This window comes from Streptomyces prunicolor NBRC 13075, assembly GCF_000367365.1.
In the GTDB taxonomy this organism is placed as follows: domain Bacteria; phylum Actinomycetota; class Actinomycetes; order Streptomycetales; family Streptomycetaceae; genus Streptomyces; species Streptomyces prunicolor.
On record NZ_BARF01000031.1, the window covers coordinates 1 to 56,783 of the forward strand.

A 56,783-nucleotide genomic window follows, 5' to 3' on the forward strand; every position below is an offset into this window, starting at 1 on the left:
CGGGGGAGTCGGCCAGTCGCCTCCGCCGGCCACCGCCACCGCCTCCGTGCCGTCCGGCCCGGTCGAGGCGTAGGCACAGGCGTCGGCCGCTGCCAGGCCCGCCGGTGCGCCCGCCAGCAGCCAGGTCAGCGTCACCAGGGTCAAGACCCTTGCGGCGAGGGCGGTTCGGGTCGGTTCGGGTGCATGCACGACGGAGATCATGAGGCCTCGCGGGCGGGGGCGCGCCGGGGCGCGGAAGGATTGCCCCGAAGGAGTGGAAGACGGGGCGCGACGGTTTGACGAACCGGCGTTCGGGGGTGGCCGGATGCGTACGCGCATGCGAGAGGGGGTGCCGTGTCACAGGTGTCGTAAAGAAATTTGTGCGGCGGTTGAACACTTCCGTGGTCCCCACCCGTACCTAGGACCGTGCGGCGGCACAGACGGGCGCTGCAACATCCAGGTGATTATGGGGAGTTGACGATGAAGACCTCCTGGCGGAGCGCCTCACTCGCGGCGACGGCCGTGTCCGTCATGGCGTTGACGGCGGCGTGCGGTTCGGAAAATGTGACCACGCCTTCCTCTGCGGCACAGAACGTCGGTGCCACGGCGGCGGCCGGAGGTTACGGAAGTATCGGTGCGACGGCCAGTGCCAGCACCGGTGCGGGCAACGGCTACGGCGCCGACGGCCAGCAGGCCGCGGCCGCCGAGCCCGCGGGCCAGCTGACCGTTGCCAACAACCCCGACCTCGGCAAGGTGTTGAGCGACGGTGCCGGGCTCACCCTCTACCGATTCGACGCCGACACGGCCAATCCGCCGAAGTCGAACTGCGACGGCGACTGCGCCACCGCCTGGCCGCCGGTTCCCGCGAACGACGCCACGGCCGGCGCCGGTATCGACAAGTCCCTGCTCGGCGAGGTGACCCGCACCGACGGCACCAAGCAGCTGACCATCGGCGGCTGGCCCGCCTACCGCTACGCCAAGGACGTCAACGCCGGTGACGTCAACGGCCAGGGCGTGGGCGGCAAGTGGTACGCGCTCGCCCCCGACGGCAAGAAGGCGACCCTCGCCAGCCTGCCCGGTCTGTCCGTCAAGAAGGACGCCAAGCTCGGCGACATCGTCGTCGACAAGAACGGCCACACGGTCTACCGCTTCCTCAAGGACAAGGCGTGGCCGAAGTCGGTCTCGAACTGCGTCGGCGCCTGCGCGGAGAAGTGGCCGGCCGTCGGCATCGTCTCGGCGAACGACACCAAGGGCGTCGAGAAGAAGGGCCTCATGGGCTTCACCCGGTCCGACGGCGCCAAGCAGATGACCGTCGACTGCTGGCCGATCTACACCTTCTCCGGTGACACGGCCGCCGGACAGACCAACGGTCAGGGCGTGGGCGGCACTTGGTACGCCGTCTCCCCTGAAGGTAAAGCGGTCGGCGCGCCCGCGGCGTAGCGAGAACCTCCCCAGGGTTGATCGCCCCCCGCCCACTCGGCACTCGAAACGCGGAAGGGAGGGTCGCGGGCAAGCGACAGAAATGCCGAACAACACAGCGCGCGCGACCCCAGGTCCGCCCCCTCCGCACCGCACGGAGGGGGCGGGCCGCTTTGGCGTCCTCCGTACGTCAATTCCGGCATTCGCCGCGCTTCTCCGCGTGTCCCCGCACATCAATTCGGCACGTGCCACCGGCAATCGGCGGGAACGGATGGTCAATTTCCGTTTCCGCTCGACCCTTTGGCGGGCGATCAGTAGCCTCAGCTCGAACACCGGATCGCCTACGCCTTGGAGAGATACATGGAGCGTCCCGCCTGGGCACCACGAAGCATCGATATCTCGGTGCCGAGCGTTTCGCGTATCTACGACTACTACCTGGGCGGTTCGCACAACTTCGAGGTCGACCGGGAAGCGGCCCGCAAGGCCATGGAGTTCCTCCCGGGACTTCCCAAGATCATGCAGGCGAACCGGGCGTTCATGCGCCGCGCCGTGCGATTCGCGGCCGCGGAGGGCATCACCCAGTTCCTCGACATCGGCTCCGGAATTCCCACCTTCGGAAACGTCCACGAGGTGGCCCAGGCGGCCAGCCCCGGCGCCCATGTCATGTACGTCGACCACGACCCGGTGGCGGTCGCGCACAGCCAGGCCGTCCTGGCCGGCAACGAGACCGCGGACGTCGTCGCGGCCGACCTCCGCAAGCCCCAGGAGATTCTGGCGAGCGCCGAGGTTCAGCGCCTGATCGACGTGAATCGGCCAGTGGCCTTACTTCTCGTTGCCATACTGCACTTCGTGGAAGACACGGACGACCCGTACGGGGCGGTGGCACAGCTGCGCGAGGCACTCGCGCCCGGCAGCCTGCTCATCCTCACCCATGCCTCGTACGAGGGAATCCCGTTGCCACCGGAGCGGGCGGAGGGCGCGGTGGACGTGTACAAGGACATTCGCAATCCGCTGATCATGCGCTCGCGCGAGGAGATCGCGCGGTTCTTCGAGGGGTACGACATGGTGGAACCCGGACTGGTGCCGATGCCGGAGTGGCGGCCGGACACGGTGCTGGAGGACGAGGATCCGTACTCCTTTTCAGGTTTCGCCGGCGTAGGACGCACGGCGTGATCGCGGAGCCGGACGGGCCGGAGGGCAGACTGCGCAGGTTCGCGACCATCTGGAGCCGGGCGGTGTTCCCGGCGACCTCCACGTCGCTGACCCGGCCCGAGTTCGAGGAGCTGCTCCTGCCGCTGGCACGGCGGTTGAGCGAGGCGCTGCGCGCCAGGAACTTCGAGGCCGCGGAGGGCAAGGCGGTCGGCGCCGCCCTCGTCGCCGCGCACTGCACCGACCCCGACGCCCTCACCCACACCCTGGAGTGCGTCGACGCCTACCTGGTGCTCTACTGCGGCGGCGACGGCTCTCAGGAGGACCTGCGGATCCGCTCGGCCCGCCTCCAGCACGCCATGGCCGCCGGGTTCGCCCAGGAACTGCGCGAGCGCACGCTCGCCGAGCAGGAGGCCATCTCCGTGGCCGCCCTCCAGGCCCAGGGCGTCGTCGCCCAGGCCCTGCACGCGACCGAGGCCCGCTTCCGCGCGGTCTTCGAGGGCGCGGCCATAGGTATCGGCATGGCCGACCTCGACGGCAACATCCTCCAGGTCAACGGCGCGCTGCTGCGCATGTTCGGCATCAACGACCAGACCATGAGCGGCCGTAACGTCCGAGAGTGGACCCACCCGGACGACGCCCCCCAGACCTGGACCCTCTACGACGAACTCGTCCGCGGCGAGCGCGAGCACTACCACGTCGAGAAGGCGTTCTACCGGCCTGACGGAACGGTCCTGTGGACCAACCTCACGGTCTCCCTGCTGCGCGACGCAGACGGCAACCCGCAGTACCAGCTCGCCCTCATGGAGGACACCACCGAGCGCCGTCTGCTCAACCTGCGGCTGCGCTACGAGGCGACCCACGACGCCCTCACCGGCCTCCCGAACCGCACCCTGTTCTTCGAACGCCTGGAGAAGGCCCTCGGCGCGGGCAACAACCAGCGGTTCGGCCTGTGTTACCTCGATCTCGACGGTTTCAAGACCATCAACGACAGCCTCGGCCACGCGGCCGGCGACCGGCTGCTCGTGGAGGTCGCCGACCGGCTGCAGTCCTGCGCGACCGCACCCGGCGAGATGGTCGCCCGGCTCGGCGGCGACGAGTTCGTGGCGCTGACCACCGGCCCCGACACCGAGCGCGAGGTCGACGAACTCGCGGGCCGCATTATGAACGCGCTGATCACCCCGGTCAGCATCGACGGCCGTGACCTCACCGTGCGCGGCAGCATCGGCATCGTCGAGGGCCCGGCGGGCGAGCGAGGCCCGGCGGAGGTGCTGCGCAGCGCCGACATCACCATGTACCGCGCCAAGTCCGCGGGCGGCAACCGCTTCGAACTCGCCGACCCCGAGGCCGACGCCCGCGTGATCACCCGCCACGGCCTGACCACGGCACTTCCGGCCGCCCTGGACCGCAACGAGTTCTTCATCGAGTACCAGCCGCTGGTCCACCTCGGCGACGGCACCGTGCACGGCGCCGAGGCCCTGGTCCGCTGGCTGCACCCGCAGCACGGCGTGCTGGGCCCCGACCGCTTCATCCCGCTCGCCGAACACACGGGCCTGATCGTCCCGTTGGGCCGCTGGGTCCTGGAACAGTCCGTACGACAGGCCCGCGCCTGGCGCGAGTCCTACGGCGACGGCGTCCCCCTGCGCATCAACGTCAACCTCTCGCCCTGCCAGCTCACCCACCCCGGCCTGGTCCAGGACACCGTCGACATCCTGGAGCGCACCGGCGTCGCCCCCGACGCGCTCTGCCTGGAGGTCACGGAGTCGGCGCTGATCGGCGCCGACGACGACCTGCTGAAGCCGCTGCGGCAACTCGCCGAGATGGGCGTCGACATCGCCCTGGACGACTTCGGCACCGGCTACTCGAACCTCGCCAACCTCCGCCGGCTGCCGGTGAGCATCCTCAAGCTGGACCGCTCCTTCACCCAGAGCATGCAGCAGTTCCCGGCCGACCCCGTCGACCTCAAGATCGTCGAGGGCATCGTCTCCCTCGCCCACAGCCTGAACCTCACGGTGACGGTCGAGGGCGTCGAGACCGGAGCACAGGCCGAGCAACTCCGCATACTGGGCTGCGACACGGCCCAGGGCTGGTACTACGCCCGCCCCGGCCCGCCGGACCGCCTGCACGACCTGGCGCTGGTGGACGCGACGGGCTGAACGACCGCTGCCTCAGGGCAGCGCGATCGACCGCAGGCTGCGATGGGTGGCCGCCTGGACGACGAGATGGTCCGGGTCGCCGCCCGGCACGACGAGCCGGGGGCCTTCCCCGTACCGGCTCTGCGAGTACGGCGCGGACATGCGGGGCGCGGCGGCCCCTTTCGCCTTCGGGCCGGCGTGCAGGTCGATCGTGATCACGCGCCCTCGGACGGGGGCGTCGTTGACCGGCGTGAAGGTGACGAACCGGTCGTCGGCCAACTCCGCCTCCTCCGTGGTGGTGTTGTAGCTCCACAGCCTCTTGGGGTGGACGAGGTCGTACGCGTTCCAGGCGCCGCCGCCCGGGTCCTCCGCGCTGTCCTCGTAGAGCACGAGCACACCGTCGGACGAGATCACCCCGCGTTCGGGTTTGTCGCCGGTGTCCTCGGCGGTCTTCAGCGGCCTGAGCGTGTCCGGGTCCAGGCGCTGGAGCGGCGGGAAGGTGTCCCCGGCGGAGATCGGACTGCCGGTGCACACGAGGTACTTGCCGCCGGAGATGAGGTACGAGCACTCGACGCCCTGGGGAGTGGTCGCCACGGTGGCGCCGGTGCGGGCGTCGCGGGCGGTGACCTTCGTGCCGTCGATGGTGTAGACGCGGCCTCCGAAAGCGGCCATGTCCCCGTACGGATCCGCCGCGACACTGCGGTGCCACAGCGCCTTGCCGTCGGACATCCGGAAGGCGGCGAGGGTGATGATCTTCACGCCCGCTGTCGGGGTCTCGAGAACGAAGACGGTCCCGTCCGCCACCTTGAGAACCACCGGGACGGTGGAGCCGTAGGTCAGCCGATGCGTCCAGGCGGCCTTGCCCGTGCGCAGATTCGCCGTGCTCAGTGTCGCGCCGGAGCTGGTCACGGCGCGCTCGGTGGCCGAGTCGACGACCAGCTCGGCGTCCTTGCCGCGGCCGGCCGGCGGGACGGACCAGGTGACCTCGCCGGTGCTGCGGGACCGCCCGACGAAACCGCCGGAACCGGTGCGGCACACGACCTGATGAGCCGTCGCCTCGCAACGGCCGTCCACCGCGGGGTAGGAAGCGGTCCACGCGTGCCAGTCCGAGCCGGTGACGGGGGACCGCGAGGCGCTGGGCGCCCCGGACACCGAAACCGTCGTACGACTCGTCTCCCCGGACGGCGTGCCCCCCGCGCCCGAACAGCCCGCAAGCACCAGCCCGAGCAGTGCCGCGCCCACCCACCGTATGCGTCGCATTCTCGTCACCCCCGCGAAAGAAACCCCATGCTAGGCGGCGGTCAGCGCTCCAACAGCATCCGCTGCAACTCCCTGGCCGCCCGCGGCGGAGCCACATCGCTGCGATGCGCGAGTGCGATCGTCCGGTGCAGCCCGGGCCGCGCCAGCGGCGTCACCCGCAGCCCGCGCCCGGACTTCGTCGCCACCATGCGCGGTACGACGGCCACGCCGAGCCCCGCCCGCACGAAGCCGAGGACCGCGTCCATCTCGCCGCCCTCCACCGCGAAGTCGGGCTCGAAGCCCTCGGCGCGGCACGCGGCGACGGTCAGTTCACGCAGGTCGTAGCCGTGCCGGAACATCACCAGGCGCTCGCCCTCCAGGTCGGAGATCCGCACCGTCCGCCCGCGACCCGGCGCCGTCGCTTCCGGCGAGGACACGACCACCAGGTCCTCGCGCAGCAGCTCCACGGTCGTCAACGCCGGTGACGGCGTGGGCAGCGGAAGCACCACCAGGGCCAAGTCCAAGGCGCCGCGCGCGAGTTCGCGTACGAGATCGTGCGAACCGCCCTCCTCGATCAGCAGCCGGATGCCCGGATAGCGGTCGTGGAAGGCGCGCAGCACATCCGGCAGCAGACCCGTGCACAGGCTCGGGGTCGCACCCAACCTGATCCGGCCGCTGCGGAGTTGGACCAGTTCGAGGACCTCGTGCCGGGCCGTGTCCGCGTCCGCCAGGATGCGCCGCGCCAGCGGCAGTAGCGCCTCGCCCGCGTCCGTGAGCGTGATGTTGCCCCGCGCCCGCAGGAACAGATCCGCGCCCAGCTCCCGCTCCAGCGCCTTGATCTGCTGTGAAAGGGAGGGTTGCGCGACATGGACCACGTCGGCGGCCCGCGTGAAGTGCCGGGTCTCGGCGACCGCCACGAAGTACTGGAGCTGCTGGAACTGCACGCACCCACGATAGCCGTAGCCTATGGAATCCAGGCAGACCATGTCTTGGACCGATCGGCCTCTTGACATTTAGCGTGCTTGCCATGGCTCTGGCAACGCGGACGGACCGACGGCCGTCGATGGCGCGCACGGTGTGGGACAGCTCCGTCGGCAAGAAGACGGTGATGGCCGTCAGCGGCCTGATCATGCTGCTGTACCTGGTCGTGCACATGATCGGGAACCTCAAGATCTTCTTCGGTGCGGGCGAGTTCAACCACTACGCCCACTGGCTGCGCACCGTCGGCGAACCCTTCATGCACTACGGGTGGACGCTCTGGCTGATCCGGATCGTCCTCGTCGTCGCCGTGATCGCCCATGCCGTCTCGGCGTACCAGCTGAGCCGCCGCGACATCAAGGCGCGCCCCAGCAAGTACGTGCACAAGAAACGCCGGGCGAGCTACGCCACGCGCACCATGCGCTGGGGCGGCATCATCCTCGGCCTGTTCATCGTCTGGCACATCCTCGATCTGACGACCGGCACCGTGCACTCCGGCGGTTTCCAGGAGGGTCACCCGTACCAGAACGTCGTGGACACCTTCTCCACCTGGTACGGCGACACCATCTACATCGTCGCGATGCTCGCCCTCGGCCTGCACGTCCGGCACGGCTTCTGGAGCGCCGCGCAGACTCTCGGCGCGGGCAGCCGCAGCCGCGACCGCGCCCTGAAGACCGTCGCCAATGTCCTCGCGCTGCTGCTCACCGCCGGTTTCATCGCCGTGCCCGTGGGCGTCATGACCGGAGTGGTGAGCTGAAATGACCCTTGAATACGCGGACTTCACGACGGGGGAACCCGTCACCGACACCAAGTCGCCCACCGGCCCCATCAACGAGCGCTGGGACACCCGCCGTTTCGAGGCCAAGCTGGTCAACCCCGCCAACCGCCGCAAACACACGGTGATCGTCGTCGGCACCGGCCTCGCGGGCGGCTCGGCCGGCGCCACCCTCGCCGAACAGGGCTACCACGTCGTCCAGTTCTGCTTCCAGGACTCCCCGCGCCGCGCCCACTCGATCGCCGCGCAGGGCGGCATCAACGCGGCGAAGAACTACCGCAACGACGGTGACTCCGTCCACCGCCTCTTCTACGACACCGTCAAGGGCGGCGACTTCAGGGCCCGCGAGTCCAACGTCCACCGCCTCGCGCAGATCTCGGTCGAGATCATCGACCAGTGCGTCGCGCAGGGCGTGCCGTTCGCCCGGGAGTACGGCGGCCTGCTCGACACCCGCTCCTTCGGTGGCGTGCAGGTCTCCCGCACCTTCTATGCCCGCGGCCAGACGGGGCAGCAACTTCTCCTCGGCGCCTATCAAGCCCTCTCCCGGCAGATCGCCGCCGGGAACATCGAGATGCACCCGCGCACCGAGATGCTCGACCTGATCGTCATCGACGGCAAGGCACGCGGGATCGTCGCGCGGGACCTGATCACCGGCCGTATCGACACGTACTTCGCGGACGCCGTCGTTCTCGCCAGCGGCGGCTACGGCAACGTCTTCTACCTGTCGACGAATGCCATGAACTCCAACGCCACCGCCGTCTGGCGGGCGCACCGGCGCGGCGCGCTCTTCGCCAACCCGTGCTTCACGCAGATCCACCCCACCTGCATCCCGCGCACCGGCGACCACCAGTCCAAACTCACGCTGATGAGCGAGTCGTTGCGCAACGACGGCCGGATCTGGGTGCCGAAGGCGCAGGGTGACCAGCGCCCCGCGAACCAGATCCCCGAGGACGAGCGCGACTACTACCTGGAGCGCATCTACCCGGCCTTCGGCAACCTCGTGCCCCGTGACATCGCCTCCCGCGCCGCGAAGGACGTGTGCGACGAGGGGCGGGGCGTCGGCCCCGGCGGGCAGGGCGTCTACCTCGACTTCGCCGACGCCATCGGGCGGTTGGGGCGGAAGGCCGTCGAGGAGAAGTACGGCAACCTCTTCGACATGTACGCCCGGATCACCGCCGAGGACCCGTACACGGTCCCGATGCGGATCTACCCGGCCGTGCACTACACGATGGGCGGCCTCTGGGTCGACTACGACCTCCAGACCACGGTCCCGGGCCTGTTCGCGATCGGTGAGGCCAACTTCTCCGACCACGGCGCCAACCGGCTCGGTGCCTCCGCGCTGATGCAGGGCCTCGCCGACGGCTACTTCGTGCTCCCGGCGACGATCAACGACTACCTCGCCCGGCACCCCGGACACGAGGAGATCGGCGTCCAACACCCCGCCGTACAGGAGGTGTTGGCGGAGACCGAGGACCGCCTCAACCTCCTCCTCGCGGTGGACGGCGACCGCACCCCCGACTCCTTCCACCGCGAACTCGGCGAACTCATGTGGGAGTTCTGCGGCATGGCCCGCACCGACAGCGGACTGCGCAAGGCGCTGGAACGCATCCCGCAGATCCGCGAGGAGTTCTGGCGGCGGATCAAAGTCCCGGGCACCGGCGAGGAGTTCAACCAGTCCCTGGAGAAGGCGAACCGGATCGTCGACTACCTCGAACTCGCCGAGCTGATGTGCCTCGACGCACTGAACCGCGCCGAGTCCTGCGGCGGCCACTTCCGCGAGGAGTCGCAGACCCCGGACGGCGAAGCGGAGCGCAGGGACGAGGAGTTCAGCTACGCGGCCGCCTGGGAGTTCACCGGCACCGGCTCATCTCCCGTACTGCACAAGGAAGACCTGGTCTTCGAGTACGTCCACCCCACTCAGCGGAGCTACGCATGAAGCTCACCCTGCGCGTCTGGCGGCAGCAGAACGCCGACGCCGAAGGCGCCATGTCCACCTACCAAGTGGACGGAATCTCCACGGACATGTCGTTCCTGGAGATGCTCGACACCCTCAACGAGGAACTCATCCTCAAGGGCGAGGACCCCGTCGCCTTCGACCACGACTGCCGCGAGGGCATCTGCGGAGCCTGCTCGCTCGTCATCAACGGCGACGCGCACGGCCCGGAGCGCACCACCACCTGCCAACTCCACATGCGGTCCTTCGAGGACGGCGACACGATCGACATCGAACCGTGGCGCGCCTCCGCCTTCCCGGTCGTCAAGGACCTCGTGGTGGACCGGTCGGCCTTCGACCGGATCATCCAGGCCGGCGGTTACATCACCGCCCCGACCGGTGCCGCCCCCGAGGCGCACGCCACCGCCGTACCCAAACCGGACGCCGACTTCGCCTTCGAGCACGCCGAGTGCATCGGCTGCGGGGCGTGCGTCGCCGCGTGCCCGAACGGCGCGGCGATGCTGTTCACCTCCGCCAAGGTCAACCACCTCAACGTCCTTCCGCAGGGCGCCCCCGAGCGCGAGACCCGCGTCCTCGACATGGTCGCGCAGATGGACGACGAGGGCTTCGGCGGCTGCACGCTGGCCGGTGAGTGCGCGACCGCCTGCCCGAAGGGCATCCCGCTGTTCTCCATCACCGGGATGAACAAGGAGTGGCTGCGGGCGACGCGCAAGGTGGCCAAGCGCTAGACGTCCCAGCTCACCGAACGTTCGCCGGCAGGGTGCGGACGGGCGGAGCCGGAGTGGTGCTCAACCCCGGCTCCGCCAAGCACCCCTGGCATTCAACAACCCCACATCGTCTCTCTCTTCGCGGGTCACACCACGGACAGCCGGCGTCGGCACAACAGGTATGGCGGCACCGCTCGCCGCTGAGCCGCCCCCGGCCCGTGACCAGGAGAGAGCCATGACCGGCGTATCCACCCTCGACCGTCCCTCGCAGCCCGCCGCGCCGACCCGCTACACCGTCACGCTCGCCCGCGACGAGGACGAGGTGCGGGCCGCGCAGCGGCTGCGGCACGACGTCTTCGCCGGGGAGATGGGCGCCCACCTCTCCAGCCCGCAGCCCGGCCTGGACGTCGACGCCTTCGACGCCTACTGCGACCACCTCCTCGTCCGCGACACGGTCACCGGGCAGGTGGTCGGCACCTACCGGCTGCTGCCGCCCGAACGCGCCGCGGTCGCCGGACGGCTCTACTCGGAGAGCGAGTTCGACCTCGCCCCGCTCGACTCGATCCGCCCGGGCCTCGTCGAGGTCGGCCGCTCCTGCGTCCACCCCGACCACCGCGACGGCGCCGTCATCGGCCTCATCTGGGCCGGCATAGCCCGCTACATGGTCGACCGCGGCCACGACTGGCTCGCCGGCTGCTGCTCGATCCCGCTGGCCGACGGTGGCGCCCTCGCCGCCGGCACCTGGGACCGGGTCAGTGCCAAGCACCTCGCTCCCGAGGAGTTCCGGGTACGACCGCTGCTGCCCTGGAGCGCGGACGGCGTGACCCGCCCCGCCGAGCGCGTCGAACTCCCGCCGCTGCTGCGCGGATACGTCCGCCTCGGCGCCTGGGTGTGCGGCGAGCCCGCCCACGACCCGGACTTCGGGGTCGCCGACCTGTACGTGCTGCTGTCGATGCGCCGGGTCAACCCGCGTTATCTGCGGCACTTCCTCTCGCTCGTCCCGGCATGATGAGCGGCTGGCTGCCCAGCGCGCCCTGCACCCCCAGGGCGTGCATCGACTCGAAGGGGTCCGTCACGGCCGTACCGCGCGCCGTGCTGCGCTTGGTGACCGTCCTGGTCGTGGTGGCCGCCGGGGCCGCACTCACCCCCGTCGGCGCGCGGATCCCCGCCCGCGCGGTGCGCTGGTGGTGCCGGACCATCGTCCGGGCGGCCGGCATCCGGCTCCGTATCACCGGCACCACCACGCCCACCGGCGGACTGCTCCTGGTCGCCAACCACATCTCCTGGCTGGACATCCCGCTGCTGGCCGCCGTACGCCCCGCCCGCATGCTGGCCAAGGCCGAGATCCGGCACTGGCCTGTCGCCGGGACACTGACCGCGGGCAGTGGCGCCCTGTTCATCGACCGCGACCGGCTGCGTGCCCTCCCCGAGACCGTCGCCTCCATCGCGGGCGCCCTGCGCGCCGGCGGAGCGGTCGCAGTCTTCCCCGAGGGCAGCACCTGGTGCGGCCGGGCCCAGGGCCACTTCCGGCGGGCCGTCTTCCAGGCCGCACTGGACGCCGGAGTCCCCGTCCAGCCGGTCGGCCTGCACTACACGACCGACGGCACCGCCAGCACCGCGCCCGCCTTCGTCGGCAGCGACTCCCTGCTCACCTCGGTGTGGCGGGTGGTGTCGACGCGCGGGCTCGTCGCCGAGGTGGAGGTGGGCGAGACCATCGCCCCCGGCAGCCACCCCGACCGCCGCTCCCTCGCGTATGCGGCACAGGCCGGGGCGACGGCTCAGCCCCAGCACCAGGACCACTGCACCTCGGTGGCGCAGGCCCCGGTGAAAATCCGCAGGACGGCGCGGAGGCGTCCTGTTAGCGTGGCGTCCATGAGGATCATCAGGCACACCGGCACCGCGACCGCGCGAGCGACCAGCTCGCCGGCCGCCGACGCCTGAACCTCACTGACCTCTCCCGGCGGCCGGAAACGGACCGCCGGGTGTGTCGTTTCCAGCCCCCTCGCACGCTGCCCCGCGGTCCCTTCCGGTCTCCCCCCGACCCGCGAAGGACTCACCGCCATGAACACCGACGACATCGTCCGTACGTTCCTCGACTTCTACCGCGAACGCGGGCACGAGCTGATCACCGGCAGCTCGCTGCTGCCGCCGCCCTCGGACCCGGTCCTCTTCACGACGTCCGGCATGCACCCACTCACGCCGTATCTCCAGGGCCGCCCGCATCCACAGGGGCGGCGGCTGGTCAACGTCCAACGCTGTCTGCGCACTACGGATCTCGACGAGATCGGCGACCTCACCCACCTGACCGTGTTCGAGATGCTCGGCTCATGGTCGTTGGGCGACTACAGCCATCCGCAGAGCCTGCGTTGGGGGTACGAGCTGCTGCGGGACGGCTTCGGCATCCCGCGCGAGAAGTTGTACGTCACTGTCTTCGGCGGTGATGAGCAGGTTGGGCCCGATCTTGAATCGCTGGACACCTGGCGGGAGTTGGGTGTGCCGGTTGAGTCGACACAGGACGAGAACTGGTGGTCCAACGGGCCCGTGGGTCCCTGTGGTCCTGACTCGGAGATCTTCTTCTGGACCGGGGACGGGCCGCCGGAGGGCACCCCGACCAGTGATTCGCGCTGGGTGGAGATCTGGAATCACGTGCACATGCGGCTGGAGCGCGGCGAGGACGGTGGGCTGGTTCCGCTGCGGCAGGTCAACGTCGACACGGGGATGGGGCTGGAGCGGCTGGTGTCTGTCCTTCAGGGGCGGCGGTCGGTCTATGAGACGGATCTGTTCGAGCCGTGGATGAGGACGGTTCCGCTGTTGTGGGATCTGGACGAGCGCTCGGTGCGGGTGGTCTGTGATCATCTTCGGTCGAGTGTCGTCGTCCTGGAGGAGGGGGTACGGCCTTCCAACACCGGGCGTGGATATGTGGTGCGGCGGTTGATTCGGCGGCTGCTCATGGTTCTGTGGCGGGGTGATGACTCGCGTACGTTGTCCGACTTGCCGGGGGAGTTTGTTGGTACCGGCACTGTGCGGGGGGTGTTGCTGGATGAGGAGCGGCGGTTCTCTCAACTGCTTGTGCGGGGGCGGCGGGTGTTGTCTCGGCCGGAGTTTCGGGGGCCGTTGAGTGAGGAGGACTATCGCTACCTTCACGACACTCATGGGTTGCCCCGGGAATGGGTTGGGAGTGTTCTGAGGTAGTCGGTCGGCTGCGGGTGCGTGGGGGCTGGTCGCGCAGTTCCCCGCGCCCCTAAAAGCAAGGGGTTTACGTCAGCGCGTTTGCCAGGTAAAGGGCCGTGGTGCTCCCGCTGGCCCTCGCCACATCCGCAGGCGGGCCCGCTGCCACGATCCTCCCGCCCTTCTCTCCTCCACCCGGGCCCAAGTCGATCACCCAGTCCGCGCCCGCCACCACCGCCATGTCGTGTTCGACCACCACCACGGTGTGGCCCGCGTCGACCAGGCCGTGGAGTTGGCGGAGGAGGACCTCGACGTCGGCCGGGTGGAGGCCGGTTGTTGGTTCGTCGAGGAGGTAGAGGGTGTGACCGCGGCGGGCGCGTTGCAACTCGGTGGCCAGTTTGATGCGTTGGGCCTCGCCGCCTGACAACTCGGTGGCGGGTTGGCCCAGGTGCAGGTAGCCCAGGCCCACGTCCAGCAGTGTGGTCAGGCTGCGGGTCACGGCCGGGGTGTCCGTGTCCGCGAAGAACTCCGCCGCGCTCTCCACCGTCAGGTCGAGGAGCTGCGCGATGTTCCGTCCCCGGTACGTCACTTGGAGCGTCTCGGGGTTGTAGCGCGCCCCGCCGCAGTCCGGGCACGGTGCGTAGGTGCTCGGCAGGAAGAGCAGCTCCACGCTGACGAAGCCTTCGCCCTGGCAGGTCTCGCAGCGGCCGCCCGCCACGTTGAAGGAGAACCGGCCTGCGCCGTAACCCCGTTGGCGTGCCTCGTCCGTGGCCGCGAACACCTTGCGGACTACGTCGAAGAGGCCGGTGTAGGTGGCCAGGTTCGAGCGTGGGGTGCGGCCGATCGGCTTCTGGTCCACCGACACCAGGCGTCCCACGCCCGGGAGTTCCTCGGTGATCTCGCCGATGAGTGTGGACTTGCCCGAGCCCGAGACGCCGGTGACCGCTGTGAACACGCCCAGGGGGAACTCCGCCGTCACGTCCCGCAGGTTGTGCCGCGTCACCGGGCCCACCTTCAACTCGCCTCGCGGTGAACGGACTTCGCGGGCCGGTGCGGGGGAGTCGTCGAAGAGGAAGCGCGCCGTCGCCGATTCCGTCACCGCCGCCAGGTCGGCCACCGGTCCGCTGTGCAGTACCCGTCCGCCGTGCTCGCCTGCCAGTGGGCCCACGTCCACCAGCCAGTCGGCGGCGCGCATGACGTCGAGGTGGTGCTCCACCACGAACACCGAGTTGCCCGCCGCCTTGAGTCGCTCCAGGACCGTGAGCAGGGCCTTGGTGTCCGCCGGGTGCAGGCCGGCGGACGGTTCGTCGAGGACGTAGACGACGCCGAAGAGGCCGGACCTCAACTGGGTTGCCAGGCGCAGGCGTTGGAGTTCGCCTGCCGAGAGGGTGGGGGTCGCGCGGTCCAGGCTGAGGTAGCCGAGGCCCAGTTCGAGGATCGGGGCGATGCGGGAGGTGAGGTCCTCGGTGAGGACGCGTGCGGCCTCCGACGTGCCGTTGAGGGTGCCTGCCAACTCCGAGAGTGGTAGCGCGGCCAGGTCTGCGATTGTGCGGCCTGCGATGGTCACGGCGAGGGACTCGGCGCGCAACTTGCTTCCTCCGCAGACCGGGCAGGGGGTGCTGGTCAGGAAGCGTTCCGCCTTGGTGCGGAGGGTGGGGCTCTTCGTGTCCGAGAACGTCTTCATGACGTAGCGGTGGGCGCTCATGTACGTGCCCTGGTACGGGCGTTGGATGCGGTCCGCGTCCCGGATCGGGTGGACCGTCACCACCGGTTGCTCGTCCGTGAACAGGATCCACTCCCGCTGTTCGGCGGGGAGTTCGCGCCACGGTACGTCCACGTCGTAGCCGAGGGTGTCGAGGATGTCGCGCAGGTTCTTGCCCTGCCAGGCGCCCGGCCACGCGGCGATCGCGCCCTCGCGGATCGACAGGGAGGGGTCGGGGACGAGGGACGCCTCGGTTGTGCGGTGGACCCGGCCGAGGCCGTGGCACTCCGGGCATGCGCCCGCCGCCGTGTTGGGGGAGAAGGCGTCGGAGTCGAGGTGTTCCGCGCCGGGCGGGTAGTCGCCGGCGCGGGAGAACAGCATTCGGAGGGAGTTCGAGAGGTTGGTGACCGTGCCCACCGAGGAGCGGGAGGTCGGGGTCGAGCGGCGTTGCTGGAGGGAGACCGCGGGCGGGAGGCCGGTGATTTCGCCGACCTTCGGAGCTCCCACCTGGTGGATCAGTCTGCGGGCGTACGGCGCCACCGACTCGAAGTAGCGGCGCTGGGCCTCCGCGTAGATCGTGCCGAAGGCGAGGGACGACTTTCCGGAGCCGGAGACGCCTGTGAACACGGTCAACACGTCCCGCGGGATGTCGACGTCGACGCCCTGGAGATTGTGCTCGCGGGCGTCGCGGACACGGACGTAGGAGTCGGGGACGTGGGGGGTGCGGGGGGTGCGGGGGGTGCCGGGGCTGTGCATGACCCGGCGAGTCTATGCGAGCACGCCGTGTGGTGCCCGGTGACCTGCGGGGGTGCGGGGGCGTCCGCGCTGTGCCAGGTTGGAAGACACGGATACCAGTCGCCGCCCAGTTGCCGCATGGAAGGTCCGTGGTCATGACTACTCCCGGATTCGGTTTCGGACGCAGCCCCTTCGAGGAATTCGACGAGCTGATGTCCCGGTATTTCGGCGGTTCGGGTCCGGCGTCGCCATCACGTCGGGCCCAGCGCGTCGACATCGGCAGCCTGCTCTCCGAACGGGCCCGTGAGCTGGTCGCCCAGGCGCGGGACATCGCCGCCGTCGAGGGCAGCGAGGAACTCGACGCCCGGCATCTGCTGGCCGCCGCCACCGAGCAGGAGTCGACCCGGCGGCTGCTCGCCGAGGCGGGCGCGGACCCCGACCGGATCCGGGAACGGCTGACCGCTGGAGCTGAGAGCGGCCCGAAGACCGAACCCACCACCCTCACTCCGGCCGCCAAGCGCGCCCTCCTTGACGCGTACCAGATCTCCCGCGCCGAGGACTCCTCCTACATCGGCCCCGAACACCTGCTGCGGGCCCTGGCCGCCAACCCCGAGTCGGCCGCCGGACAGGCCCTCACCGGCAGCGGCTGGGAGAGCGACCGGGTGCCGAGTGGCTCCGAGCCCGAGCGGAAGCGGCCCAGCAGCACGCCCACCGTCGACGAGTACGGGCGCGACCTCACCGAGGACGCCCGCGCCGGGCGGCTCGACCCGGTGATCGGGCGGGACGAGGAGGTCGAGCAGACCATCGAGGTGCTGTCCCGTCGCAGCAAGAACAACCCCGTCCTCATCGGCGACCCCGGCGTCGGCAAGACCGCCGTCGTCGAGGGCATCGCCCAGCGCATCGTCGCCGGTGACGTGCCGAAGACCCTGGCGGGCAAACGGCTCGTCTCGCTGGACCTGGCCGGGATGGTCGCCGGCACCAAGTACCGGGGCGAGTTCGAGGAGCGGCTGAAGAAACTCCTCGACGAGGTCAGCGAGCACAGCGACGAACTGGTGCTGTTCCTCGACGAGTTGCACACCGTCGTCGGCGCGGGCGGAGGTGGCGACGGCGCTCTCGACGCGGGGAACATGCTCAAACCCGCCCTGGCCCGCGGGCAGTTGCACCTCATCGGCGCCACCACCGTCGACGAGTACCGCAAGTACATCGAGAAGGACTCCGCGCTGGAGCGCCGCTTCGCGCCCATCCTGGTCGGCGAACCGACCGTCGACGACACCATCGAGATCCTGCGCGGCCTGCGCGACCGTTACGAGGCCCACCACCAGGTCCGTATCACCGACGAGGCCGTCGTCGCGGCGGCCGAACTATCCGACCGGTACATCACCGCCCGCTTCCTGCCCGACAAGGCCATCGACCTGATGGACCAGGCGGCGGCACGGGTACGGCTGCGCGCCAAGACCCCGCTCTCCGACACCCGTGAGGTCGAGGACCGGCTCGCCGCCCTCAACCGGGAGAAGGACCAGGCCGTCGCCGACGAGGAGTACGAGCGGGCCAAGGAACTCCGCGACCGGATCAAGGACACCGAGGCCGAGTTGAAGGCGGGCGGCTCCGCCGAGGAGCAGGTGCCCAAGGTCACCGCCGAGGACATCGCCGAGGTCGTCTCCCGCACCACCGGCATCCCCGTCGCCCAGCTCACCGAGGAGGAACGGGCCCGGCTGATGAAGCTGGAGGAGCACCTCCACGAGCGGGTCGTCGGCCAGGACGAGGCCATCACCGCCGTCGCCCGCGCGGTACGTCGCGCCCGGGCCGGCATGAGCGACCCGAACCGGCCCATCGGCAGCTTCCTCTTCCTCGGCCCCACCGGCGTCGGCAAGACGGAACTCGCCCGCGCCCTCGCCGCCGCCCTCTTCGGCGACGAGAGCCGCATGATCCGCCTCGACATGAGCGAGTTCCAGGAACGGCACACCGTCTCCCGCCTGGTCGGTGCCCCTCCCGGATACGTCGGCCACGACGAGGCCGGTCAGCTCACCGAGGCCGTCCGCAGGCAGCCGTACGCCGTGCTGTTGCTCGACGAGGTCGAGAAGGCGCACCCCGACGTCTTCAACACGCTGCTGCAACTCCTCGACGACGGACGGCTCACCGACTCGCAGGGGCGCACGGTCGACTTCAAGAACACCGTGGTCATCATGACGTCGAACATCGGCGCCGACCGCATCCTCGCGGCCGGGGTCGACGACTACGCCAAGGTCCGTGAGTCGGTCATGCCGGTCCTGAACCAGCACTTCCGGCCCGAGTTCCTCAACCGCATCGACGAGATCATCGTCTTCCGCGGCCTGGAACGCGCCCAACTGCGCGACATCGTCGACCTGTTGCTGGAACACACCCGGCGCAGGCTGCACGCCCAGGACGTCACCCTGGAGGTCAGCGACGCGGCGGCGGACCTGCTGGCCAACCTCGGTTACCAACCCGACTTCGGCGCCCGCCCGTTGCGCCGCACCATCCAGCGCGAGGTCGACGACCGGCTCGCCGACATGCTCCTCGCCGGCGAACTGAACGCGGGCGAGCAGGCCAGGGTCGACGCGAGGGACGGAACGATCGAGATCAGCGCACGCCAGGCGGCCGCGCACTAGCCGAGCCGCATTCGCATCCCTCTGGGAGACAGGCATGAGCAGTTATCGAGTCGCGCAAGTGGGCGCGGCCGGCGGCGAGTTCACGATCGCCGAGCGGGACGTACCGGAGCCGGGACCGGGCCATGTGCGGATCGCCGTGGAAGCCTGCGGGATCTGCCACAGCGACACGTTCTTCGTGAACGCCGGAGTGCCGGGTGTGCGCTTCCCGCTCGTCACCGGGCACGAGATCGCCGGACACATCGACGCGCTCGGCGAGGGCGTCTCCGACAGCGGCTGGCGGGTCGGCGACCGGGTGTCCGTCGGCTGGTTCGGCGGCAGCTGCGGCCACTGCACCCCGTGCAGGCAGGGCGACTTCATCGTCTGCGAGAACATGAAGGTGCCCGGCTGGGCGTACGACGGAGGCTTCGCGGAGATGACCGTGGCGCCGGTCGACGCACTCGCCCGGATCCCCGACAGCCTCTCGGCGAGCGCCGCCGCGCCCATGGGATGTGCGGGGGTGACCACGTTCAACGGGCTGCGGCGCAGTTCCGCGGGGCCGGGCGACCTGGTCGCCGTGCTCGGACTGGGCGGCCTCGGTCACCTGGGCGTGCAGTACGCGGCCGCCATGGGATTCGAGACCGTGGCGATCGCGCGAGGCCCCGAAAAGGCCGACTTGGCCAAGCAGTTGGGCGCCCACCACTACGTCGACAGCACGGCGGACACCGATGTCGCGGACGCGCTGAAGGCTCTCGGCGGCGCCAAGGTCGTGCTGGCCACGGCGGGCAACGCCGACGCCGCCACCGCGACGGTGGAGGGGCTGCGACCCCGCGGCGAACTGGTCGTCATCGGGGCGGACACCGCGCCGTTGGGGATCAGCCCGCTCCAACTTCTCATGAGCGCCAAGGTCGTTCGGGGCCACCCGTCCGGCACCGCGCAGGACGTGCAGGACACCCTGGCCTTCAGCGCGCTGCACAACATCCGCCCGATGGTCGAGACCGTACCCCTGGACCAGGCGGGCGAGGCCTACGAGCGGATGCTGTCCGGGGCGGCACGCTTCCGGATGGTGCTCACGCCATGAGGGAGGCGAGCCGCCGGTAGGAGTCCAGCAGGGCCTCGCGGTCGTAGGTGCTGGTGGTGACGAGAACCTCGTCGGCCGCCGTCTCCTTCAGCACCGTCTCCAGCTCGTGGGCCACCTGTTCCTCGGTGCCCGCGAGCTGTCCGCTGAGCCCGGCCTCGTAGAAGCCGAACTCCTTGTCGGTCATGGGCAGTTGCTCCACGCGCTCGGCGGGCGGGAGGGGCGGGAAGGTGCCATGGGTGCGCGAGTACGCCATCGACCAGGCCTCCGGGACGAGCAGGCGTCGGGCCGCCTCGGGGGTGGCGGCCACGGCGATGGTGCCCGAGATGACGACGTACGGTTCCGGGGCCCAGGGGGAGGGCCGGAAGCCGTCGCGGTAGTGGTCGATTCCGCGCCGCATCTTGTCGCGGTTGCGGAGGTCTCCGATCACCATCGGCAGACCGGCCCGGGCCGCGATGTCGGCGCCCTCGCCCATCGCGAGCACGAACGGCGGGACGCTCAGGCCCTCGGACGGTCGCGCGTGCGCGCCGGTGGGTGACGTACCGCGGAACCAGTCGAGGAGTTCGTCGAGTTGTCCGGCGAAGTCGTCGGCGTCGTCCTTGCCACGGCCCAGCGCCTTGCGCACGCCGTCGGTGAAGCCCACCGAGCGGCCGAGTCCCATGTCGATCCGGCCCGGGAACAGCGACTCCAGCACCCCGAACTGCTCGGCCACGACCAGGGGTTGGTGATTCGGCAGCATCACCCCGCCCGTCCCGACCCGGATGCTCCGGGTGGCCGAGGCGACGGCGGCGGCCAGCACGGTCGGCGCGGAACCGGCCACCCCGGGCAGGCCGTGGTGCTCCGACACCCAGAACCGGTGATAGCCCAGCCCCTCGACCTCCCGCGCCAGCCGCACGGTGTCGCGCAGCGCCTCGGCGGGCGGGTGCCCCTCGCGGGTGCGGGACCGGTCGAGGACGGAGAAGGGGGTCGAGGCGATCACGGAGCTCACGTTCAGTTCAACGCCCGGGAGGCCCCGGCATTCCCGTGCCGGTCAGTCCTCGGGGCGCAGCAGCCCGCGCTCGTACGCCTTCGCCAGCCGTTGCGGGACGAGGTGGCGTACGCCGTCGACGGTGACCGGCACCAGCGTGGGCGTCGTCGCCTTCCACTGGGCGCGGCGGTGGCGGGTGTTGCTGCGGGACATCTTCCGCTTGGGGACGGCCATGGGGATTCCTCCTCGGTGGGCTGGCAGGCACCGAGGACGCTATATGAAAATGGATCCCATTAGCAATCGAGGGTCGCGAGCACCGTTCTCACCGCCGGGACCGGACGCGGGCGTCCCGGGGCGGGTCGATGAACTGAAGCTCCAGCGTGACGGGCGGCGCGGCGATTCCCGGCCCGCCCGCGGCCGCCCACTCCAGCACTTCCTCCGTGCAGTCGTCGTCCATCGCGAACCCGACCCAGGTCGGCCGCCCACCGGCCCGGCGCCCTGCGGCCGACGGCTGGACGACGATCACGTTGGCCTGGTCGCAGGGGCCTAGACAGTCCGTCGTACGGACGGCGAAACCGTGCTCGACGGCACCCGCGCGCAGCCGTTCCAACTGCCAGGCGTGATCCGTGCCGGGGTGTTTGCGCGGGTCGCCGCAGCAGCAGCCCCGGCAGACGACCAGGGTGCAGGGCCGCTCGCGGGCGGCGCCTATCAGGAACGCACGAGGGGCGGGGGAAGCGGCAGACATACGAGAAGCATGAGGCCAGGGCTCCGGGCGGTCGTTGCCGGGGTGTGGGCTCTGTCTAGGGTGGACCTGTGACCGCCGACAACAAGCGCCCGCCGCTCGCCGTGTTCGACCTCGACAACACCCTCGCCGACACGGCGCACCGGCAGCGGTTCCTGGAGAACAAGCCCCGCGACTGGGACGGCTTCTTCGGTGCCGCCGCGCAGGACCCGCCGCTCGCGGAGGGCGTCGCGCTCGCGCTGGAGAGCGCCGAGGAGTGCGAGGTCGTCTATCTGACCGGGCGGCCCGAGCGCTGCCGGCGCGACACGCTCGCCTGGCTCGCCGCGCAGGGGCTGCCCGAGGGGCGCGTCTTCATGCGGCGCAACGACGACCGCAGGCCCGCCCGGCGCACCAAGCTGGAGATCCTCAAGCGGCTTGCCCGCGACCACGACATCCGGGTTCTTGTGGATGACGACGAGCTCGTGTGCGACGACGCCGAACGGGCCGGGTTCAGAGTCGTCCGGGCCCGCTGGACCGCCCCCTCCGCCGCGCTGGAGGCGGCACAGGAGGGGGAGGGCCGGACCTGAGGGCTGTAGCCGCTACGGCGGTCAGTCCTCGTCCTCGATGCGGAAGCCGACCTTCAGGCCGACCTGGAAGTGCTCGATCTGCCCGTTCTCGATCTGGCCCCTGACCTGCGTCACCTCGAACCAGTCGAGGCTGCGCAGGGTCTGCGCGGCGCGGGCGACGCCGTTGCGGATGGCCTGGTCGATGCCCTCGTGAGAGGTGCCGACGATCTCGGTGACCCGGTACGTGTGCTCGGACATGCGGGTACTCCTCTCGGCCGTGACGGGCGCGTCACGCGTCACTCCACACACCACCGTGCACCAAGGTGCGGCAGTGCGCGAGACGGCCCGTCACCCGACGTCAGCGCACCACGCTCAGTGACAGCGCGAAGCGTCCCTCCCGGTCGGTCCACCAGTGGGCCAACTCCAGCCCGGTGGCGGCAAGTTCGGACCGCACGCCCTCCTTGCGGAACTTCGCGGAGATCTCGGTGCGGAGTTCCTCGCCGGCCGTGAAGTCGACGGCGAGATCGAGCGCCGGGATCTTCACGGTCTGGTCCGTGCGGGAGCGCAGCCGCATCTCGATCCACTCGTTGGCGCTGTCCCAGAGGGCTACGTGGTCGAAGGCGTCGGCGTCGAAATCGGCGCCGAGTTCGCGGTCGACGACGGTCAGGACGTTCTTGTTGAACGCGGCCGTCACTCCGGCCGCGTCGTCGTACGCCCTGACCAGGACCTGCTCGTCCTTCACCAGGTCCGTGCCGAGCAGCAGCGCGTCGCCGGGGGAGAGGAGTGCGCGGATACGCGCGAAGAATGTCGCGCGTTCCGCCGGGAGCAGGTTGCCGATCGTGCCGCCGAGGAACGCCAGGAGGCGCGGGCCCGGGGTCTCCGGCAGGGTGAGGTCGCCGGTGAAGTCGGCGATCAGGGCGTGCACGTCGAGACCCGGGCGCTCCTCGATGAGGGCGTGCCCGGCCTGCGTGAGCGCGCTCTCGCTGACGTCGACGGGGACGTACACGGCCAGGCCGGTGAGCGCGTCCAGCAGGTGGCGTGTCTTGTCCGAGGACCCGGAGCCCAGCTCGACGAGGGTGCGGGCGCCGGTCGCGGCGGCGATCTCGCCGGCCCGGTCGACGAGGATCTCCCGCTCGGCGCGCGTGGGATAGTACTCGGGCAACTCGGTGATCTGCTCGAAGAGTTCGCTGCCGTGGGCGTCGTAGAACCACTTCGGCGGGAGGGTCTTCGGGGTGCTGGTGAGGCCCTCCAGGACGTCGGCGCGCAGGGCCGCGTCGGTGGCGTCCTCGGGGAGGGTGCGGGTGAGAAGGAACGGGCTCACGTGCGGGGCTCCTTCGACGGTGCGGGTGCGAGGTCTTTCAGGGGGGTGAGGAGGACCTCGGTGCGGGTCGCGGTGAGAAGAGTGCGGTCGGGGGCCTCCTGCCAGTGCGGGTCGTCGTCGTAGGGCTCGGAGGCCACGACCGTGCGGCGGCCGGGGTCCGAGAGGTACCAGAGGGTGTCGCCCCAGGCCGTCGCGGCGATCGTCTCGCCGTCGGTGAGAAGGAGGTTGAGGCGGGAACCGGGGGCCGCGTGAGCGACCTCCGTCACCGTGTCGGCCAGCGCCTGGCCCTCCTCGTCGCCCGCCCGGAGCCGGTTCAGGACCAGCGCCCACACGAACGCCGAGTCGCAGCGGGCATCGAGCGACAACAGGTCCACCGGCGGCAGGCGTTGGGCCAGGGCCGCCAGGGTCTGCGGCCAGCCGGTGACGGCGCCGTTGTGGCTGAACAGCCAGGGGCCCGCGGCGAACGGGGCCGCCGCGGCCTCCCCGTCCGCACCTGCGAACGTCGCGTCCCGTACGGCGGCCAGCAGCGCGCCCGAGCGGACCACGCGGGCCAGGTCGGCGAATGACTGGTCGCCCCAGATGGGTACGGCCCGCCGGTAGCGGCCCGGCACCGGGTCGCCCTCGGCGTACCAACCCACCCCGAAACCATCGGCGTTGACCGTCCCGTGCTGCTGCCGACGCGGTTCCCAGGACTGGCGGTACAGGCTGTGCTCCGGGTCCACGAGGAGTCGGCCGAGCGGCTCCTCGGGTCCCAGGTACGCCAGGTGACGGCACATCAGACGGCCCCCGAGCGGGCGGTACGGAAGCCGGAGAAGATCTGCCGCCGGATCGGATAGTCCCAGTTGCGGAACGTGCCCCGGCAGGCCACCTCGTCCACGGCGAACGAACCGCCCCGCAGCACCTTGTACTCCGGGCCGAAGAACACCTCCGAGTACTCCTTGTACGGGAACGCCTTGAACCCCGGGTAGGGAAGGAAGTCGCTCGACGTCCACTCCCACACGTCACCTATCAACTGGCGTACGCCCAGCGGTGACTCGCCTGTCGGATAGCTGCCGGCCGGGGCCGGGCGCAGGTGGCGTTGGCCGAGGTTGGCGTGCCCGGGGGCCGGGTCCGCGTCGCCCCACGGGTAGCGCATCGAGCGGTCGGCCGTCGGGTCGTGGCGGGCCGCCTTCTCCCACTCGGCCTCGGTGGGCAGCCGGCGTCCGGCCCAGCGGGCGTAGGCGTCTGCCTCGTACCAACAGACGTGCACCACCGGCTCGTTCAGCGGTACGGTCTCCGTGACGCCGAACCGGCGCCGCAGCCACTGGCCCGCCTCCCGACGCCAGAACTCCGGCGCGGTAAGGGAGTTGCGGCGGACGTGCGCCCAGCCCTCCTTCGTCCACCAGCGCGGGTCGTCGTAGCCGCCGTCCTCGATGAACGCCAGATACGCGCCGTTCGTCACCGGTGTCGTGTCGATGTGGAACGGGGCCACCTCCCGCCGGTGCGCGGGCCGTTCGTTGTCCAGCGCCCATGGCTCGGTCGAGGTGCCCATCGTGAACGGGCCGCCGGGGACGAGGACTTCGGACGGACCCGTGAACAGCGGGATCGGGTCCGGGTCCGGCGCCGTCAACGCCTGCGGGCCCGTGCGGAGTTGATGGGTGATCAACATCGTTTCGTCGTGCTGCTGTTCGTGCTGGGCGACCATCCCGAAGGCGAAGCCCATGTCGGTGAGCCGTGTGCCGCGGAAGGCGTGGCTCTCCAGTATGTCCGTCACCCGGCCGCGCACCTCGGCCGCGTACTGCCGGGCCTCGGCGGGCGGCAGCAGCGGCAGCGAGGGGCGTTCGGAGCGCGGGTGCTCGAACGCGTCGTAGAGGCCGTCGATGTCGGGCCGCATCGCGTCCCGGCCGCCGACGGCGCGCAGCAGCCACAGTTCTTCCTGGTTGCCGATGTGTGCGAGGTCCCAGACCAGCGGGGACATCAACGGCGATACCTGGGCGGTGAGTTCGGGCTCGTCCACACAGCTCGTGAGGAGCGTGGTGCGGTCCCGGGCCGTGGTGAGGGTGGTCAACGCCCGTTGCCTGAGCGCCTCGATATCGATGTCAGCGGAGGTGTCGGCGTCGGTGTTGGCGGCGATGGAGGCGTCGGTCATGTGCGGATTTCCTTCCCGTGCGGGCGGCTGTCCGTGCCGCGCACGCGGTCGAGCAGATCGTCGGCGGGGCAGCGGCCCCGGACTACATAGCGGTCGAAGTACGCGCGGACGGCGTCCGTGACCTCGGTGGTCGCGCCCAGGCGGGGCAGGGCCTCCAGGGCCGCCGCGAAGCAGACGAGGGCGACCTCGTGCAGCTCCGGGTCGGACAGCCCGTAGCGGGCCGCGTCGATCCACAGCGGGTTGTGCGGCGCGGGCAGCCCCTGGGTCCGTTCGGCCAGCGGCTTCACGGCCCGGTAGGCGGTCTCGGCGGCCTCGGGGTCGTCGAACAGCGCCGTCGTCACGGCCAGCGGCACGATCCAGCCGTCGTCGCCGGGCTGCGCGTCGATCATGCGCAGTTCCAGGTGGCCACGCGGTCTGACCGGTGGGAAGAGCGTCGAGACGTGGTAGTCGAGGTCCTCACGGGTCGGCGGCCTGGGCGCCCCCGACCTGATCCACTCCCGGAACGTCAGCTCCTCCGGGACCTCCCACGGGCCGCTGTCCTGCCGTATGCACATCACCGGTGAGTCCAGGACGTGGTCCGTCCAGGCGTCGCGCGGCTGCGCGTCCAGGGTCGGGCCGCCCGCGCGGCCGGGGCCGATCTCCATCCAGATCAGCTGCCGGGTGGAGCGCCAGCCGGTGGGGCTGCGGCCGACCAGCGGGGAGTTGGCGAACGCGGCCACCAGGACCGCGCCCAGCTGGTGCGCGAGCCACCAGCGTCGGCCGAGGCCGAGCGGACCCGGCTCCTCGTAACCGGCGTCCAGACACACCTGCACGGACGCCGAGGTGCACATCATGCGGCGGCCGGCGGGGCCGGTGCGGTCGAGGCAGCGCTCCATCGCGTCGTAGCGCGGCTCTTGCAGGAACCGGCGCGGCGGGTGCCAGGGATCATGGCCGACGCCGACCAGTCCCAGGCCGTCCCGGCGCAGCACCGCGCGGACGGTGTCGAGATCTTCGGAGACGGAACCGATGCACTCCATCAGGGAGGCGGCGGGCGACGAGCTGAGTTCCAGCTGGCCGCCGGGCTCGACGGTGAGCGCCGATCTCAGAGGCACGGTCTTCAAGGCGGCGTAGGCCGCTTCGAGTCGTTCGGGTGTCACGGGGAGCTGCGGCAGGCGCAGCTCGTGGACGAGCCATTCCACTTCGACCCCGAGCGTTCGGGGCGGGCCGGTCTTGAAGCAGATGCCCCTGACCAGGGCCTCCACCTCGGGTTCGGTGACCGCGGTACGGGGCTCCGTACAGTCGCTACAGTCACTTGCCGTATCGGACATGTCGGGATCCTCCTGAGATTCCACCATGCCACCGGCCCGGTTTCGGTTGGGCCCGGGTCGGCACACTCGTACCACCCAAGACCCTCGTGCCGCGTCGCACAAGGGTGCGTATCGCCACGTTCGGGATCGGTAATCTCCGGTTCTCCGGCCGTTCGCCGGACCCGGAAACTCTGTTGCATCGCACGACCAGCATCGCTCACGATGCCTGTATGAGCACGACGGGGGAGATCACGGGGGAGCTCGCGGGGCGCGCGCTCATGGCGTACACGGGGGTTATGCCATGAGCGCGCGCCTGCGCGGCATCGCGCAGCAGACCGAGCAGATCGTCGCGGCCGGGAGCTACCGCGCGGCGGCGGACGGGCGCGAGGTGTCGATCGCCGCGGAGGTCGAGGCGGCCCGCGCGGGCACGCGCCTGTACGGACCGGAACCAGTGCGGATATCACCGTTCTCGCCCGTGGAGACGGTCTTCGAGGTCACCGGCGAGAGCAGCCTGGAGGCCGCCCGCCGACTGACCGGCCCGGTCGCCGTCCTGAACTTCGCCTCCGCCCGCAACCCCGGCGGCGGCTACCTCAACGGCGCACAGGCCCAGGAAGAGGCCCTGTGCCGCGCCTCCGCGCTGTACACGTGCCTGCTTCAGGCCCGCGGTTTCTACGACCATCACCGCGCCCACCGCGACCCGTTCTACACGGACCGCGTCATCCACTCACCGGCCGTCCCCGTCTTCCGCGACGACAAGGGCCGGCTCCTGGACGAACCGTTCACCGCCGGGTTCCTGACCGCCGCAGCCCCGAATGCCGGGGTCGTCCTGCGCACGGCACCGGAGCGCGCGGCCGAGCTGCCGCACGCCGTCGCCGTACGGGCGGAGCGGGTGCTGGAGACGGCCGTCGCGCACGGCTACCGGCGGCTGGTCCTGGGGGCGTGGGGCTGCGGGGTGTTCCAGAACGACCCGGCGCAGGTCGCGGGCGCGTTCCACACGTTGCTCGGGCCGGGCGGACGGTTCGCCGCGGCCTTCGAGCACGTGGTGTTCGGCGTCCTGGACCGCACACCGGGTGCGACGGTCCGGGACGCGTTCGTACGGGCCTTTCCGGAGCGTCAGCTCCAGAGCTAGCCCCTCAGGTCGAGCAGTGCCGGCCGCTCAGGTCCAGCCGTAGCGCTCGTGCAGCCGGTGCCGGACGAGGTTGAAGCGCATCTGGTCGATCGCGCACGCCTCGCGGCGCATGCCGTCCTCGTGCAGACGCAGGACGCGGTCCACGTCGACCCACGAGTCGCGCCCGGACTTGTCCCACGGGCCGCTGCCGATCGCCACCCACTCGCGGTCGCCGTCGTGGCGCTTGCTGGACAGCTGGACGGCGAGCAGGGTCCCACCGGGCTCACGGGCCACGACGAGCACCGGGCGGTCCTTGCCCCGGCCGTCGTTCTCCTCGAACGGCACCCAGGTCCAGACGATCTCACCGGGGTCGGGGTCGCCGTCGTGCGCGGGGGAGTACTCGGTACGGACCTTGCCGACCTCACGGGGGTCGGCCTCGGTGGTGGCGGAGGGGCCGAAGCGGCCCGGAACGTTCTCATCGGTAAAGGCGGTCACGGAGGCACCTTAGAACGTGCCTCCGTGACCGCGGACGCCGGGCGCCCGTCAGACGATCACTTCTCGTCCTTCTCCACCGGCACCTTCTGCGACGGTGGTGCCGTGCTCCCGTTCAGGGCCGAAGTCCCGTTCGGGGTCTGCCCGTTCTGGTTCATCGAGGAGAGCAGCTGGCGGGCCAGGCCGAGGCCCGTGCCGCCCATGGTGAGCGCCTTGGCGAGCATCTCCGCCATGCCGTCGGCCCCGTTGAGGACCACCATGTTGTCGATGCTGCCGAACGCGGACGCGCCGGCCTTCACGATCTCAGGCCAGTTCTCGGCGAGTTGCTGCGCGACCACGGCCTCCTGGTTCTCGGCGAGGGCCGCGGCCCGCGCCTTGATGGCCTCCGCCTCGGCGAGACCCTGGGCCCGGGTCGCCTCGGCGGCGGCGAGACCCTTCGCCTGGGCGGCGGCGGCCTCGGCCTCACCGGTCGCCCTGGTCGCCGTCGCTGCGGCGGCACCGCGTGCCTGGGTCGCCTCGGCCTCGGCGATCGCGGCCGTCTTGATCCGGCTCGCCTCGGCCGTGGCCGCCAACTCGGTCTCCTTGGCCTTGGCTTGGGCCGCGGAGATCCGCGCGTCGCGTTCGGCCTCGGCGCGGGCCCGGGTCTCGTACGCCTGGGCGTCCGCGGGCTTGCGGACGTCCGCCTGGAGCTGCTGTTCCCGGCGCAGGGCGTCGAGTTCGGCGATCCGGGTCTCCTGGACGACGACGTCCTGCCGGGCCGCGGCGTCCGCGAGGGGTCCGGCCTGTCGGGCCTTCGCCGCCGCCTTGTCGCGCTCGGCCTGGTAGCCGGCCTGGAGGATCTCGCTGTCCCGGGTGGCCTCCGACATCCGTGCCGCGGCCTTCTGTTCGGCCTCGGTGGCCAGCCGGTTGGCCTCGGCCTGCGCGATGCGCGCGTCCCGCTGTACGGCGGCGGCGTGCGGCATCGCGAGGTTCTTGATGTACCCGGTCGGGTCCTCGATCTCGTGGATCTGCAGCGAGTCCACGATCAGACCCAGTTTCTCCATCTCCGTACCGCACGCGGCACGGGTCTGGCCGGTCAGCTTCTCCCGGTCGCGGATCATGTCCTCGACCGTCAACCCGCCCACGATGGACCGGAGATGACCGGCGAACACGTTGTGCACCCGCTCCGACATCATCTTCTGCTGGTCGAGGAAACGCCGTCCCGCGTTGGCGATCGACACGAAGTCGTCGCCGACCTTGAAGATGACCACGCCCCGCACCTTGAGCGGAATGCCCTGGGTGGTCACACAATCCACGTGCAGCTCGGTCTCGTTGAGATCGAGCGAGATCTTGCGCACCGCCTGCACACCCGGCAGCACCAGCGTGCCGCGCCCCGTGACGATGCGGAACCCCATGCCTTCCTCAAGGCCTTCGGTACGGTGCTTGGAGCCCGAGATGATGAGTGCCTCGTTGGGCTCCGCGACCCGCCACATCGACTTGAACAGGCCTATCAGTACGAGAACGGCGAGAACCGCCACCCCCGCTACGACGCCGATGACCATCGGCATACGCCCCCTTTTGATGGTGCCCTTTCGGCACCGAACGAAGGGAGTGTGCGCCTGTGCGACACCGGGGTACAGACGCTGACGGATCCTTGTTGCAATCTTGACGCATACGGCCCCGAAACGCTCTCACCTGCGAAGGAGGGGGCTCAACTGTCGTATGCCTGCGTGACGTAGACCGTCCTCGGCGGCAGGTGCTCCACCACCATCACCACGGTCCCCGTCTCGATCCGGTCCGTGCCCGTGGCGGCGTACGCGAGGAAGTGCTCGGCGCCGCCGCGCACCCGGACGATCACCTCGCCGACGAGCCCGGGCCCGATCGTCCCGGTGACCCGCCCCATCAGCCCGACCATCGACGCATCCTGCATGGTCACAGGGTACGGGCCCAACCCGCTTATGCCGCCGGGGTTTCGGCGGCGATCGGCTCCGGCCACCTCTCGTGCCAGCGCAGGTCCGCCTCCAACTGCGCGGCGAGGGACAGCAGAAGAGGCTCGCTGTTCGAGGGGCCCAACAGCTGGGCGCCGACCGGGAGTCCGCCCGCCACGAAGCCCGCGGGGACGTTGACGCCGGGCCAGCCGAGGATGTTCCACGGCCAGGCGTAGGGACAGGCGGCGACCATCGCGCGGTCGGTGGCCAGCCCGCCCAGGTCGAGCATCGCGCCAACCAGGGGCGGGGGAGCGGCAGTTGTCGGCGCGAGGACCAGGTCGTACCTCCCGAAGAACGCCCCGAACCGGTCGTGCAGGGTCGCCTCCGCGCGCCGCGCCGCCCGCAGCGCGGCTCCGCCGAGGCGGCGGCCGAGGCGGGCGGCCTCCAGGGTGCGGGGGTCGAGGAGTTCGGGGTGCGGTGCCTCGCGGACCCGCTCGGCGAGGCCGACGGTGGCGCGGGGGAGGAAGGTCAACCCGATCTGCCCGTACGGCGGATCGTCCTCCACGACCGTGTGGCCCAACTGCGCCAGTTTCTCGGCGAGTTCGAGGATCCGAGCCCGTACGTCCGGTCGCAGTCGGGCGGGCAGCGCGGTGAACGGCGGCTTCAGGGAGAGGGCGATGCGCAGCCGGCCGGGGTCGCGGCCCACCGCCTCCGACAGGGTGAGCGGGGGTGGCTGGTGCGGGTCCCGCGCGTGGTTGCCGCTGGCCGCGTCCAGGAGCAGGGCGGCGTCGGCGACCGTACGGGCGAGGGTGCCGTTGACCGTGATGCCCTGGAAGGACTCGCCGCGCGGCCAGGTCGAGATGCGGCCGCGCTGCGGCTTGACGCCGATGAGGTGGGTCCAGGCGGCGGGGATGCGTACCGAGCCCGCGCCGTCCGAGCCGAGCGCGGCCGGGACCAGCCCCGCGGCGACCGCCGCCGCCGATCCACCGGACGAACCCCCGGGCGTATGGCGGGAGTTCCACGGATTGCGGGTCGCGCCGAACGCGGGCCCCTCGGTGAACGGCCACTGCCCGAGCTCGCAGGTGTTGGTCTTCCCGACGATCACGGCACCGGCCGCGCGCAGCCGTCGTACCGCCTCGCCGTCCTCCGCCACCGGCGGGAACTCGCCCCGGCAGCCGAACGCGGTCGGTTCGCCCGCCATGTCCATGTCGTCCTTGACGGCGACCGGCACGCCGAGCAGCGGTTTGCGGACTCCGGCGGCCAGTTCCTTGTCCGCGGCTTCGGCCTCGGCGAGCGCCGCCTCCCGCCGTACGATCCGAAAGGCGTTCAGGGAGGCCTGAGTCGAGTCGATCCGGGTCAGGGCCTCCTCGGTCAGTGCACGCGCGGTCACCTCCCCGGCGGCCAGCGCACGGGCGGACTCGGCCAGGCCTGCGGAACGGTCGGGCGTCATGCGGCACCTCCGGAAGCGCGTGGTCTACCGAACGGTAACGTCCGGGCGGGCGGTGTGCTGCGGATGCGGCAACTTCCCGCGTGGCGTGGACGATTGGCCGCACACCGGCCGTACGCCACAGGCGTCCCACAGAGATCGTTCAGCATTGCGTAAACCATTGACGTGCTCCTGACCCACCCCTACCTTCTGACCGAATTCACGAACTGAGTTCGATATAGCGAACATTCGAGTCTCCGGGAGAGCCGCCCGTGACCACACATCCCCCCACACCGCCCCCCACGCCGTCCCGCCGTACCCTGCTGCGCGCGCTCGCCGTCCTGCCCGCCTCGGCACTCGTCCTGGGCGAGGCCCCCGGGCTGCTCGGCACGGCCCTGGCCGCCGCCCCGCCGAGCGGCTACGCCACGCGCTACACGATCGTCCCGTTCCTCAACAGCGACGACGGCACGGTCAACGTCTACCAGTCCGACGACGCCACCGACTTCCGCCTCGTCCAGGCCTCCGCCTACACCCCGCCGAGCAACCGCATCCGCGACGCGAGCGTGTTCAAGCACACCGACGGCTTCTACTACCTGACGTACACCACCCACACCTGGCAGGACGTCAGCACCACCATCGGCTTCGCGCGCAGCTCGGACCGGGTCAACTGGACGTTCCTGTACGACTACACGGTCCCGATCACCAATCTGTCGCGTGCCTGGGCACCCGAGTGGTTCGTGGACGGCGACGGCAGCGTCAACGTCATCGTGTCGTGCTCGACCACCGACGACGAGTGGATCTTCACGCCGTACCGGCTGAAGGCTTCCAACTCCGCGCTTACGGACTGGAGTTCACCGGTCGCGCTGTCCGGCATCGGCTCCAACCACATCGACACGTACATCGTGCGGATCGGTTCGACCTACCACGCCTTCACCAAGAACGAGACGGCGAAGTACATCGAGTACGGCACCGCCACCAGCCTCACCGGCCCCTACACGCTCTCGAGGACCGGCGACTGGGCCGGCTGGGGCAGCTACCGCGAGGGCCCCTCGGTGGTGCAGCTCGACAACGGCGGCTGGCGGATCTTCTTCGACGGCTACGGCGACGGCACCTACTACTACAGCGACAGCTACGACACCTTCGCCACCTGGTCCGCGCCGACCGCGCTGACCACCCTCTCCGGTACGGCACGGCACTTCACGGTCATCAAGGAGACGGTGTCGGGCGGCCCGAGCCTCGCGACCGGCGTCACCCGCTCCTTCCGGTCCGCCAACTACACGACCCGCTACTGGCAGGAGGTGTCCTCGCTGCTCAACCTGCCGGTGGTGACCAGCTCCAGCACCACCGCCCTGAAGCAGGCGTCCACGTTCACCGTCGTCGCGGGCCTCGCCGACTCGACGGGCTTCTCCTTCCGGGACTCGGCCGGCGACTACCTGCGCCACTACGACTTCCGGGGCCGCTTCGACGCCAACGACGGCACGTCGACCTTCGCCGGGGACGCCACGTTCTACGCCCGGACCGGCGCCGCCACCGGCGCGCTGCGCTTCGAGTCGTACAACTACCCCGGCTACTACCTCCGCCACTACAACTACCAACTGCGGGTGGACCCGACGGACGGCACGGACCTCTTCCGGACCGACAGTTCGTTCGTGCCCGTGACGGCCTGGGCCTGAGGCGTGACTGCGGCGTGCTGAAGCGGGGCAAGATGCTGGTGAGAACGATCGGCCATGGCCTGGAGGCGCTGGGCGCATGAGTGGTACGGCAGGAACCCGGATCCGCGAACTGATCGTCACCCCGATCGCCTTCCGCGACCCGCCTCTCCTCAACTCGAACGGCGTCCACGAGCCCCTTGCTCTGCGGTCCGTCCTCCAACTCGTGCTGGAGGACGGCACCGTGGGGCTCGGCGAGTCCACGGGCGGGACGGTCCGGCTGGAGCGACTTGAGGCGGCGGCGAAGGTCGTCGTAGGCATGGACGTCTTCGACACGACGGCCCTCGTCGCCGCGATCGACGCCGCCCTGCGGCCGACCGTCCCCAGCTCCCACGAACGCGGCTGGACCAGCTCGGCGGTGGAGGTGGCCTGCCTCGACGCCCAGGGCAAGCTGCTCGGACGGCCGGTCAGCGACCTGCTCGGCGGCAAGGTCCGCGACGCCGTGCCCTTCGCCGCGTACCTCTTCTACAAGTGGGCCGAGCATCCCGCCCTCGACGGCAGGCTCGCGGTCGGCGACGACTGGGGCGAGGCGCTGGACCCGGCCGGGATCGTCGAGCAGGCCCGGCTGATGCAACAGCGGTACGGCTTCCGGTCGTTCAAGCTCAAGGGCGGTGTCTTCCCGCCCGACGAGGAGATCGCCGCGATCCGGGCACTGGCCGAGGCCTTCCCCGGGCAGCCGTTGCGGCTGGACCCCAACACGGCCTGGACGCCGGAGACGTCGGCGTACGTGGCCCGTCAACTGGACGGCGTCCTGGAGTACTTGGAGGATCCGACCGCCACCATCCCCGGCATGGCCCGGGTCGCGAAGGAGTCACCGCTCCCGCTCGCCACCAACATGTGCGTGGTCGCCTGGGAGCATCTGCGGCCCGCGATCGAGCAGCGCGCGATCCAGGTGCTCCTCACCGACCACCACTACTGGGGCGGGCTGCGCCGGACCCGTGAACTTGCCGTCGTCTGCGAGGTGTTCGGGCTCGGCCTGTCCATGCACTCGAACTCGCATCTGGGCATCAGCCTCGCCGCCATGACCCATGTCGCGGCGGCCATCCCCAACCTCGACCACTCCTGCGACACGCACTACCCGTGGAACTCGGCCGACGACATCGTCCTCCCCGGAGTGCTGGAACTGCGAGACGGCGCGGTCGAGGTCCCCACCGGTCCCGGCCTCGGCGTGGAACTCGACCACGACGCCCTCGACCGGCTGCACCGGCTCTACCTCGACTCGGGTGTGCGCGGCCGGGACGACACCGCGTACATGCGGCGGGTCCGGCCCGGGTACGAACTGAGGCTCCCCAGGTGGTGAACTCGCCGTCGCAGGGATGGCGGGCCGGGTCCACCTCGTCCCACCGCCAGGTCAACGCGGTCTCGTCGACGGCTCGTCGGGCAACACGGTATGGGGTGGCCGGTCGGCGGACGCGCGTAGCGTCGGCTCGTTGCGCAGCCGTACGAAGGTGATGGCCAGGGCGACCGCCTGGACGAGGGCGCAGCCCAGGACGACCGTGTCGAGGTGGGTCGGCGGGGTGACGGCGACGAGGATGCCGGCCACCGGGAAGGGCAGCAGCAGAAGCAGCATGGTCAGGGAGAGCGTGGTGCCGAAGGCCGTGGCCGGGATGACCAGCGAGCGCAGGGTGCGCAGGACGACCGTGAGGCCGCCGTCGCCCGCCATGAACAGTGCGATGAGGACCATGTAGGCGGCGTAGGACGGGGCTTGGGGGAGGGCCAGGCAGGCCGCGGAGGCGAAGGTCGCGCAGACGACTCCCACGCCCCAGAGGTCGACGCGGCTCAGGGCGAGCCGACACAGGGTGATCGCGAGCAGGGTCGCCGCCGCCGCGGCGGACCACAGGGTGCCGACGTCGGCGGAGGAGCGGCCGAAGTTCTCGACGACGATGATCGGGCTGGCGGACTGGAGCAGGCCGAGGGCGAGGTTGGAACAGGCCAGGCCCGCCACCAGCCAGCGCAGGGCGGGCAGTTTGCGGAGCATGCGCAGCCCGGTGCTCATGCCGCCCGGTGTGCGTTCGCCGTCCGGGCGGGCGGAACGCAGCGGGGTGGGCGGGGTCTGGAGTCCGAGTACGGCCGCGAGCAGGGACAGCCCGGTCAGACAGCCGAGCATCCAGCCCGGGCCGACCAGCAGCAGGAAGCCGGCGAGCAGGGGGCCGACGAGCATCGCGGTCTGGTCGATGCCGATGAGGACCGACTGCACTCCGTGCGGCCGGTTCTCCGCCCGCCGGGTGACGATCGCGCCCACGGCCTCGTTCGCGACGAAGCTGAACTGGGTGAGGGTGCCGGTCACCGCGGCCAGCACCAGCACGGTCACCGTCTCCTCGGTGCCGCGCGGCAGCATGGCCAGCGCCACGGCCGCCCCCGCCAGCACGATGGCCCGCAGCAGCGAGGCGAGGAAGCACACGATCGCCGCACCGCGCCGGTCCACCACCTTGCCGGCCAGCACGAACGCGGCGATCCGCGGTGTCCACTCCAGGGCGAACGCCAGGCCCGTCAGCGACGAGGACCGGGTGATCGCCAGGACCAGCAGCGGCATGGCGTACGTCGACATGGAGAACGCCAGGGCGTCGCTGGTGCGCGGTGCGTAGATCCGTCGGAACAGGCTGCCGGACGGAACGGCTGCATGGCGACCGGCGGGCGGCCGGTCCTCGTGCAGGGTGATGGCCACGGAATGGAAAGCTTTCGGTGAGGCGTATCACGGAGGGGGAAACGGTTGGTACCGACCAGGGGCGAAAAGAATTCGCAGGAGGTGGGAAGAGAGAGGGAACACGCCTATGGGCAAGCGGAGTTGAGGCGTGAAATATAGCGCAGTCAAATGAGATTTGGCATATCCGGTGCGGACATCTCCTCAGGGCGTACGCCGCACCTCCCCGTACCCGGAAGGCAGAAGGCTGAAAGAAAGCCACTTTGTCGCACATAGGGCACGGGGAGGCGAGGCATTCACGGCATTTCCCGTCACATCTTCGGGTCCTGCCTTCGGGTCCCGCCGTCGGGTCACATCTTCGTGGCGCCCGCCGCGAGGTCCCGCAGGAAGTGCCGGGCGCCGATGAGGAACACCACGATCAGCGGGATCACGCTCATCAGGGCGCCGGCCATCACCACGGCGTAGTCCGTGTTGTAGGCGACGTTGAGGTTGGCCAGGGCGACCTGGAGGGTCAGTCGGTCGGGGTTGACCAGGACGACCAGCGGCCAGATGTAGTCGTTCCAGAGCTGGATGAACGTGAAGATGCCGAGGAAGGCCAGCGCCGGCCGGAACAGCGGCAGCGCCACCTGCCGGTACAGGCGGAAGAAGCCGGCCCCGTCGATCCGGCCGGCGTCCAGGAGTTCGTCGGGCAGTGAGTTCTGGGCGTACTGACGCATCCAGAAGATGCCGAACGCGTTGGCCGCGCCGGGTATCACGAGGGCCTTGAGGGAACCGGCCCAGCCGAAGTCGGCCATCGTGACGAACTGCGGCACGAGCGACAGTTGGGCCGGAATCATATATGTCGCCAAGAGGATGCCGAACAACAACTTCCGGGCCGGGAACTCGTACTTGGCGAAGGCGAACGCGGCCAGCGAGTCGAAGAACAGCACCAGTGCCGTGCCCGTCACCGAGACGACGACGGTGTTGAACAGCGAACCGAAGAAATCGATCCGGTGGATCACCTGCCGCATGTTCTCCAGGAGATGGGTGCCCGGCACCAGCCGGGGCGGGAACCGCAGGATCTCCTGGGTGGTGATCGAGGCCATCACCACGAGCCAGTAGAAGGGGAACAGTGACACCAGCACACCGAGCAGCAGCAACACCCGCACCCCGACACGGGAACGCCTGCTGCCGGAGCCGATGGCGAGTCCCGCGCCGACGGCGGTCGTCCGGTCAGCGGCCATTGCGGGCTCCCTTGCGCCAGGAGATACGGGGACGGTTCTCGCGCTCGGAGCCGGACACCAGCCGCCAGTTGATGATCGCGAACAGCGCGATGATCGCGAACAGGGACCAGCCGATCGCCGCGCCGTAGCCGAACTGGTGGTCGTTGAAGGCCTTCTGCCAGAGGTAGAGCACGATGGTCAGCCCTTCCTGTCCCGGTCCGCCGGTGGTGCCGGGGTCGTCCGAGTAGAAGAGCACCTGCGACTCGGTGAAGATCTGCAGGCCGTTGATGGTGGAGGTGATGACCGCGAAGAGGATCACCGGCCTCAACTGCGGTACCAGGACCCGGAAGAGGGTCTGCCGACTACTCGCCCCGTCGACCCGCGCAGCCTCGAACAGCTCGGTGGGGATGGCCTGGAGGCCCGCGAGGAAGATCAGCGCGTTGTAGCCGACCCAGCGCCAGATGATCATGATGGAGATCGCCGACTTTATGCCGAGGGAGGACGTCAGCCAGTCGACGCCGTCCACCCCGATCGCCTTCAACAGCGAGTTGGCCAGGCCCGCTTGGGCGAAGACCGAGCCGAAGACGATGGTCATGGCGACCATCGAGGTCACGTTCGGGATGAAGTACGCGACCCGGTAGGCGGTGGCGTGCCGCACCTGCGCGTTCAGCAGGAACGCGATGACCAGCGCCAGGAGCAGCATCGGCACCGTCGACATGAACCAGATCTCGAAGGTGTTCAGGATCGAGTGCCAGAACACCGAGTCGTGCAGCAGCCAGCGGTACTGCTGGAGCCCCACGAACCGCATGTCCCCGATGCCGTCCCAGTCCTGGAAGGACAGATACAGCGAGAACCCCACCGGGAACGCGCCGAAGACGGTGAAGAGCACGTAGTACGGCGAGATGGCGAGATACGGCGGCACATGGCGTCGCCAACGCCCGCGCGGGGCAGCGGTGTTGGCGCCGCGCACGGCCTCGGCGCCGCTTCCGGCCGTAGGCGCCCGCTCGGCTCCCGCGACGGTCGCCATCTCAGCTCACCCCCTGCTGGGACAGCGTCCGCTCACAGGCGTTCATGGCGTCCCGCCAGGCCTTCTCGGGGTTCTTGCCGAGGGTTTCCACGTTGGTCAGCTCCTGGAAGACGGGGGTGTTGCAGATGTCCTCGTAGGGGCTGAAGAAGATGACCGGGGCCTTCTCCGCGGCCGGCCCGAAGACGTCCACGGGTATCTGACCGCCGAAGAAGGGGTCCGGCTTGCGCATCGCCGGCTTGCTGTACGCGGCCGGGGTGGTGGGGAACAGCGCCATCTCCTGATAGCTCTTCAGCTGGTTCTCCGGCCCGAGCAGCCACTTCAGGTAGGCGAAGGCGCCTTCGGGGTCACGGCAGTAGCGGGTGATGGTCAGGTACGAGCCGCCGTAGTTCGTCGGACCGCCGGGCAGCGCCGTCAGCCGCCAGGCGCCGGAGGTCTTCGGTGCCACGTCCTTGAGTCCGCCGATGGCCCACACCGCCGTGATCATCGAGGCGACCTTGCCGCGACCCATGGCCGCGTTGTAGTCGGGCGTGCTGTCCAACACCCGGGCGCTGAGCCCCTGTCGGTACGTCTCCACCGCCAAGTCCCAGGCACGCTTGACGTGTTGCTGGTCGCCGATGAAGTGGTTGTCGGCGTCCACGAACTGCTTCGGGCTCTGGTACAGGGCCATCCGGAAGACGTAGCTGATCTGGGAGACCAGGAACGGCTTGCCGGGCGCCCTGGACTTGAGCGTCCGGCCGAGCGCGAGGTACTTGTCCCAAGTGGCGGTCGCCGCCGCGACGTCCGCCGGTTCGGTGGGCAGGCCCGCCTTCTCGAAGAGGTCCCGGCGGTAGTAGAGCGCGGTCGGTCCGGCATCGAGCGGGAAGCCGATCATCCGCCCGCTCGGACTGATCCCGCTCTTCCACTTCCAGTCCAGGTACTGGTCCTCCAGGGCGTCGGCGCCGAGCTTCCTCAGATCGAGGAACTCCCCCTCGTCGGGGAAGAACAGCGACACGTCGGAGTTCGCGCAGGCCAGATCCGGCACGTACGCCCGGGCCGCCATGCTGGTGCGCAGCTTCGACTTGTAGTCGCCGGCGATCGGCGAGCCCTTCACCTTCAGCCCCGGTACGCCGGGCACACCGCGGGCGGAGACGGCGAGGAGCTTGTCGCTCAGGGCGCCGTTCCAGTACCAGATGCTCAGGTGGTCGGTACCGGCGGAGACGGAGCCGTGGTCGCTCCCGCATCCCGACAGGCCCAGCAGGGCGGCACCCGCGCCGCCGAGGGAGGCCCCCAGCAGTCGTCTGCGGGACATCGTTCGGAATTCCATGGGCGCGCACTCACTTTCCGGACATGCCACGGCCGGGGAGGAGGGGGGAGAGGCGAGGACGTCGACGACGGTCGATGAGAGGGGGGTGGTCCGACATCGGGCGGCGCGAAACCGGGCGGTTACGTGGAGGTCGTGAACGTTCACGTGAACGTTGCCGTCGAGTATCGAGGCGGCCGAAAACCAGTGTCAAGGGACGTGCACGGTAGTTGTGTTGGCGCTTTCTACGGATCGCGGGAGGGGGCGGCCGGAGCGGGTGGGAGTGCGGCGTGCCGGGGCTACGCCGAGGCCCGCACCACCAGTTGGGGAATCACCCATCCGTCGGCGCCGGTCAACGGGTCCTGCCCCGTGCTGAGTCGGGCGACCTGCTCGACGGCCAGTCGGCCAAGCCGCCGTTTGTCGATGTGCAGGGTGGTGAGCGCCGGCTCCACCAACTCGCCCAGGGCCAGCCCGTCGAAGCCCAGTACGGCCAGGTCGTCGGGCACCCGCAGACCGCGGCGCCGCGCCGTGCGCATTGCACCGACGGCGATCAGGTCGTTGAACCCGAAGGCGGCGGTCAACTCAGGCCGCGCGTCGAGCAGTTGCGCCATGGCCGCCTCGCCGCCCGCCACGCTGTGCTCGGGACTGGGCACGACCCAGCTCCCGTCGACAGGCAGTCCGTGCTGCCGTACGGCGGCCAGAAAGGCCTCTCTGCGAGGCCCGGGCGCGTCGATCCGGTCGCCGTCGAGCATGCCGATCCTGCGGTGCCCCGCCCGCACCAGATGGGCGATGCCCTGTGCGACACCGGCGGCGGCGTCGATGCCGACGGCTCCGAACCGGGTCTGGTGCGGCCCGCGTTCGAGGACCACGGTCGGTACGCCGCCGAGGTGTTGGGCGAGCACGTCGTCCGGGTTCTTGAAGTAGCCGACGACCGCGTCCGCCTGGTGGGAGAACTTGTCGAGGGCCTGGAGCTCACGGTTCTCGTCGGTGCGCGAGTCCCACACCACGACCTGCCAGCCGCGCTCCTCGGCGGCCTCCAGCACACCGGCGGCGACCTCGGGAAAGAACGGGTTCATCAGATCCGGCAGCACCAGCCCGGCCGTCACCGCGCCCTTACGGACGAGCCCCCGCGCGAACCGGCTAGGCCGGTAGTCCAGCAGGCGCGCGACCTCCAGGACGCGTTCCTTGGTGGCGGGATCGATCTCACCCTTGTCGTTCACCGCCCGGGACACCGTCTGCCGGGACACCCCGGCCAGTTGGGCGACGTCGTGGATCGTGGCCCGCCGCCGGATCCCGTCACCTCGCGGGGCCTGGCCGGCACGCGGCTCGCGCTCCTGGTCATCCGCGTTGTCCGCCCACACGCTGTGCACTGTAGCCGGGGTGGGCGCCTGCCTGGCAAGGAAGTTGCCGCTCCGCCGACCGGTCGTCCGGTTCCTGCGTTGCCGCACGGTCCGGCGGGCGGCGGCAGCTACCTCGTCGCGGCCGCCCCTGGAACCCCGCCGCCACGCCAAGGTGCTGCTCGCCAGGGTCAGTTGACACGCAGACTGGAGTGCTGGAGCGGCGGCCACCGACACGACGTCGGTGGCCGCCGCTCCACGTCGTACTAGTGGCCGTGCCCGGCCTTCTTCACCTTGCGGGACACCGTGAACCGGTCGACCTCGGCACCGGTCGCGGCCAGCGCCCGCACGGTGAGGGTCGTCGTACGGCCCGGTGCGGCAGGCGCCACGTCGACGCGGATGAACGAGTAGCCGGTGTAGCGGACCCGGGACCAGTCCACGTTCTCGGTGACCTGGCCGTCCTTGCCCGTCCAGTACGTCGGCACCGAGTCGATCGCGTCCTCGTGCCCCTCGTAGCTGTCGGCCACCGGGAAGCTGTACACGCTCTCGCCGCCCGCGCCCGCCGTCACGTACACGACACCGCCACGGGTCGGCTCGTGGGTGCCGCCGATGGGCAGGGTGCGTACGGCCTTGTCCTGGACGACCGGGTCGGTGCGCTCGTAGACGTGGTTGTGGCCGTTGACCACCAGGTCCACCTGGTGCTTCTCGTACAGCGGCACCCACTGCTCGCGCACCCCGCCCTCGGAGGCGTGCGAGCTGGTCGTCGAGAAGGCGCAGTGGTGGTGGAAGACGACGATGAAGTCGATGTCGGTACGGGCCCGGAGTTCGGTGAGCCGCTTGTCGAGCCAGGCGGTCTGTTTGCCGCCGGTGTAGCCCTTGTTGGCGGGGATCTCGTACGACACGTCGTTGGCGTCGACCGAGACCACACCCACGTTGCCGTGGACGAAGGAGTACACGCCCGGAGCTGACGTGGCGTCAAAACCGTTGGTGGGCAGGGTGAAACGGGCCTCGTTGCCGCCGTAGCCGTTGGGCGAGTACCAGGACTCCATGTCGTGGTTGCCGAATGCCACCATCCACGGCACCCGGCTGGAGAGCGGTTCGATCTGCGCGAGGAACGAATCCCATTGGCGGGCGTCGTAGTTGCTCGCGTCCCCGGGCAGCCCGTGCCCGGTCTCCTCCGCGTAGCAGATGTCTCCCGCGTGCAGGTGGAACGCCGGATTCTGCGCCTGGACAAGGGCGTTGAGGCCGATCGAGGTGTAACTCGGGTTCTGGTCACCGAAGGCGGTGAACGTGAACGGCCGGGTGCTGTGCGTGCGGGGAGCGGTCCTGAAGGAGTAAATGGTGTGCGCGGCGCCCGCGTCGGCGGGGTCGAAGCCGTCGTGGCCGACACCGTAGTAGTACGTGGTGTCGGGGCTCAGGTTGTCCAGCGCGGCGTGCACGTAGTACTGGTCGATGTCCGCGCTCTTGCCGATCCCGGTCGGCGTGAACAGGTCGCGTACCTCCGCCGGTATGCGGTGGCTCAGGTCGAGGGGGCTGTGGCCGATCCGGAGGAAGGGTTTCTTCACCGGCAGCGGCACCTGCCACGACACCCGCATCTGCGTCCGCGGATCGGCGCCGTAGGCGAGGTGCCGGCCGAACGGCGCGACCAGCGAACCGTGCACGGCGGCCGTGGCCGAGCCCGTCACCAGCGTGGGCGTCGCCGCCGCCGCGGCACCGGCGGTGCCGCCCGCGAGGGCGACCCCGGTCGCGGCGACCGCGCCACCGCGCAGCAGACCGCGGCGGGAGAAGGCGCGGCGGAGGTATTCGTGCTGCTCGGGCATGCTCAGGGTGTCCGCGAGCCGGTCGGGAAGGCCCATGCGAGGAGTGTTCATGGCCGCGACGCTGGCAGCGCCGGTTGAACGACCGATTGCGGCCTGCCCATGGGATGGCCATATCCCGCCCATTGCCTGGCTCGTTTCCTATGTCTCGGATGTCCCGGGCGGCTGCGTGAAGTGGCGGGCACCGGCCAGCACGAGCACCGCCAGCGCGGCCGGCAGCGCGTACGCGAGCCGGAACTCGCCGGTGGAGCCCAGGAGCCCGCTCACCGCGCCGCCGGTGACGACGCCCGCGTAGTTGAAGAGGTTGAGCCGGGCCAGCACCGTCTCCGCGGCGCCGGGCCGCAGCCGCGCGGCGGAGGCCAGGCAGAGCGGGGCCAGCACCGACGCCCCCAGCCCCACAACTCCCGCCGCCAACACGGCGATCGGCCAGCTCGGAGCCGTGGCCACCCCCGCCAGGCCGCCCGCCACCACCAGGGCGGCCGTGCGCACGACGGCGACGGTACCGACCCGTTGCACCAGCCGGTCCACGGTCGCCCGCCCGACGACCGTGCCGGCCTGGTACGCCGCGTACGCCAGCGGCGCCACCGTGAGCGACGCGTCGAGGATCTGCCGCAGATACACCGACGACCACGCGGACACGGTCGAGTCCACGACGTAGACGATGAGAAGGACCAGCCCGAAGGGGAGGATCCGCAGCCACAGACCGCGCTCCAACGGCGGCTGCGCGGACGGCACTTGGGCGGCGGGAAGGGTGTGCGTGCGCAGACAGACGGCGACGACCAGCAGCACGCCCGCCTGCACGGCCAGGCCCTCGCCCACCGGCCGGTCCAGCCGGGCCGCCCCTGCCGTGAGCAGTGCCGCGAGCACGCCACCCACGCTCCACGCCGTGTAGAACGACCCGAAGACGCTACGGCCGTAGGCGCGTTCGATCGCGGCGCCCCGGGTGTTGATCCCGACGTCGAGGGCGCCGGCCGCGAGGCCGAAGAGGACGTACGCGCAGATGACGGCTGCCGTGCCGGGTGCCCAGCCGACCAGTGTCAGCGCGACGGCGATGGTGACCAGCGCCCCGCGCATCGTGGCGACGGGACCGGCGACGCGGACCGCGGCCAGTCCCAGGAAGCTGCCGGCCCCCGCCGTCAGGGCCACCCCGACCAGCGTGGCGGTGGTGAGGAGCGGAGACAGCCGCAGGTGTTCGGTGACGGCGGGGACGGTCGTGTACACGGCGGCGACGGACATGCCCTGCGCGGCGAACGCGAGGGTCGTCGCCCTTCGGGCACCCGCGCGGTCGGCGGGGCGCCCGATACGGGCCCGGCCCGGAGTCCTGACTGACATGCACAGACCGTAATCAGCCGTGGCGGGGCGAACGCAGGACACCAGGGGACGTCCTGACGGCCTATCAACTCACCGCCTCCACCGGCCACTTCATCAACGACGTCACGCTCCTCGGCGACCGCGCCTGGTTCACCGACTCGCTCGACGCGGTGCTCTACGGCGTACCGCGCGGCCGTACGGGCGAGGTCACCGCCCTCCCGCTCACCGGCGACTGGGTGCAGACGCCCGGCGTGAACAACGCGAACGGGATCGTCGGCACCCCGGACGGGCACGGCCTGATCGTCGTCAGCAGCACACCCGGCAAGCTCTACCAGGTATCCCTGAAGACCGGCCATGCCACGGAGATCGCGCTGAGCGGTGCGTCGGACGTGGTCAACGGGGACGGGCTGTTCCGGATCGGCCGGACCCTGTACGTCGTCCAGAACCGGCTGAACCGGATCAGCGTGTTCGACCTCGACGCCAAGGCCACCACCGCGACCCTGCGCCGTACGATCACCGACCCGCGCTTCGACGTCCCGACGACCGCCGCCCGCTTCGGCAACCGGCTCTATCTCGTCAACGCCCGCTTCACCAGCCCGCAGACGCCGGACACGACGTTCACCGCTGTCGCCGTATCGATCTGAGGTGACAGCGGGCGGGGCCCCGAAGACGCGCAACGGGGTCCCGCCCATGGGTGGTTCGTGCCTCAGCGGTTCGGTGCCGGATCAACTGCCGCTACGACACGTGCCGTTGGCGACCCAGTGGCGGCGGCAGCGGTGTTCGCACCGGTTACCGGAGCCGCCGTATCCCCGGACTCCTGGCGCGGGCGGCGCAGCAACAGCACGCACACCAGCGCGGCGAGGAGAGTCAGCGCCCCGGCCACCACCAGGCACAGCCGCATGCCGTCGAGGAAGGAGTCGCCCAGTGCGCCCAGGGCGCGGCCGGTGTCCGCGCCGAGATTCATCCGGGCGACGGCGCCCAGGCCGCCCGCGTCGGCGGTCGAGACGATGCTCCGCTGGGTCGCGCCCGTCACCCCGGCGTCGGTGAGGTGGCCGGGCAGCGTGTCGAGCGCCTTGGTGGTGAGCAGGGCGCCGAGAACGGCCGGGCCGAGCGCACCGCCGACCTGCCGGAACGCGTTGTTGCCGGCCGCCGCCATCCCGGCCTGCTGATACGGCACGGAGGCCACGGCGGTCGCGGTCATCGGCGTGAGGACGGTCCCGATGCCCAGGCCCAGCAACGCCAGCCGCCAGGCGATGGACGCGAACGAGGTGCCGGCGTCGACGCCGGTCAGCGAGAACAGGGCGGCGGAGATGACCAGCAGACCGCCGGTGATCAGGACGCGCGGGGTGACCCGGTGCATCAGCCGCCCGACCGGCTGGCCGACCACGATCGCCGCCGCGGTGACCATGAGCAGCCGCCAGGCCGCCTGGAGCGTGTCGAGCTGCTGCACCAGACCGAAGTAGAGGCTGAGCAGGAAGAAGAAGCCGATCAGCGCCAGGAAGGTGATCATCGCGACCAGGGTGGTGGCGGTGAACGCCGGGCTGCGGAACAGCGTCAGATCCAGCATCGGGCTCTCGCTGCGCAGCTCGGCGAGCACGAACGCGACCCCGCCGACCACCGCGGTGAACAGCGCCACCATGACCTTGACGTCCGTGAAGGAACCGGCGCCGCCCTCGATCACGCCGTAGACGAGCGCGGTGATGGCGAGGGTGGCCGTCAACTGGCCGGGCCAGTCCAGCTTCCGTCCGTGCGGGGCCCGGGAGTCGGGCAGCAGGCGGGCGGCGACGCCCAGCGCGAGCAGCGGGACGGGGACGGAGATCAGGTAGATCCAGCGCCAGGAGGCGTGGTCGAGGATGACTCCGGCTATCAGCGGGCCGACGGCCAGCGCGGCCATGAGGGCGGTCGCCCACAGGCCGATGAACTTGCCGCGCTCGCGATGGTCGGGCACCGCGTGGCTGATCAGCGCCAGGGTCGTCGGCAGCAGGGTCGCCGCGCCGAGACCGGCCAACGCCTGGCCGATCCACAGGAGTTGGGCCGACTGCGCGGACAGGGCCACGGCGGCACCGGCCGCGGAGAACAACAGGCCCGCCTGGAACACCTTCTTGCGTCCGTGCACATCGCCGAAGACACCGGCGGTGAGGATGAACGCGGCCATGGGCAGCACGAACGCGTCCTGGACCCAGGACAGTTGGGCGGTTGACGCGTGCAGCGCCGACTGGATGGCGGGCAGGCTCACGGCGACCGTGGTCACCGGCAAGTAGGCGACGAAGACGCCGAGACAGGCCATGACGAGGGTGCCCGCCCGCTGCTCGGGCCGCCCGCTCGCCGGGATCGTGACGTTCACGGGGAACTCTCCTTCTCGAATGCGGTGCCCTCGAACTCGAACGGGCACGCGTCTCAGGATCGGCTCCGCCATGGACAATCACCAACGTGAGACCGAGAAGCGACGAGAAACCTCTACCCGGCACCGTTTCGATGTCACACTTCCTTCATGATGGACGAAGTCGACGGGAAAATCCTCCGCGCGCTGCAGTGTGCGGCGCGCGCCTCGTTCCGGCTGATCGGCGAGGTGGCCGGGGTCTCGGAGCAGACCGCCGCCCGCCGCTTCCACGCCCTGCGCCGCTCCGGGGTGATGCGGGTGGTCGGCCTGGTCGACCCCGCCGTCCACGGCGACGCCCGCTGGCTGGCCCGGGTCCGCTGCCGCCCCGACCGGGTCGGCCCGCTCGCCGACGCGCTCGCCCGACGGCCCGACATCGCCTACGCGGGCCTCGCGTCCGGCGGTTCGGAGATCATCTGCGTCATCACCGCGCCGGTGCACGTGGCGAGCGACGACGTCCTGCTGCGCCAACTGCCCAAGTCCGCATCGGTTCTGGACGTGAGCATCGACCTGCTCATCCACCCGTTCGGCACATCCGGAGTGAGCGACTGGACGGGCTACGGCGGCCGGCTCACGCCCGAGCAGGTACAACACCTGGTCGGCGACCGGCAGTTGGCGCCCACCGGACCACCCGTGCCGCTCACCGCCGAGGACACCCCGCTGCTCGACGCTCTCGCGGAGGACGGCCGTGCCACCCACACCCAACTCGCCGACGCCACCGGCTGGTCCACGGCCCGCGTGGCCCGCCGACTGGACACCCTGGAGAACTCGGGGGCGCTCGCCTACGACGTCGAACTGCTCCCCGCGCGCCTGGGGTTCGCCCTCAACGCCACCCTGTGGCTGCGCGTCGCCCCGGCCCACCTGGAGCGCGTCGGCGAGGAACTCGCGGCCCACGACGAGGTCGCCTTCGCCGCCGCGATCAGCGGCGACTCCAATGTGATGGCCGTCGTCATCTGCCGCGACACGGAGCACCTGTACCGGTACCTGACCACCAAGGTCGCCACCGTCCCGGGCATCGACGGCTACGGCCTGAGCATCCACGTCCACCGCCTGAAGCAGGCGACCTCGCTCATCTCACGCGGGCGACTGGTGCCCCCGGCGTTCGCGTGACGCGGCCGGAACGCAGGGAGCCGGACCGCCCGCTGTGGCGGATGATCCGGCTCTCAACTGCCGTACCAGGCTGGGTACTTCGTCGCTACGGCGACGGGGCAGTGCTTCGGGTCGGTGCTTCGGGTCAGCGCTTCGTGTAGATGAAGCCGACCTTGTCCAGCTCGTCGCCGGAGCGCCCGTGGAAGCCGGCGATCTGCCAGCCGGACGGAGCGGTGCGGGTCACGCAGTCCGAGGTGGTGGTGCCACCGGCCAGGGTGTTGCCCAGGTTGGTGGTGAACTTGGCGTAGAAGATCCGCGTGGTGTCGCTGTACTTGCCCTCGCACAGGTACGCCGTCGTCACGTACTCGCCGCTGCCCAGTGTCAGCGAGGACGCGGTGCCGCCGGTCCCGCCGTGGGTGAGGGTGGTGCCGTTGGCGAGGGTGACGCCGACCTGGTCGACGCGGGAGCCGGCGCGCAGCGAGATCGTGGTGGCGCGGGCGGCCGCCGGGACACTGTTGATGTCCTGGTAGTAGTCGCCGTGCGGTCCGCCGAACTGGTCGCTGAGCTGGTAGTCCGCGTTCTGCGACCAGGTGAAACCGACCGTGATCGGGTCGTGGTCGGAGAGCATCAGGCCGTCCGAGGTGAGGAACTTGGCGTGCTCGTTGTTGTACGAGGTCGCGTTCAGCGTGACCAGCTTGCTGCTGCGGTAGAGGACCTTGTCCACGACCTCGCAGGTGTTGGGCACGGTGGCCCCGGTCTGGTCGCACAGGAGGGTGTCGCTGCCCTTGGCCGGTGCCACGCCGCCGCGGATCACCTTGACCCAGGCGTCGGTGAGCCCGTTGGCGGCGCCGAACTCGGCGATGGTGTCGGCGGTGCGGGTGTAGCGGGTGTTCGTGTCACCCATCACCACGACGGCGTTGCCGGCCGAGTGCGTGCCGATGAACGAGGTCAGCTGGTTGAGGTTGTCCGCGCGGGACGCCTCGTCGCCGTCGTTCGTGCCCGCGTTGGTGTGCAGGTTGTAGAAGTCGACGTACACGCCCTCGGACAGCCGCTCCCGCATGAAGGTGAAGCCCTTCGGCGTCAGGCAGTCGCCCGAGTCGACCTGGCAGGAGTTCCAGCCGACCCGCTCGAAGTCGTCGCCGTCCCAGGCGTAGTTGGAGACGGTGTTGAGCCCGCTGCCGATGCCCGCGCCGCCGCTGGTCGCGGTGCGGTAGGGGTGGGTGTCGGTGGAGTACAGGTAGGCGTGGTAGTTGAAGTCCTCCTGCACGTTCACGATGTCGTACGGGGCGATGCGCGTGCCAATCGCGGTGGTGCTCGTGTCGCGCGGCGTCGAGGCGCTGGACAACCACTCCGGCAGCCCGGCGACGTTGTACGTGAGCACGTTGAAGCTGCCCGAACTGGCGGCGGCGGCCGGTGTCGCGGCGGCCACCGTGAGCCCGCCCAGGGCCGCGGCTGCGACCGCCAGACAGGCGAGAAGTCTGCGCATGGGGAAGTGCCTCCTGCGGAGTGACAGAGGGGGAGGTTGTTGCGGCGCTCATGTCAAAATGTAGCGACAAGCGCTTGCTATGACTCCCCTTCGGCCACACCGAATCTGGAATTCCGGGTGGCGCGGAGATGGCCAAGTCCCGTCGCCTGACCGTTTGTTGTCGGTGCGGGGGGATACGGTCCACAGGTATGGCATAAGACATTCACATCACCCGGCACGAGAACGGCGGGGAGGACTGTCGGGGCGAGCACGGACCGCCGATGACGGCCGAAGAATGCCAGGAACCCGAGTGATCTCCTCATCGCCAAGATGCGCGAGGTGGCGCGAGAGCTCGGGGTGCGCGTCCAGGGAGACGACGGGGGCGCCGAGGTCGGGGAGGGCGGGAACCCGGTCCCTTCCGGCCGCCGCCCCTGACCGCTACGGCCGCGCCAAGTGCCGCATCGTCAGCGCCAGTTGTAGCCGCAGTCGCCCCTGCGGAGTGCGTACCGGCCAGCCCAGCAGGGCCTCCGCGTGGGTCAACCGGTCCTGGAGCGTGGAGTGGTGGACGTTGATCTCCATGGCCGCCGCGCGCAGGCTCGTGGTGCCGGCGACGGCGCTCAAAGTGGCCAGCAGCCAGGGCGCGTTGGCCGCCGCCGCTTCCACGTCATGGACGTCGGGCGGCGGTTCGGCACCCGGTACGACCAGTTCGGCGAGGAGGGCGATACCGCCGAGCTCGTCGGCGTGCACGACGCGTGGGCCGGGGTCCTGTGCGGTGCCGTCGGCGGTGAAGCGGAGGGCGGTGCGGGCGGCGGCCCAGGAGCGGGGCAGGTCCAGTACCGGGACGGCCGGGCCGACACCCAGTCGGCCTACGGGCAACTCGGTGTCCGTGTGCGGTGGTTGAGGACCGGAGCCGTCATGGGCCGGCTGCGGATCACCGTCCGACGCGGCTCGCGCGCCGGACGTACCGGTGTCCCGGGGCGCGGCGAGGACGCGGGGCCGTCCGTCGAGCGGGGCGAGAACGCGGGCGCGGGTCGCGGGGTCGGCCGCGTCGAGGCCGAGACGGCGGGCCGCGTGCAGCCGGGCCGCCTCGGGAGCCGTGGCATCGAGCAGGGTCTCGACCAACTCCGGGTCCTCGGCGGGAACCCGGCCCCGGGTGCGATCGAGCACGAGCCGCACGGCACCGGCCGCCCGCTCCAGGATCACCGCGTCGACGACACTGGGCGGAGCCTGCGCCGTACGCTCCAGCCACAGCGCGGAAGCCCCGCCCGGCGTCAGCGCGGCGGAGGGCCAGGCGGGATCCGGCGATTCCTCGCTGTCCCTGCGCGTACCGTCCGCCTCGACCCGCACCCGAACCCGCCGCTCGACGTCGACCAGCCGCGCGGCACACCCGGCCAGCACCGCCGCCCCACGCACCAGCGCCTCGAGCCCGGCCCGCGACTCGGCGAGCCGATCGAAATACCCGATGACCCGCACGGCGGCACCGGCGTCCGGATCCAGCGCGGTCAGGCGCCCGGCCAGCTCTTTCATAACCCCATGGTGCGGCATGCCACCGGCGGAGAGGAGGGACGGGACGTGGGTATCGCGCTCGGGCCGTCCCTGGCCAGACTGAGGGGCTTCCTCGGTGTGCCGCTCGTGCACGCCGCGCCGGTGTCGCCGTGGTCGTAGGTCCGCGCCGTCGGCGGCCTCCGTGTCCGGTGTGCCATGCCGGCGGCGGGGGAGACGCCGGGGCGCGGGCGGTGTGCTCGGGGCGTCTTCGGAGTGGCCGGGGGGCTTGCCTGGTGTGCCGCGCGCGGAGGGCATGCCGGTGTCGCCGCGGTCGTAGGTGCGCGCCGCCGGCGGCCTCCGCATTCGGTGTGCCATGCCGGCGGTGGGGGAGACGCCGGGATGCGGGCAGTGCGCTCGGGCCGTCTCCGGAGCGGCCGAGGGGCTTCCTTGGTGTGCCGCGCGCGGAGGGCATGCCGGTGTCACCGTGGCCGCGCTCTCACCGCACTCATGGCGAAGCCGGCTCACATGCGCCGCCCGGCCACGTCGGAGACGTCGCGGCGCACCGGTGCAGTCGCAGCCCTGCCCTCACCCCCTCAACCTGCCCCCAACAACCGCCGCAGCCAACTCACATGCGCGGCCCGCGCCGCCTGTGAGACCGCCGCCTGGGGAGCGAAGCCGTCGAAGCCGTGGAAGCCGCCGGGCCAGACGTGGAGTTCGGCGATGCCGCCCGACTGCCAGAGGCGGGACGCGTAGGCGACGACCTCGTCGCGGAAGGTCTCCGCCGAGCCGACGTCGAGGAAGGCCGGGGGCAAGCCGGTGAGGTCCTCCGCGCGGGCCGGTGCGGCGTACGGCGAGACGTCGGGGCCGCCGCGGCGGTCGCCGAGCAGGGCGGTCCAGCCGGTCTCGTTGGACGTGCGGTCCCAGACGCCGACGCCGGTCATCTGGTGCGCGGACGGGGTGTCGTTGCGGTCGTCGAGCATCGGGCAGAGCAGGAGCTGGCCGATGGGGCGCGGGCCGCCGCGGTCCCGGGTGAGCAGGGCCAGCGCCGCGGACAGCCCGCCGCCGGCGCTCGCGCCCATGATGACGATCCGCTCGGGATCGCCGCCGATCTCCTTCGCGTGCTCCGCCGTCCACAGCAGACCGGCGTACACGTCCTCGATCGGCGCGGGGTGCGGATGTTCGGGCGCCAGCCGGTACTCCACCGAGACCACCACCGCGTCCAGTTCCCGCGCGTACTCCAGCGCCCCGGTCACCCCGACCCGCCGGTCGCCGAGCACCATCCCGCCGCCGTGCACGTGATAGATGACGGGCAGCGCGCCCGCCGTCGCCGGTGCGGTCGGACGGCAGACCAGCAGCGTGATGTCGGGCTCGCCGACCGGGCCCGCCACCTCGCGGTCCTCGATGGCGAAGGCTCCGTCGAGCGTGAGATCCATCTGCATCGACTGCGTGATCGCGGGGCCTTGGCGGATCTCGTCGATGTCCTCCATCGTCATCCCGGGCGAGATGAACTCCTTGATCAACTCCAGCGCGGCGGCGAGTTCGGGGTCGAACGGGGGCGGGGGCGGGACGGAAGTCATGCGCTTCTCCTGACGCTGGGCGCGGCGGCTCGTGCGGCCATGATCCGCGCGTGTACCCCCGATCGGCCCACCGCCGTCCGGCGGAACCTCTCCGCCGTCCGGCGGGTGCCTTGTCAGGACGTGACCTGTTGTTCACCTTCGGGACGCGGAAGGGATCATCCGTGCCGACAACGATGTCGAGATCCCATATGCACCAGGAGCACCACCTGTGAACATCTCCCTGACCGTCTGGCTGCTGACGATCGCCGCCCTCTGTGCCCTCGTCGGCGCCGACTTCCTCATCGGCCGCAAACCCCACGACGTCTCCCTCAAGGAAGCAGGCGTCTGGACCGTGGTCTGGGTCGTCCTGGCCTGCCTGTTCGGGCTCGGACTGTTCTTCTACGGCGGGAGCGGGCCGACCGGGGAGTTCTTCGCCGGGTACATCACCGAGAAGTCGCTCAGCGTCGACAACCTCTTCGTCTTCGTGCTGATCATGGGCAAGTTCGCGGTGCCGTCCCAGTACCAGCAACGGGTGCTCATGGTCGGAGTCCTCGTCGCCCTGGTGTTGCGCGCCGGCTTCATCGCGGCCGGTGCCGCGATCATCTCCACGTTCTCCTGGGTCTTCTACCTCTTCGGCGCGTTCCTGATCTGGACCGCCTGGAAGCTCGTCCAGGACGCCCGCAAGGGCCACGGGAACGACGAGAACGACGAGTACGAGGAGAACAAGCTCCTCAAGATCGCCGAACGCCGCTTCGGCGTGGCCGACCGCTATCACGGCACCAAGCTGTTCATCACGGAGAACGGCAAGCGCATCATGACCCCGATGCTCGTCGTGATGCTCGCGATCGGCTCCACCGACGTGCTCTTCGCCCTCGACTCCATCCCCGCGATCTACGGCCTCACCCAGGACCCGTACATCGTCTTCACTGCCAACGCCTTCGCCCTGATGGGCCTGCGCCAGCTGTACTTCCTCATCGGCGGCCTGCTGAAGAAACTCGTCCACCTCAGCTACGGCCTGTCGGTCATCCTCGGCTTCATCGGCGTCAAGCTGGTGCTGCATGCCCTGCACGAATCCGGTGTGCACGTCCCGGAGATCTCCATCCCCTTCTCCCTCGGCTTCATCGTGCTGGTCCTGGCGGTGACGACGTTCACGAGCCTGTGGGCCACACGGGCGGCCGACGAGGAACCCGCCGCCAAGTCCTGGACGGGGAGCTTGACTTCGAGAGCGCTCGAAGACCTACCGTCACGAAGGACGGTGAAGGTCTGAAGGTCCGGGTGGACCGCGAGAGGGAGTCGGGCATGCGCGTCGGCGTACACATCAACCGGTTCAACCATTCCGGAGGGCCGGCGGCGGTCGGGCCCGAGCTGGCCGCCGCGGGCGCCGCGGCCGAGGCGGCGGGCGTCAGCTGGCTCTCGGTGATGGACCACTACTTCCAGATGGAGTTCAACGGCGGCGCCGAGGACGCCATGCTGGAGGCCTACACCACGCTGGGCTTCCTGGCCGGCAACACCTCCACGGTCCAACTGGGCGCGCTGGTAACGGGAGTGACGTACCGTCAGCCCGGACTCCTCGCGAAGATCGCCACCACGCTCGACGTCCTGTCCGGCGGCCGGGCCACCCTCGGCATCGGGGCGGCCTGGTACGACCGCGAGCACCACGGCCTCGGCGTGCCGTACCCGCCGGTCGCGGAGCGTTTCGAACGGCTGGAGGAGACCCTGCGGATCTGTCTGCAGATGTGGGACCCGGAGACGAACGGCCCCTTCGAGGGCAAGCACTACCGACTCGCCGAGACCCTGTGCGTGCCCGCGCCGGTCAGCAGCCCGCACCCCGAGATCATGATCGGCGGCGGTGGCGAGAAGAAGACCCTCCGGCTGGTCGCCCAGTACGCGGACGCCTGCAACCTGATCGTGGCGACACCGGACGAGCTGCGCCACAAGCTCGACGTGCTGCGCGGTCACTGCGACAGGCTGGGGCGCGACTACGACCGTATCCGCAAGACGATCGTCTACGGCGGCGAGTCGGTCACCGCGGGCGACCTCGACGCGTTCCTGCGGGAGATCGGCGGCTTCACGAAGCTCGGTGTCGACACGGTGATCCTGGGCCCGCGCACGGGCGAACCGGCCGAGTGGATCGAGCGGTTCGTGGCGCCGGCGGTGCCACGCCTGGCCGAGCTGGACTGACATGAACTGACATGAAAGGGGCCGGAGTTCCTATGGACTCCGGCCCCTTTCGATGGTCGAGCGGTGTGCCTCGATCAGGCGGCGACGGCCTCGCCCGCGTGACCCTTCAACTGGGAGAGGACCTCGGTCAGCTGGGCGACGACCTCGGCGTCCTCCGACGGGTGGGTCTCGGCGAAGCGGACCACGGAGCTGGGGATCGAGAGCTTGATCTCCTCGATCACCTTGCCGCCGGCGATGCCCACGGCCTTGCGGGCCTCGTCCTGCGCCCACACGCCGCCGAACTGGCCGTAGGCGGTGCCGACCACGACGACCGGCTTTCCGCCGAAGCCGCTGGCGCCGTAGGGGCGGGACAGCCAGTCGATGGCGTTCTTCAGGACGGCCGGGATGGTGCCGTTGTACTCGGGGGAGAAGAAGAGGAACGCGTCGGCGCTGCCGGCGGCCTCGCGGAGCTTGGCGGCGGCGGCCGGGACGTTGCCCTCGACGTCGATGTCCTCGTTGTAGAACGGGATCTCGGCGAGACCCTCGAAGATCTCGATGTCGGAGCCCTCGGGCGCGAACTTCACGGCGGCCTCGGCGAGCTGGCGGTTGTGCGAGCCGGCACGCAGGCTGCCGACGAGCGCGAGGATACGAACAGACATGGGGCACTCCAAGAGGGGGGCTGAAACACTGCCGTTACGATCCGGACCGAGGTCCGTTTAAAAGTTGTACCAGGCTAAGCGGACCGCGGTCCAGTTTTGTTCCCGGTGCTTTACGCTGTCTTCATGTCCAGCACGCTGCCGCCCTTTCCGAAGCCCGAGGAGTCAATGAGCGAACCCCAGTTGCTGGAGGTCCGCTCCTTCGCCGACGAGCCCTGCCTGCGCGCCGACGCGGCCCGCAACCGCGCCAAGCTGCTGGAGGCCGCCGCCCGGCTGATCGCCGAGCACGGAGTGGCCGGCGTCACTATGGAGGCGGTGGCCGCCGCCGCCCAGGTCGGCAAGGGGACCGTCTTCCGCCGCTTCGGCGACCGCACCGGCCTGCTGATGGCGCTGCTCGACCACTCCGCGCAGACGCTCCAGGCCGACTTCCTCGGCGGCCCGCCCCCGCTGGGCCCCGGAGCCCCGCCGGTCGAGCGGCTGCGGGCGTTCGGTGTCGCGGTGCTGTACCGCCACGCCGAGCAGCTGGACCTGCAACTCGCCGCGCAGCCCGAGCCCACCCGCCGGTTCGCCCACTCCGCGCTCCAGGCGCTGCGCACCCATGTCATGGTGCTGCTGCGGCAGATCCTCCCGGACGCCGACTGCGAGTTGCTGTCCCAGACGCTCATGGCGTATCTCGATCCGGCCTTGATCCACCATCTGACCCGGCAGTGCGGGATGCCCATGGAGCGGCTTGAGGCGGGCTGGATCGACCTCGTCGACCGTGTGACCGGGACTCAACTGCCCCGCTGAGCCGGTCCGTTGGGCTGCGCCCGGCTCAGCCGCGGTGCTCGGCTCGGCCGCCGCGGGAGGTGAGGAAGCCGAGCACGCCTTCCGGCTCGGCCGCCGCGGGAGATGGAGAGGCCGATCATGCTCTCCGACCCGGCCGCCGGACGTCTGCGCGGCTGTGCCCGGCTCAGCCGCCCATGCCGGCGAAGAAGTCGAGCATCCCCTGCGGCGCGTCCTCGCCGAACATCAGGACCCCGTTCGCCGCGGACTCCGCCGCCGACTCCTCGCCGCGCGGGAACAGCTTCGCCTCGTACGCGGCCAGCGCGGCCTCCGTGTCGCCCGGGTGCGCGGCCAGCGCCTCACCCAGTTCGGCGCCGTCGAGCATGGCCAGGTTGGCGCCCACGCCCGCGAACGGGGACATCAGATGCGCCGCGTCGCCCAGCAGCGTGACCCCGGGGACCCGCTCCCAGCGGTGCCCGATCGGCAGGGCGTGGATGTGCCGCGGGGTCAACGGCCCGTCCGCGTCGGCGACCAGCGCCCGCAGGCTCTTGTCCCAGTCCGCGAAGTGCCCCAGGGTGTACGCCTTCGCCGCCTCGGTGTCCGTGAAGTCGACCCCGTCGAACGCGTCCTCGGGCACGGCGAGCGCCACGTAGATGTGCAGGCTGCCGTCGGTCTCGCGGTGGGCCAGAAAGCCCTTGCCCGCACCGAGCGCCATCATCATGCCGCCGCCGACGACCTCGGCGCTCACGGGATGCCGTAGGTCGGCGTCCGGCAGGTCCACCTCGACGAACGAGATGCCGGTGTACGCGGGCTTCGCGTCCGAGAGCAGGGGCCGCACCCTGGACCAGGCGCCGTCCGCGCCGATCAGCAGATCGGTGGTGAAGGAGGTGCCGTCCGTGAGCGTCACCTCGTGCCGGCCGCCGTCCAGCGGGCGGGCGCCGGTGACCTTCGCGCCCCAGCGGACGGTGCCCTCGGGCAGTGAACCGAGCAGCAGGTCGCGCAGCTGGCCGCGGTCCACCTCGGGGCGTCCGCCGGTGCCGTCGTCGGGGTCGTCAAGGAGGACCGTGCCGGCCTTGTCGAGGACGCGGGTGCTCTCGCCGCCCGGGTTGACCAGCGCGCGGAACTCCTCGTACAGGCCCGCCGCGCGCAGCGCCGGCTGGCCCGAGTCCTCGTGGATGTCGAGCATGCCGCCCTGCGTGCGGGCGGCGGGGGAGGCGTCCAGGTCGAAGACGGCGGCCTCGACGCCGTTCACGTGCAGGACCCGCGCGAGCGTGAGCCCGCCGAGTCCGCCGCCGATGATCGCGAGGGGGTGATGGGGGGTGGTCATGATGGCCTCCTTGAAGCTTGAAGTGGGCGATAAGCAG

At 70.6% G+C, this 56,783-nt stretch carries 47 protein-coding genes and 2 pseudogenes; 20 read left to right on the plus strand and 29 right to left on the minus strand.

What is annotated here, in order from left to right; genetic code table 11:
- A pseudogene (locus tag SPR02S_RS55710) lies at window positions 1–189 on the minus strand (hypothetical protein); the annotation flags it as partial.
- Between the two features lie 270 nt (window positions 190–459).
- On the opposite strand from SPR02S_RS55710, the gene SPR02S_RS14000 reads away from it, so the two are divergent.
- From SPR02S_RS14000 to SPR02S_RS14010, 3 genes are all read left to right on the plus strand, one after another.
- Entirely contained in the window at window positions 460–1,419 is a 960-nt protein-coding gene (locus tag SPR02S_RS14000) for an SCO0930 family lipoprotein (protein ID WP_019057596.1), read from the plus strand.
- A gap of 339 nt (window positions 1,420–1,758) precedes the next feature.
- A complete protein-coding gene (locus tag SPR02S_RS14005; protein WP_019057597.1) occupies window positions 1,759–2,571 on the plus strand; it encodes an SAM-dependent methyltransferase in 813 nt (270 codons plus the stop codon).
- Window positions 2,568–4,703: a putative bifunctional diguanylate cyclase/phosphodiesterase gene (locus SPR02S_RS14010; protein ID WP_019057598.1), complete on the plus strand. Its 2,136-nt coding sequence runs from the start codon at window positions 2,568–2,570 to the stop codon at window positions 4,701–4,703. Before SPR02S_RS14005 ends, SPR02S_RS14010 begins: the two co-directional genes overlap by 4 nt.
- Window positions 4,704–4,715: 12 nt before the next feature.
- On the opposite strand, the gene SPR02S_RS14015 is transcribed toward SPR02S_RS14010, so the two are convergent.
- Together SPR02S_RS14015 and SPR02S_RS14020 are read right to left on the minus strand one after the other, a co-directional pair.
- Window positions 4,716–5,942, minus strand: a complete 1,227-nt coding sequence (locus SPR02S_RS14015) for an outer membrane protein assembly factor BamB family protein (protein WP_052346978.1) — start codon at window positions 5,940–5,942, stop codon at window positions 4,716–4,718.
- 41 nt (window positions 5,943–5,983) lie between these two features.
- Window positions 5,984–6,865 (minus strand): LysR family transcriptional regulator, encoded by an 882-nt coding sequence (locus SPR02S_RS14020; RefSeq protein ID WP_019057600.1) that lies wholly within the window; start codon window positions 6,863–6,865, stop codon window positions 5,984–5,986.
- 119 nt (window positions 6,866–6,984) lie between these two features.
- Here SPR02S_RS14020 and SPR02S_RS14025 point away from each other — a divergent pair, with 119 nt between their 5' ends.
- From SPR02S_RS14025 to SPR02S_RS14050, 6 genes are all read left to right on the plus strand, one after another.
- A complete protein-coding gene (locus tag SPR02S_RS14025; protein WP_019057601.1) occupies window positions 6,985–7,656 on the plus strand; it encodes a succinate dehydrogenase in 672 nt (223 codons plus the stop codon).
- 1 nt (window position 7,657) lies between these two features.
- Window positions 7,658–9,610, plus strand: a complete 1,953-nt coding sequence (locus tag SPR02S_RS14030) for a fumarate reductase/succinate dehydrogenase flavoprotein subunit (protein ID WP_019057602.1) — start codon at window positions 7,658–7,660, stop codon at window positions 9,608–9,610.
- Window positions 9,607–10,356, plus strand: coding sequence for a succinate dehydrogenase/fumarate reductase iron-sulfur subunit (locus SPR02S_RS14035; protein ID WP_019057603.1), 750 nt, complete (start codon window positions 9,607–9,609; stop codon window positions 10,354–10,356). Before SPR02S_RS14030 ends, SPR02S_RS14035 begins: the two co-directional genes overlap by 4 nt.
- 214 nt (window positions 10,357–10,570) lie before the next feature.
- On the plus strand, window positions 10,571–11,344 hold the full coding sequence (locus SPR02S_RS14040) for a GNAT family N-acetyltransferase (protein WP_019057604.1): 774 nt from the start codon (window positions 10,571–10,573) through the stop codon (window positions 11,342–11,344).
- Window positions 11,344–12,276 (plus strand): lysophospholipid acyltransferase family protein, encoded by a 933-nt coding sequence (locus SPR02S_RS55715; protein WP_019057605.1) that lies wholly within the window; start codon window positions 11,344–11,346, stop codon window positions 12,274–12,276. Before SPR02S_RS14040 ends, SPR02S_RS55715 begins: the two co-directional genes overlap by 1 nt.
- A gap of 120 nt (window positions 12,277–12,396) precedes the next feature.
- Window positions 12,397–13,527 (plus strand): alanine--tRNA ligase-related protein, encoded by a 1,131-nt coding sequence (locus tag SPR02S_RS14050; protein WP_019057606.1) that lies wholly within the window; start codon window positions 12,397–12,399, stop codon window positions 13,525–13,527.
- Window positions 13,528–13,591: 64 nt separating this feature from the next.
- On the opposite strand, the gene SPR02S_RS14055 is transcribed toward SPR02S_RS14050, so the two are convergent.
- A complete protein-coding gene (locus SPR02S_RS14055; protein ID WP_019057607.1) occupies window positions 13,592–15,961 on the minus strand; it encodes an ATP-binding cassette domain-containing protein in 2,370 nt (789 codons plus the stop codon).
- Window positions 15,962–16,095: 134 nt separating this feature from the next.
- Here SPR02S_RS14055 and SPR02S_RS14060 point away from each other — a divergent pair, with 134 nt between their 5' ends.
- Together SPR02S_RS14060 and SPR02S_RS14065 are read left to right on the plus strand one after the other, a co-directional pair.
- On the plus strand, window positions 16,096–18,567 hold the full coding sequence (locus SPR02S_RS14060; RefSeq protein WP_019057608.1) for an ATP-dependent Clp protease ATP-binding subunit: 2,472 nt from the start codon (window positions 16,096–16,098) through the stop codon (window positions 18,565–18,567).
- Between the two features lie 34 nt (window positions 18,568–18,601).
- Window positions 18,602–19,624: an alcohol dehydrogenase gene (locus SPR02S_RS14065; RefSeq protein WP_026150519.1), complete on the plus strand. Its 1,023-nt coding sequence runs from the start codon at window positions 18,602–18,604 to the stop codon at window positions 19,622–19,624.
- On the opposite strand, the gene SPR02S_RS14070 is transcribed toward SPR02S_RS14065, so the two are convergent.
- From SPR02S_RS14070 to SPR02S_RS14080, 3 genes are all read right to left on the minus strand, one after another.
- Window positions 19,614–20,609, minus strand: a complete 996-nt coding sequence (locus SPR02S_RS14070) for an LLM class flavin-dependent oxidoreductase (RefSeq protein ID WP_019057610.1) — start codon at window positions 20,607–20,609, stop codon at window positions 19,614–19,616. The two genes, SPR02S_RS14065 and SPR02S_RS14070, sit on opposite strands and share 11 nt — an antisense overlap.
- Before the next feature lie 42 nt (window positions 20,610–20,651).
- Window positions 20,652–20,822 carry a 50S ribosomal protein L32 gene (gene rpmF / locus SPR02S_RS14075; protein WP_019057611.1) on the minus strand — a complete coding sequence of 57 codons (171 nt, stop codon included), beginning with the start codon at window positions 20,820–20,822 and terminating at the stop codon, window positions 20,652–20,654.
- An 88-nt stretch (window positions 20,823–20,910) separates the two neighbouring features.
- Window positions 20,911–21,333, minus strand: a complete 423-nt coding sequence (locus tag SPR02S_RS14080) for a hypothetical protein (RefSeq protein WP_026150520.1) — start codon at window positions 21,331–21,333, stop codon at window positions 20,911–20,913.
- 68 nt (window positions 21,334–21,401) lie between these two features.
- Between SPR02S_RS14080 and SPR02S_RS14085 the strand changes: the two genes are divergently transcribed.
- Window positions 21,402–21,896, plus strand: a complete 495-nt coding sequence (locus SPR02S_RS14085) for a phosphatase domain-containing protein (RefSeq protein WP_019057613.1) — start codon at window positions 21,402–21,404, stop codon at window positions 21,894–21,896.
- Between the two features lie 21 nt (window positions 21,897–21,917).
- Here the strand turns inward: SPR02S_RS14085 and SPR02S_RS14090 are convergent, their stop codons facing one another.
- The 5 genes from SPR02S_RS14090 to egtA all read right to left on the minus strand — a co-directional run bounded on the left by SPR02S_RS14090 (window position 21,918) and on the right by egtA (window position 26,631).
- A complete protein-coding gene (locus SPR02S_RS14090; protein ID WP_019057614.1) occupies window positions 21,918–22,133 on the minus strand; it encodes a dodecin in 216 nt (71 codons plus the stop codon).
- Window positions 22,134–22,233: 100 nt separating this feature from the next.
- On the minus strand, window positions 22,234–23,196 hold the full coding sequence (gene egtD, locus SPR02S_RS14095) for an L-histidine N(alpha)-methyltransferase (protein WP_019057615.1): 963 nt from the start codon (window positions 23,194–23,196) through the stop codon (window positions 22,234–22,236).
- Window positions 23,193–23,972: an ergothioneine biosynthesis protein EgtC gene (egtC, locus tag SPR02S_RS14100; RefSeq protein WP_019057616.1), complete on the minus strand. Its 780-nt coding sequence runs from the start codon at window positions 23,970–23,972 to the stop codon at window positions 23,193–23,195. Before egtC ends, egtD begins: the two co-directional genes overlap by 4 nt.
- Complete coding sequence (gene egtB, locus SPR02S_RS14105; RefSeq protein ID WP_019057617.1) at window positions 23,972–25,324, minus strand: ergothioneine biosynthesis protein EgtB; 1,353 nt, start codon at window positions 25,322–25,324, stop codon at window positions 23,972–23,974. Before egtB ends, egtC begins: the two co-directional genes overlap by 1 nt.
- The gene (egtA, locus tag SPR02S_RS14110) at window positions 25,321–26,631 is read right to left on the minus strand and encodes an ergothioneine biosynthesis glutamate--cysteine ligase EgtA (RefSeq protein WP_019057618.1); all 1,311 of its coding nucleotides are present in this window, start codon (window positions 26,629–26,631) and stop codon (window positions 25,321–25,323) included. Before egtA ends, egtB begins: the two co-directional genes overlap by 4 nt.
- 280 nt (window positions 26,632–26,911) lie before the next feature.
- Between egtA and SPR02S_RS14120 the strand changes: the two genes are divergently transcribed.
- Complete coding sequence (locus SPR02S_RS14120) at window positions 26,912–27,739, plus strand: TIGR02452 family protein (protein WP_019057620.1); 828 nt, start codon at window positions 26,912–26,914, stop codon at window positions 27,737–27,739.
- Window positions 27,740–27,766: 27 nt separating this feature from the next.
- Here SPR02S_RS14120 and SPR02S_RS14125 read toward each other — a convergent pair whose 3' ends face one another.
- The 4 genes from SPR02S_RS14125 to SPR02S_RS14140 all read right to left on the minus strand — a co-directional run bounded on the left by SPR02S_RS14125 (window position 27,767) and on the right by SPR02S_RS14140 (window position 31,567).
- On the minus strand, window positions 27,767–28,213 hold the full coding sequence (locus SPR02S_RS14125) for a type II toxin-antitoxin system PemK/MazF family toxin (protein ID WP_019057621.1): 447 nt from the start codon (window positions 28,211–28,213) through the stop codon (window positions 27,767–27,769).
- Between the two features lie 56 nt (window positions 28,214–28,269).
- On the minus strand, window positions 28,270–29,757 hold the full coding sequence (locus SPR02S_RS14130) for a flotillin family protein (protein ID WP_019057622.1): 1,488 nt from the start codon (window positions 29,755–29,757) through the stop codon (window positions 28,270–28,272).
- Window positions 29,758–29,900: 143 nt separating this feature from the next.
- On the minus strand, window positions 29,901–30,119 hold the full coding sequence (locus tag SPR02S_RS14135) for an NfeD C-terminal domain-containing protein (RefSeq protein WP_026150521.1): 219 nt from the start codon (window positions 30,117–30,119) through the stop codon (window positions 29,901–29,903).
- A gap of 26 nt (window positions 30,120–30,145) precedes the next feature.
- The gene (locus SPR02S_RS14140) at window positions 30,146–31,567 is read right to left on the minus strand and encodes an amidase (protein ID WP_019057624.1); all 1,422 of its coding nucleotides are present in this window, start codon (window positions 31,565–31,567) and stop codon (window positions 30,146–30,148) included.
- Between the two features lie 248 nt (window positions 31,568–31,815).
- Between SPR02S_RS14140 and SPR02S_RS14145 the strand changes: the two genes are divergently transcribed.
- Both SPR02S_RS14145 and SPR02S_RS14150 read left to right on the plus strand, forming a co-directional pair.
- Window positions 31,816–33,216, plus strand: coding sequence for a glycoside hydrolase family 43 protein (locus SPR02S_RS14145; RefSeq protein ID WP_019057625.1), 1,401 nt, complete (start codon window positions 31,816–31,818; stop codon window positions 33,214–33,216).
- Between the two features lie 76 nt (window positions 33,217–33,292).
- The gene (locus SPR02S_RS14150) at window positions 33,293–34,552 is read left to right on the plus strand and encodes a glucarate dehydratase family protein (RefSeq protein ID WP_019057626.1); all 1,260 of its coding nucleotides are present in this window, start codon (window positions 33,293–33,295) and stop codon (window positions 34,550–34,552) included.
- Window positions 34,553–34,603: 51 nt separating this feature from the next.
- Here SPR02S_RS14150 and SPR02S_RS14155 read toward each other — a convergent pair whose 3' ends face one another.
- The 7 genes from SPR02S_RS14155 to SPR02S_RS14185 all read right to left on the minus strand — a co-directional run bounded on the left by SPR02S_RS14155 (window position 34,604) and on the right by SPR02S_RS14185 (window position 43,887).
- Window positions 34,604–35,917 carry an MFS transporter gene (locus tag SPR02S_RS14155; RefSeq protein WP_019057627.1) on the minus strand — a complete coding sequence of 438 codons (1,314 nt, stop codon included), beginning with the start codon at window positions 35,915–35,917 and terminating at the stop codon, window positions 34,604–34,606.
- Window positions 35,918–36,243: 326 nt separating this feature from the next.
- Window positions 36,244–37,116, minus strand: coding sequence for a carbohydrate ABC transporter permease (locus SPR02S_RS14160; RefSeq protein WP_019057628.1), 873 nt, complete (start codon window positions 37,114–37,116; stop codon window positions 36,244–36,246).
- Window positions 37,106–38,122, minus strand: coding sequence for a carbohydrate ABC transporter permease (locus SPR02S_RS14165; protein WP_019057629.1), 1,017 nt, complete (start codon window positions 38,120–38,122; stop codon window positions 37,106–37,108). The genes SPR02S_RS14160 and SPR02S_RS14165 overlap by 11 nt, the downstream gene beginning before the upstream one ends.
- Before the next feature lies 1 nt (window position 38,123).
- A complete protein-coding gene (locus SPR02S_RS14170) occupies window positions 38,124–39,410 on the minus strand; it encodes an ABC transporter substrate-binding protein (protein ID WP_019057630.1) in 1,287 nt (428 codons plus the stop codon).
- 290 nt (window positions 39,411–39,700) lie between these two features.
- Complete coding sequence (locus tag SPR02S_RS14175; protein WP_019057631.1) at window positions 39,701–40,762, minus strand: LacI family DNA-binding transcriptional regulator; 1,062 nt, start codon at window positions 40,760–40,762, stop codon at window positions 39,701–39,703.
- Between the two features lie 242 nt (window positions 40,763–41,004).
- Entirely contained in the window at window positions 41,005–42,609 is a 1,605-nt protein-coding gene (locus SPR02S_RS14180) for a purple acid phosphatase family protein (protein ID WP_043258275.1), read from the minus strand.
- 87 nt (window positions 42,610–42,696) lie between these two features.
- Complete coding sequence (locus tag SPR02S_RS14185; RefSeq protein ID WP_106436956.1) at window positions 42,697–43,887, minus strand: MFS transporter; 1,191 nt, start codon at window positions 43,885–43,887, stop codon at window positions 42,697–42,699.
- A 59-nt stretch (window positions 43,888–43,946) separates the two neighbouring features.
- On the opposite strand from SPR02S_RS14185, the pseudogene SPR02S_RS55720 reads away from it, so the two are divergent.
- Window positions 43,947–44,510 (plus strand): annotated as a pseudogene (locus SPR02S_RS55720) (SMP-30/gluconolactonase/LRE family protein); the annotation flags it as partial.
- A 62-nt stretch (window positions 44,511–44,572) separates the two neighbouring features.
- Here the strand turns inward: SPR02S_RS55720 and SPR02S_RS14195 are convergent.
- Window positions 44,573–46,210 (minus strand): MFS transporter, encoded by a 1,638-nt coding sequence (locus SPR02S_RS14195; RefSeq protein ID WP_019057635.1) that lies wholly within the window; start codon window positions 46,208–46,210, stop codon window positions 44,573–44,575.
- A 147-nt stretch (window positions 46,211–46,357) separates the two neighbouring features.
- On the opposite strand from SPR02S_RS14195, the gene SPR02S_RS14200 reads away from it, so the two are divergent.
- Entirely contained in the window at window positions 46,358–47,353 is a 996-nt protein-coding gene (locus tag SPR02S_RS14200) for an Lrp/AsnC family transcriptional regulator (RefSeq protein WP_019057636.1), read from the plus strand.
- Between the two features lie 124 nt (window positions 47,354–47,477).
- Here SPR02S_RS14200 and SPR02S_RS14205 read toward each other — a convergent pair whose 3' ends face one another.
- From SPR02S_RS14205 to SPR02S_RS14215, 3 genes are all read right to left on the minus strand, one after another.
- Window positions 47,478–48,818: a jacalin-like lectin gene (locus SPR02S_RS14205; protein WP_019057637.1), complete on the minus strand. Its 1,341-nt coding sequence runs from the start codon at window positions 48,816–48,818 to the stop codon at window positions 47,478–47,480.
- Window positions 48,819–49,235: 417 nt separating this feature from the next.
- The gene (locus SPR02S_RS14210; protein ID WP_019057638.1) at window positions 49,236–50,324 is read right to left on the minus strand and encodes a helix-turn-helix domain-containing protein; all 1,089 of its coding nucleotides are present in this window, start codon (window positions 50,322–50,324) and stop codon (window positions 49,236–49,238) included.
- 551 nt (window positions 50,325–50,875) lie between these two features.
- A complete protein-coding gene (locus SPR02S_RS14215; RefSeq protein WP_019057639.1) occupies window positions 50,876–51,859 on the minus strand; it encodes an alpha/beta hydrolase in 984 nt (327 codons plus the stop codon).
- 208 nt (window positions 51,860–52,067) lie between these two features.
- On the opposite strand from SPR02S_RS14215, the gene SPR02S_RS55725 reads away from it, so the two are divergent.
- Window positions 52,068–53,105 (plus strand): TerC family protein, encoded by a 1,038-nt coding sequence (locus SPR02S_RS55725; RefSeq protein ID WP_019057640.1) that lies wholly within the window; start codon window positions 52,068–52,070, stop codon window positions 53,103–53,105.
- 32 nt (window positions 53,106–53,137) lie between these two features.
- Window positions 53,138–54,019 (plus strand): LLM class F420-dependent oxidoreductase, encoded by an 882-nt coding sequence (locus SPR02S_RS14225; RefSeq protein WP_019057641.1) that lies wholly within the window; start codon window positions 53,138–53,140, stop codon window positions 54,017–54,019.
- Window positions 54,020–54,093: 74 nt separating this feature from the next.
- Here SPR02S_RS14225 and SPR02S_RS14230 read toward each other — a convergent pair whose 3' ends face one another.
- The gene (locus SPR02S_RS14230) at window positions 54,094–54,657 is read right to left on the minus strand and encodes an NAD(P)H-dependent oxidoreductase (RefSeq protein ID WP_019057642.1); all 564 of its coding nucleotides are present in this window, start codon (window positions 54,655–54,657) and stop codon (window positions 54,094–54,096) included.
- A gap of 105 nt (window positions 54,658–54,762) precedes the next feature.
- Between SPR02S_RS14230 and SPR02S_RS14235 the strand changes: the two genes are divergently transcribed.
- On the plus strand, window positions 54,763–55,443 hold the full coding sequence (locus SPR02S_RS14235; protein ID WP_026150523.1) for a TetR/AcrR family transcriptional regulator: 681 nt from the start codon (window positions 54,763–54,765) through the stop codon (window positions 55,441–55,443).
- 163 nt (window positions 55,444–55,606) lie between these two features.
- Here SPR02S_RS14235 and SPR02S_RS14240 read toward each other — a convergent pair whose 3' ends face one another.
- Window positions 55,607–56,746: an FAD-dependent oxidoreductase gene (locus tag SPR02S_RS14240; protein ID WP_019057644.1), complete on the minus strand. Its 1,140-nt coding sequence runs from the start codon at window positions 56,744–56,746 to the stop codon at window positions 55,607–55,609.
- Window positions 56,747–56,783 lie beyond the last annotated feature (37 nt).

Excerpts from the sequence above, each read along its gene's own strand:
- SPR02S_RS14025 (WP_019057601.1), top strand. The coding sequence starts at position 6,985 with ATGGCGCGCACGGTGTGGGACAGCTCCGTCGGCAAGAAGACGGTGATG.
- SPR02S_RS55715 (WP_019057605.1), top strand. The coding sequence starts at position 11,344 with ATGAGCGGCTGGCTGCCCAGCGCGCCCTGCACCCCCAGGGCGTGCATC.
- SPR02S_RS14120 (WP_019057620.1), top strand. The coding sequence starts at position 26,912 with ATGAGCGCGCGCCTGCGCGGCATCGCGCAGCAGACCGAGCAGATCGTC.
- SPR02S_RS14170 (WP_019057630.1), bottom strand. The coding sequence starts at position 39,410 with ATGTCCCGCAGACGACTGCTGGGGGCCTCCCTCGGCGGCGCGGGTGCC.
- rpmF (WP_019057611.1), bottom strand. The coding sequence starts at position 20,822 with ATGGCCGTCCCCAAGCGGAAGATGTCCCGCAGCAACACCCGCCACCGC.
- SPR02S_RS14080 (WP_026150520.1), bottom strand. The coding sequence starts at position 21,333 with ATGTCTGCCGCTTCCCCCGCCCCTCGTGCGTTCCTGATAGGCGCCGCC.
- SPR02S_RS14035 (WP_019057603.1), top strand. The coding sequence starts at position 9,607 with ATGAAGCTCACCCTGCGCGTCTGGCGGCAGCAGAACGCCGACGCCGAA.
- SPR02S_RS14225 (WP_019057641.1), top strand. The coding sequence starts at position 53,138 with ATGCGCGTCGGCGTACACATCAACCGGTTCAACCATTCCGGAGGGCCG.
- egtA (WP_019057618.1), bottom strand. The coding sequence starts at position 26,631 with ATGTCCGATACGGCAAGTGACTGTAGCGACTGTACGGAGCCCCGTACC.
- SPR02S_RS14230 (WP_019057642.1), bottom strand. The coding sequence starts at position 54,657 with ATGTCTGTTCGTATCCTCGCGCTCGTCGGCAGCCTGCGTGCCGGCTCG.
- SPR02S_RS14050 (WP_019057606.1), top strand. The coding sequence starts at position 12,397 with ATGAACACCGACGACATCGTCCGTACGTTCCTCGACTTCTACCGCGAA.
- SPR02S_RS14090 (WP_019057614.1), bottom strand. The coding sequence starts at position 22,133 with ATGTCCGAGCACACGTACCGGGTCACCGAGATCGTCGGCACCTCTCAC.
- SPR02S_RS14130 (WP_019057622.1), bottom strand. The coding sequence starts at position 29,757 with ATGCCGATGGTCATCGGCGTCGTAGCGGGGGTGGCGGTTCTCGCCGTT.
- SPR02S_RS14040 (WP_019057604.1), top strand. The coding sequence starts at position 10,571 with ATGACCGGCGTATCCACCCTCGACCGTCCCTCGCAGCCCGCCGCGCCG.
- SPR02S_RS14185 (WP_106436956.1), bottom strand. The coding sequence starts at position 43,887 with ATGTCAGTCAGGACTCCGGGCCGGGCCCGTATCGGGCGCCCCGCCGAC.
- egtB (WP_019057617.1), bottom strand. The coding sequence starts at position 25,324 with ATGACCGACGCCTCCATCGCCGCCAACACCGACGCCGACACCTCCGCT.
- SPR02S_RS14135 (WP_026150521.1), bottom strand. The coding sequence starts at position 30,119 with ATGCAGGATGCGTCGATGGTCGGGCTGATGGGGCGGGTCACCGGGACG.
- SPR02S_RS14005 (WP_019057597.1), top strand. The coding sequence starts at position 1,759 with ATGGAGCGTCCCGCCTGGGCACCACGAAGCATCGATATCTCGGTGCCG.
- SPR02S_RS14240 (WP_019057644.1), bottom strand. The coding sequence starts at position 56,746 with ATGACCACCCCCCATCACCCCCTCGCGATCATCGGCGGCGGACTCGGC.
- SPR02S_RS14060 (WP_019057608.1), top strand. The coding sequence starts at position 16,096 with ATGACTACTCCCGGATTCGGTTTCGGACGCAGCCCCTTCGAGGAATTC.
- SPR02S_RS14015 (WP_052346978.1), bottom strand. The coding sequence starts at position 5,942 with ATGCGACGCATACGGTGGGTGGGCGCGGCACTGCTCGGGCTGGTGCTT.
- egtC (WP_019057616.1), bottom strand. The coding sequence starts at position 23,972 with ATGTGCCGTCACCTGGCGTACCTGGGACCCGAGGAGCCGCTCGGCCGA.
- SPR02S_RS14215 (WP_019057639.1), bottom strand. The coding sequence starts at position 51,859 with ATGACTTCCGTCCCGCCCCCGCCCCCGTTCGACCCCGAACTCGCCGCC.
- SPR02S_RS14140 (WP_019057624.1), bottom strand. The coding sequence starts at position 31,567 with ATGACGCCCGACCGTTCCGCAGGCCTGGCCGAGTCCGCCCGTGCGCTG.
- SPR02S_RS14055 (WP_019057607.1), bottom strand. The coding sequence starts at position 15,961 with ATGCACAGCCCCGGCACCCCCCGCACCCCCCGCACCCCCCACGTCCCC.
- SPR02S_RS14200 (WP_019057636.1), top strand. The coding sequence starts at position 46,358 with ATGATGGACGAAGTCGACGGGAAAATCCTCCGCGCGCTGCAGTGTGCG.
- SPR02S_RS14165 (WP_019057629.1), bottom strand. The coding sequence starts at position 38,122 with ATGGCGACCGTCGCGGGAGCCGAGCGGGCGCCTACGGCCGGAAGCGGC.
- SPR02S_RS14150 (WP_019057626.1), top strand. The coding sequence starts at position 33,293 with ATGAGTGGTACGGCAGGAACCCGGATCCGCGAACTGATCGTCACCCCG.
- SPR02S_RS14180 (WP_043258275.1), bottom strand. The coding sequence starts at position 42,609 with ATGAACACTCCTCGCATGGGCCTTCCCGACCGGCTCGCGGACACCCTG.
- SPR02S_RS14210 (WP_019057638.1), bottom strand. The coding sequence starts at position 50,324 with ATGAAAGAGCTGGCCGGGCGCCTGACCGCGCTGGATCCGGACGCCGGT.
- SPR02S_RS14065 (WP_026150519.1), top strand. The coding sequence starts at position 18,602 with ATGAGCAGTTATCGAGTCGCGCAAGTGGGCGCGGCCGGCGGCGAGTTC.
- SPR02S_RS14030 (WP_019057602.1), top strand. The coding sequence starts at position 7,658 with ATGACCCTTGAATACGCGGACTTCACGACGGGGGAACCCGTCACCGAC.
- SPR02S_RS14000 (WP_019057596.1), top strand. The coding sequence starts at position 460 with ATGAAGACCTCCTGGCGGAGCGCCTCACTCGCGGCGACGGCCGTGTCC.
- SPR02S_RS14160 (WP_019057628.1), bottom strand. The coding sequence starts at position 37,116 with ATGGCCGCTGACCGGACGACCGCCGTCGGCGCGGGACTCGCCATCGGC.
- SPR02S_RS14205 (WP_019057637.1), bottom strand. The coding sequence starts at position 48,818 with ATGCGCAGACTTCTCGCCTGTCTGGCGGTCGCAGCCGCGGCCCTGGGC.